Raw genomic sequence first — 55,639 nt, forward strand, 5'->3', positions numbered from 1 at the left:
GAGTGCGGCGACCGGGCGTGAGGCGTTCACCAGCAGGGTCAGCGCCGAGACGACAAACGCCACCAGCGACAGCGCCGCGAAGAAGTGCAGGTCCAGCGCACCGCGGTGCATGCCCAGCAGAATCCCGGCGTGGACGAGCACGGCGGCACCCGCCAGCCCCAGCGCCAGCCGGTTCAGCGGTTTGCCGCCACTCAGCAGCGGACGGGCCAGCCCTCCCGCGGCGGCGAGGTAGAGCGCGATGGCGATCAGGGCCAGAACGTGGATGGTCATAGCCGCGCAGTGTCGCACAGGGCCGTGTCGGCGTGCATGCGGAGCGGGGCGATCCGTCCGCTATAATCATGCGCTTTCCTGTTTGCCGGTCCCGTCATGTTCGAGTCGCTCAGCCAACGCCTTTCCACCACGGTCAATCGCCTGCGCGGTCGCGGCCGGCTGACCGAGGAAAACATCCGCGAGGCCTTGCGCGAGGTGCGCATCGCGCTGCTGGAAGCGGACGTGGCGCTGCCGGTGGTGCAGGCGCTGATCCAGCGGATCAAGGTGCGCGCGGTCGGCCAGGACGTCATCAAGAGCCTGTCGCCGGGCCAGGCGTTGGTGAAGGTGGTCAGCGACGAGCTGACCGTGGTGATGGGTACCGCCAACACCGAACTGAACCTGGCCCAGCAGCCGCCGGCGGTGGTGCTGATGGCCGGCCTGCAGGGCGCCGGCAAGACCACCACGGTGGCCAAGCTGGCGCGCCTGCTGACCGAGCGCAAGAAGAAAAAGGTGATGGTGGTCAGCTGCGACGTCTACCGTCCGGCCGCGATCGAGCAGCTGCGCACGCTGGCCGAACAGGTCGGGGTGAAATTCTTCCCGTCCGAGGCGGGTCAGGATCCGGTCGCCATTGCGAAGGCTGCGGTGGCTGCCGCCCGTCGCGAAGTGGTCGATGTGCTGATCGTCGACACCGCCGGCCGGCTGCACGTGGACGAGGCGATGATGGCCGAGATCAAGGCGCTGCACGCCGCGATCACGCCGATCGAAACCCTGTTCGTGGTCGACTCGATGACCGGCCAGGACGCTGCCAACACGGCCAAGGCGTTCAACGAGGCACTGCCGCTGACCGGCGTGATCCTGACCAAGACCGATGGCGACGCCCGCGGCGGCGCGGCGCTGTCGGTGCGTTACGTCACCGGCAAGCCGATCAAGTTCCTCGGCGCCGGCGAGAAGAGCGACGCGCTGGAACCGTTCCACCCGGATCGCCTGGCGCAGCGCATCCTCGGCATGGGCGATGTGCTGTCGCTGGTCGAGGAAGTCGAGCGCAAGGTCGACCAGGACAAGGCGCAAAAGCTCGCCCAGAAGGTGATGAAGGGCAAGCGTTTCGACCTGAACGACATGAAGGATCAACTGGAGCAGATGGGCAACATGGGCGGCCTGGCCGGGCTGATGGACAAGTTGCCGGGCGTGTCTGGCCTGCCGGACAGCGTCAAGTCGAAGGTCAACGACGGCGAGATGAACAAGATGATCGCAATCATCTGCTCGATGACCAAGAAGGAACGCCGCCACCCGGACCTGCTGAACGGCTCGCGTCGCGCCCGCGTGGCGCGCGGTTCGGGCACCCAACCGGCCGATGTCAACCGCCTGCTCAAGCAGTACATGCAGATGGAAAAGATGATGTCGAAGCTGTCCAAGGGCGGCACGAAGGGCCTGATGCGGCAGATGCGCGGCGCCATGAAGGGCATGGGCGGCATGGGCGGGCTGCCGCCCATGCGTTGAAGATCGCCGGAGTCAGCCTGAAGCCGGTCGTCATTCCCGCGAAAGCGGGAACCATTTTGACTTTTGCAGCCAACAGCAAGATGGATTCCGCTTTCGCGGGAATGACGCCGGTGACGTGGCTGCCAGGTCGCGCCGCTCTTCCCTTTTCCCGAAAATCCGCTAAAATGCCCCGTTTACCGCGCACGTCTCTCGTGTGCCTGCCGCTCATTCGGCAATTCTGGAGTTTTACCATGGTCAAGATTCGTCTTTCGCGCGGTGGCGCCAAGGGCCGTCCGTTCTACCACGTCGTCGTGACCGATCAGCGCAGCAAGCGCGACGGCCGCAACATCGAGAACATCGGTTACTACAATCCGGTCGCGTCGGGCAAGGACAAGCGCCTTGAACTGAACGTCGAGCGCGTCAAGGAATGGGTGGGCAAGGGTGCGCAGCTGACCGACAAGGTCGCCGCCCTGGTCAAGGAAGCCGGCAAGCAGCAGGCTGCCTGAGTCATGGCTGCAGCCGGTCGGCGCGTCCTGATCGGGCGCATCGTCGGGCTGTACGGCGTGCAGGGCTGGCTCAAGATCGAATCCTGGGCCGAGCCGCGCATGCGGATCTTCGACTACCAGCCGTGGCTGCTCGCTGCAGCGCCGGGTGTGGAGACGCAGGTCACCGGAGTGAAGGGTCGTACGCAGGGCAAGGGCATGGTGGCCCAACTGCCCGGGGTGGACGACCGGGAACAGGCCGCGGCGTTGATCGGGACCGACATCCATGTCGCCCGTGAGCAGCTGCCGGCTCCGGCGGAAGGTGAGTATTACTGGGTCGATCTCGAAGGACTTGAGGTCGTCACCACGGAAGACGTGAAGCTGGGGCGGGTCAGTCACCTGTTCGCCACCGGTGCCAACGACGTGGTGGTGGTGAGGGATGGCGAGCGCGAGCGGCTGATTCCTTTCGTCCAGGGTTCGTATGTGCGTTCGGTGGACTTGTCCGCAGGGCGCATGGTGGTGGACTGGGATCCTGAATTCTGACGTCGCCGGGTGGTGGACAGAGGGTCAAGGATCATGCGCATCGATGTCGTCAGCCTGTTTCCCGACTTCGTGCGCCAGTGCGCCGCCGTCGGTGTGGTGGGACGCGCGCAGCAACGCGAGCTGCTGCAGGTGGAAGCCTGGAACCCGCGCGACTACGCCACCGACAGGCACCGCAGCGTGGACAGCAGCTCGTATGGCGGCGGTCCCGGGATGGTGATGATGATCGAGCCGTTGCGCACGACCCTGGCGGCCATGCGCGCGGCGGCACCGGAACCGGTGCATCTGGTTTATCTCAGTCCGCAGGGAGCGCGGCTGACGCAGGGCAGGGTGGAAGCGCTGGCGAAGCTGCCGCGCATCGCGCTGCTCTGTGGGCGTTACGAAGGTGTGGACGAGCGTCTGCTGGCGCACGAGGTCGACGAGGAGCTCTCCATCGGCGATTATGTGCTGTCCGGCGGCGAGCTCGCTGCCGCGGTGATCATCGACGCGGTGGGGCGCTTGCAGGACGGCGCGTTGAACGACGCGCAGTCGGCCGAGCAGGATTCATTCTCGGATGGCCTGCTGGATTGTCCGCACTATGCGAAACCGGTGCGCGATGCACTGGGTGATGTGCCGGAGGTGTTGCTGTCCGGTGACCATGCGGCGATCGCCCGCTGGCGCCTGAAGCAATCGCTGGGACGAACCTGGTTGCGCCGCCCGGACTTGTTGTCACAGCGTGGGCTGGATGCTGTATCCCGTGCGCTGCTGGATGAATTCCGCCGCGAACATGCCTCACAAGGGCGAGCGCGGCAAGACGATGCGGCCAAGTGACGGCCGCAGCCCTCGATACCGATTTACGTGAACCGACAGGTGCGCCATGAACAAGATCATTGAACAGTTCGAATCCGAGCAGATCACCCGCCAACTGCCGGACTTCGGCCCCGGCGACACCGTGGTGGTCAACGTCAAGGTGAAGGAAGGCAACCGCGAGCGCGTGCAGGCGTTCGAGGGCATCGTCATCGCCAAGCGCAGCCGCGGCCTGCATTCGGCCTTCACCGTGCGCAAGATCTCGCACGGTACCGGCGTGGAGCGCGTGTTCCAGGCGCACAGCCCGGCCATCGACTCGGTGACCGTCAAGCGCAAGGGCAAGGTGCGCGGCGCCAAGCTGTATTACCTGCGTGGCCTGGAAGGCAAGGCCGCCCGCATCAAGGAAGACATCGCCGCCGCTGCCGCCGCCAAGGCGAACGCGAAGGCCGCCGCTGCCGCTGCCGCCGAGTAATCCGCTCCGCAGTTGCTGCTGCATGAAAAAACCCGCGGAGCGATCCGCGGGTTTTTTGTGGCCGGAACAAAAGTCCGGGCGCGATGTGGCGGAACGATTTACTCCAGCCGCTGCGGCTGCTGCAGGAAGTTGCCCTGCACGAAATCCACGCCGCAGGCGAACAGCAGCGAGGTGCTGGTGGCGTCCTCGACCCACTCGGCGATGGTCTGGCGCTTCAGTTCGCGTGCCTGCTGGCAGATCTCGGTAATTTTCTTCTGGCTCTCCGGGTGCCGTGGCAGGTCGGCCATGTAGCTGCGGTCGATCTTCAGGTAGTCCGCGTCGATGTGGTTGAGCAACTGGAACGAGTTCAGGCCCGAGCCGAACTGCTCCAGCGCGAAGCGTCCGCCGACTTTCTTCCAGCCGTTGACGAATTCCTGGGCCGGGCGCAGCAGGGTCATCACCTTGCTCTCGGTCATTTCCAGCACCAGCTGGCCGCGCTTCAGCGCCGCCTGCTTGAGTTGGGTGCCCAGCCATGGCAGCAGTGTGTCGTCCTGCAGCGAGGCGGCGGTGAGCTTGACGAAGAATGTGGTCTGCTGGCCCTGGCTTTCGCGTTCCTGCAGCGCCTTGATGACCTGGTCGAGCACCCAGCGGTCGATCGCGCCGGTGAGGTTGTGCTTCTCGGCGATCGGCATGAAGAAACCGGGCAGCACCTCGCCCTGCGGGCCGTTCATGCGCAGCAGGATTTCCGAATAGTCGCCTTCGGCGTCCTGCAGGCTGATGGTCTGCTGGTGGTAGAGCACCAGGCCTTCGCCGGTCAGCGCCTTGCGCAGCAGCTCCAGCCAGTAGCGCTCGCGTTCCTCGTCGGCCTTCTCGCGCGCGGCCGGGTCGTGCAGCTCCACCTGGCTGCCGCCGAGGCTCTGTGCGGTGCGCAAGGCCTGGCTGGCCTGGTTGAGCAGCAGTTCGGTGTTCGCGTTCTTCTCGCCCAGCAGGCTGCCGCCGATGCTGGCGGTGACCGTGATCGAACGCGAGCCGGCATCGAAGATCTCGTTGCTGACGCTGTGCTGCAGTTTGGCGATCCACTCCCTGATCGCCTCGTCCGGGCGCGAGTCGAGCACTACGCCCAGGGTGTGTTCGGCGAGCATGCCGGCCACATCATCGGCGCCGAGCAGCATGCGGATGCGATCGGCGAAGCCGGACAGCAGTTCGTCGGCCTTGCCCAGACCGATGCCGCCCACCAGCGAGGCCCAGTTGTCCGGTTCGATCAGCAGCAGCGACTGGCCCTTCTTGCCCTTCGCCGCCGCGGTGACGGCGTCGTCGATGGCTTCCAGCATGCGGGCGCGGTTGAACAGGCCGGTGACCGGGTCGCGCTGCAGCTGTTCCAGCACGGCCTGGTCGACCAGCTGCCGGCGGAACACGATCTGCAGGCAGGGTTCGCCCTCGAACGTGGCCGGTGCGAATTCCACCGTGGCGTCGAACTGGCTGCCGTCGGCGCGGCGCGCATGCAGGGTGAGCTGGGACGGTGTCTTCTCCTGCCGCGCGTGGCCGCGCAGCAGGGCCTTGAATTCGTCGGCATGGGTCGAGTCGATCATGTCCAGTACCGGCAGCCCGAGCAGGTCGTCGAAGCTGTCGTAGCCGAACGTTTCCAGGTAGGCGTGGTTGGCCCGCACGTGCATGCCCTCGTGCACGTACGCGATCGCATCAGTGGAGGAGTCGAGCAGTGCGTCGCAGCGGCGCTCCGATTCGCGCAGGGCGGTCTCCAGGCGGCGCACCTGGCGGCGCGTCTGCAGCGACTCGAACTCGCGCTGAAGCACCGCGATCAGCTGCTTCGGCTGGCTGCGCGAGGCGACGCCGCGGGCGCCATGCACGAACAGGTCCGCCACGATCTGGTTGTCGATCGAGTTGACCAGGCCCAGCAGCGAGTAGTCGCGGCCGTAGGCGTCGAGCACCTTGACGGCTTCCTCCAGGCTGATGCTGGTGATCGCCGGGTCGAACATCACCACGTCCGGTTCCAGCTCGTTCACCGCAGCCTGCATCTGTTCCACATTGGTGGCACGGGCCGGCCGCACGGCAATGCCGGTATTGCGCAGCAGGCTGATGATCTGCTCGGCCTCTTCCAGCGAGCTCTCGACGAAGAGGATCTTGATGACGAAATCTTTTTTCATGGGGCGTGATGCTGTCCGTTGATCATCGCAGGCGGTGCGGGGGAGGTTTGTGCGGTCAGCCGCGATCAGTGTTTGTAACGGATTCCGCCAGCAGCCGCCAGCGGAAAAACCATGTAACAGCGACCGCGGCCCGGTTCACAGCGGCCGCTTGGAGGCGTCGCCGCCCACCTCACGCACCAGCCGGGGCACCAGATAGCCCGGCAGGCGCGCGCGCAGTGCCTCCATCAACGCCAGCGCGCGGTTGTCGTTGACCTCGAAGTGCGCGGCGCCTTGCACGCGGTCGAGCTGGTGCAGGTAATACGGCAGCACGCCGGCGGCGAACAGCCGTTCGGACAGGTCGGCCAGCGTGTCGGCGTCGTCGTTGATCCCGCTTAGCAGTACCGACTGGTTGAGCACGGTGGCGCCGGCCGCGCGCAGGCGGGCGCAGGCGGCGTCGACGCTGGCGTCCAGTTCGTTGGCATGATTGGCGTGCAGCACCACCACCTTCTGCAGCGGCAGGCCAGCCAGCCAGCCGATGAAGTCGTCGTCGATCCGTTCGGGCAGCACCACCGGCAGGCGGGTATGGATGCGCAGGCGGATGACGTGCGGCAGCCCGGCCAGACCGCGGGTCAGTTCCTCCAGCTTGTGCGTGGCCAGTGCCAGCGGGTCACCGCCGGACAGGATCAGTTCGCGGATCGACGGATCCGCCTTCACATGGGCCAGCGCCTCGTGCCACTGCGATGCGGCGGCGATTTCCTCGCCATAGGGGAAGTGTCGGCGGAAGCAGTAACGGCAGTTGATCGCGCAGCTGCCGCTGGCAATCAGCAGGGCACGGCCGTCGTACTTGTGCAGGACGCCATGCCCGGACTTCGAAGCCATATCGCCGACCGCATCGAGCGTGAAGCCCTCGACGAGGTCGTGTTCGGCCCGCTGCGGCAGTACCTGCAGCAGCAACGGGTCGAGCGGGTCGTTGCGGCGCATCCGCGCCACGAATCCGCGGGGAACGCGCAGGGCGAAGCCGGCGTCGTCCGGCGGCAGCAGGTCGGCACGGTCGCCCAAGCCCACGGCTTGCAGCAGTTCCCCGGGATCGGTGATGGCGTCCCGCCACAGTTCGCGCCAGCCAGGTGTGGGCGACGATAGGCGGGCGTGGGGGCTTGCGGTTATCATGACGGGCCTTGGAGCGGGCGCTGAAGCCCGTGACAGACACCCATTTTAGCCGCCCAACGGGCGAAATTGACTCCGGAGCACTAACGCATGGCGACCCTTGGCCTCAATGACGTCAAAACGGGCAAGAAGATCCTTCATAACGGTGACCCCTGGGTCATCACTGAAGCGGACTTCGTCAAGCCGGGCAAGGGCCAGGCGTTCACCCGCATTCGCATTCGCAACCTGAAGGACGGCCGCACCACTGAGCAGACGCTCAAGTCCAGCGATTCCTTCGAGGAAGCGGATGTCACCGATACCGACATGCAGCTTTCGTTTATCGATGGCATCGGCAAGGATCGGTTGTGGCACTTCATGAACATGGAGACCTTCGAGATGGTGCCGGCAACGTTGGCCGCGATGGGTGATGCATGGAAGTGGCTCAAGGGCGAAGAGGAATGCGTGGTCACGCTGTTCAACGGCGCCGTGGTTGCCGTGCAGCCGCCGAAGTTCGTCGACCTGAAGATCACCGAGACCGATCCCGGCGTGCGTGGCGACACCTCCGGCGGCGGCGGCAAGCCGGCCACGCTGGAGACGGGTGCCGTGGTGCGTGTGCCGCTGTTCGTCAATCAGGACGAAGTCATCAAGGTCGACACCCGCACCGGCGAGTACGACAGCCGCGTCAAGTGACGAACTGGCGCGCGAGCTTTGCTCGCGCCTTTGCCAGTTCGTCATCCCTGCGAAGGCAGGACAAGCGCGCAGCGCGAAGAACGTCCGAAGGATGGCCCCGAAGGGGCGAGCGGAGCGAGTCATCCAGTGAAGTACTCGTGCGCAGCACACAAATGCCTTTCGCAACGTTGCCATGGAAAGGCACTGGATTCCGGCCTTCGCCGGAATGACGATGCTGAGACATGACAATTCCGGGGCGGGCGCCGCAAGGTGTGCCGCCCCATGTCGTATCCATCCTTTTTTGCAGAGTGAGTGAGTGATGAGCCAGACCGCCCCGGAGCCCGTCGACCTGATGATCGAGGCACGCTGGGTCGTGCCGGTCGAGCCGCACGCGGTGGTGCTGGAGAACCACGCGGTGGTGGTGCAGGACGAGCGCATCGTGGCGCTGCTGCCGATCGCCGACGCGCGGCTTGCCTATGCGCCGCGCGAGCGCGTCGAACTGGGCGAGCACGCGCTGATCCCCGGCCTGGTCAACAGCCATACGCACAATCCGATGACCCTGCTGCGCGGCCTCGCCGACGACCTGCCGCTGATGGTGTGGCTGCAGCAGCACATCTGGCCGGCCGAGGCGAAGGTGATGGGGCCGGAGTTCGTGCGCGACGGCGTCGAGCTGGCGGTGGCCGAGATGCTGCGCGGCGGCACCACTTGCGCCAACGAGAACTACTTCTTCCCCGACGTGATCGGCGCCACCTACCGCAAGCTGGGTTTCCGCGCGGTGGTCGGCCTGCCGGTGATCGAGTTCCCCACCGCGTGGGCGAAAAGCCAGGACGAATATTTCGAGCGCGCCAGTGAAGTGCACGACAGCTTCCGCGGCGACCACCTGGTCAGCACCGCGTTCGCGCCGCACGCGCCGTACACGGTGTCGGACGAGAGCTTCGAGCGCATCCGCATGCTGTCCGACCAGCTCGACATCCCGGTGCACCTGCACACGCACGAGACCGCGCACGAGGTCGAGGACGAAAAGGCCAAGAGTGGCCTGCGCCCGTTCCAGCGCTTGCAGAAGCTGGGCCTGGTCAACGACCGCCTGATCGCCGTGCACATGACCCAGCTGACCGATGGCGAGATCGCCGCGTGCGCCGCCGCCGGCGTGTCGGTGGTGCATTGCCCGGAATCCAACCTCAAGCTCGCCTCCGGCTTCTGCCCGGCGGAAAAACTGCGCGTCGCTGGCGTCAACGTGGCACTCGGCACCGATGGCTGCGCCTCCAACAACGATCTGGACATGTTCGGCGAGATGCGTACCGCCGCACTGCTGGCCAAGGCGGTGGCCGGTGACGCCGCCGCGTTCGATGCGGCGTTCGCGCTGCGTGCGGCCACGCTCAACGGCGCGAAGGCGGTCGGACTGGAAGCGAAGATCGGCTCTATCGAAGTCGGCAAACAGGCCGATTTCGCCGCCGTGCGGTTGAGCGAACTGGAGACCCAGCCGATGTTCCACGTCATCTCGCAGCTGGTCTATGCCACTGGCCGTCACCAGGTCAGCGATGTGTGGATCGCCGGTCGACGCAAGTTGGCCGGGCGCGAGTTGGTCGGCATGGACACCGCCGCGATCCTGGAGCGCACGCGCGCCTGGCGCGAACGCATTGCCTCTGCCTGACCCGGAGTCTTCGATGAACCGTTACCTGATCCTGCTGGTCCGCCGGCCACACCTCGATCCGGCCGTGGTGCCGCTGCATCTGGCGTTCCTGGAGGGCTTGCGTGAAGAAGGTCGGGTGGAGCTGTCCGGCGGATTCAGCGACAAGTCCGGCGGTGCCTACGTGCTGCATGCGGCCGACCTCGCCGAGGCGACCGCGATCGTGCACGACGACCCGGCCCACGTCAGCGGCGGCTGGGATATCACGGTGTACGAGTGGCAAGCGCATTAAACTTCGTGCCTGCTCTTGAGGATTGGACGATGCACACGACACCCAACGTCAGCCCCGACGAGATCGCCCGCTTCGACAGCTTGGCGGCGCGCTGGTGGGATCCCGACGGCGAGTCGCGCCCGCTGCACGACCTCAATCCGGTGCGCGCCGCCTATATCGCGGCACGCGTCGACCTGCGCGGGGCCAAGGTCGCCGACGTCGGCTGTGGCGGTGGCCTGCTCAGCGAGACGCTGGCACGCGCCGGCGCGAAGGTTACCGGCATCGACCTGGGCGGCAAGGTGATCGATGTTGCGAAGCTGCACCTGCATGAATCCGGCCTCAGCGTCGACTACCGCGTGCAATCCTCAGCCGCGCTGGCCGCGGCCGAGCCGGAAAGTTTCGACGCGGTGTGCTGCATGGAACTGATCGAGCACGTGCCCGATCCGGCCGCGCTGGTGAACGACCTGGCCGCGATGCTGAAGCCGGGCGCGCGGCTGTTCATGTCCACCATCAACCGCACGCCGGCCGCGTTCGGCGCGGCGATCGTGGGGGCCGAATACGTGATGCGCATGCTGCCGCGCGGCACCCACCACTACGCGCAGTTCCTGAAGCCGTCCGAACTGGCCCGCCTGCTGCGGCATGCCGGGCTGGAACTGGAGGACGTCTCCGGACTGGCCTACAACCCGCTCAACCGCAAGGCCTGGCTGAGCCGGATCACCGCAATCAATTACGTGCTCAGCGCACGCAAGCCGGCATGAGGCCCTTGCCCGAAAACATCCAGGGCGTGCTGTTCGACCTGGACGGCACCTTGCTCGACAGCGCGCCCGATCTGTACGCCGCCTTGCTGGCGCAGTGCGCGGAAGAGGACGTGCCGCTGCCGCCGTACGCGCCGGTGCGCGAGGTGGTTTCGCGCGGCGCGCGTGCCGTGCTGCGCTGTGCGTTTGCCGAGCGCGGCGAAGCTGCGCTGGAGGCGCTGGTGCCGCGTTACCTGCAGCTGTACCAGGATGTGATGGCGCAGCAGACGCGCTCGTTCGACGGCGTCGACGAGCTGCTGACGCGGATCGAGGCGCACGGACTGCGCTGGGGCATCGTCACCAACAAGGCGGCGTTCCTCACCGACGAACTGGTCGCCCGCATCGGCTGGGCGCAGCGCGCCAGTGCGGTGGTTTCCGGCGATACCCTGACAGTAAAGAAACCTGATCCGGCGCCGGTGCTGCTGGCCTGCGAACGCGCCGGCGTCGCGCCCGCGCACAGCCTGTTCGTCGGCGACGACCGCCGCGACGTCCTGGCCGGCGCCGCCGCCGGCCTGTACACGGTGGCGGTGAGCTGGGGCTATCTCGATGGCGGCGATCCGCATGCGTGGGGCGCCGACAAGGTACTGGACCATCCGGCCGAACTGGCCGAACTGCTGCAGCTGCAGCCGGTCGCGGCATGATCGAGCTGATCGAACAAAACGCCGTGCTGCAAGGCTTCATCGACAAGTGGCTGGCGGTGCAACCGCAACAGCGCATCGCGCTGGTGTTCGTCGATGGCCGGCGCTATCCCGGCCACATCGCGCTGGCCGCGCTGGAGCAGGAACTGCTCGGCGCCGCCTACGGGATCCGCGAGCCGCAGGTGGCCACGGCCAAGCTCAACTGGTGGGCCGAGGAGCTGGCCGGTGCATCGGCCAGCGGCGGCCGCCACCCGCTGACCCAGGTGTTGTTCGACGACGAACGCGCGCATGCCATCGCCAGCGACCTGTGGCTGGCCCCGGTGCTGGCGGCCATGGCGCAGCTGGAGCAGGGCACCGCGACGGATTTTGCCGCGCAGCTCGAGGCGGCGATGCCGCTGCATGGTGCGTTGGCCGCGCTGGAAACCGCCTGGTGGTACGGCGCCGATGCGTCAGCGGCGCGGGCGTCGCGGGTCGCCGTGTTGAATCACCTGTTGTATGCGCTGCTGCGGCTGGAGCAGGATGCCGAACGCGATCGTCTGCCGCTGCCGATGGCGCGGCTGGCGCGGCATGGCCTGAGGCGCGCGCAATTGCGCAGCCACGGTGCGGCGCGACAGCAGGCGGTCAAGGCGCAGCTGGACGACCTGCTGGCCAGTTGGGCGGAGTCGGCCACGCTGGCCGGGCCGCTCAGCGTGTTTCGCGCACTGGAATCGCGCCAGGCGAACAAGCTGGCGCAGCGCGCGGCGCGGGCCGACGATGCGCTGGCGGTATTGCAGGCCGGCCACTCGCGCGCCGGGCTGGCGACCTCGCTGCAGGCCTGGCAGGCCGCCCGCGCGTGGCGCCGGCAGATGGCGTAAAACGACCCGGGACGCAGTGTTTCCATCACACCACTATTGCGCGGCGGCCTGCTTGCCCCAAGATTGCTTGCTTTGCGGCGACCCGTTCGCCGATGTCAGGACTCCCACCATGCCGAACCAGGAAAATACCGCCCGCCTGCTGCCCGATGTCGCCGTGCACGCGCAACCGCATCTTGCCGGCGCGCTGGACTGGGTCGGCATGGCCGATATCCAGGTGCCGGTGCTGTTCGACGCCGGCGATGGCCACGCGCAGCGCGCCAGTGCCCGGGTCGGCGCCTTCGTCAACCTGAACCGGCCGGACAAGCGCGGCATCCACATGTCGCGCCTGTACCTGCAGGTCGAGCAGGCGCTGAGCACGCAGACGCTGAGTGCCGACATGCTGCATGCGCTGCTGCGCGGCTTTCTCGACTCGCACAAGGACCTGTCCGACCGCGCCTGCCTCAGCATCCATTTCGAGCACCTAGTGCGCCGCCCGGCCCTGAAAAGCGCCAACAGCGGCTGGCGCGCGTACCCGGTATGCATCGAGGCCAGCCTCACCGGCGACGAGTTCCTGCTGGAGTTCGGCACCGAGGTGGTCTACTCCTCGACCTGCCCGGCCTCGGCCGCGCTGTCACGCCAGTTGATCCAGGACCAGTTCGCCAGCGACTTCGACGCCGCCAGTCCGCTCGACCACGCCGCGGTGCTGGCCTGGCTTGGCAGCGAGCGCGGCATCGTGGCCACCCCGCACGCCCAGCGCAGCGTGGCGCGCCTGCGCATCCGCCCGGTGGTCGGCGCGGGCTTCCACCTCATTGGCCTGATCGATCGCGTCGAGCACGCACTCGGCACGCCGGTGCAGACCGCGGTGAAGCGCGAAGACGAACAAGCCTTCGCGCTGGCCAACGGCGGCAATCTGATGTTCTGCGAGGACGCCGCCCGGCGCATCCAGAAGGCGCTCGACACCGACGTCGCGCTGAGCGATTTCCACGTCCGCGTCGAACACCAGGAGAGCCTGCATCCGCATGATGCGGTGGCATACGCCAGCAAGGGTGTGGAAGGCGGCTACGGCTCCACGCCGTGACAGCCGCTTGGCAGGGAGCGACCCGCGAAGCATCCGTTCGGCAATCGTGTTGACGCGGCCGTGCCTCAGGGGGAAGTGGGTGTGGAAGCGGCGGCCTTCTGCTTCTACCGATCAATGAACGTCAGGGGGATCTTCCCGGCAACGACAGCGGGGGAAATGAAAGTTGTCGGGTACCGGGTCTTCGCCGCCCGTGCACAATGGCTGGCAGCGTAGCAGCCGCCAACCAGTCAGCAGGCTGCCGCGCCACGGGCCGAAGCGGGTGACCGCAATCCGTGCATAATCGGAACAAGTGGGGTGGAAGCGGCAACGCGGGCCAAGCAGGGGACTGAGCCAGCGCTTGTACAAACGCAGCATCCACAGTATCAATCGGGTCAGGACATTCACGGTGCCGGAGCGGCTTGCGGCGGGTAGTGGTACAAGTATTCCAGAAGCGAGCTTGCTGGTGTAGGACACATGGGCTATAACACCCGGCCGCCACGGCCAAAAACGGTGAAGGGATATGGCGAAAACGACGCGTAGTTCGACCGCCGCCAAGGCGCAGAAGGGCAAGACTTCGGCTGACGTCAAGGCCGGCAAGTCGAAGACAGCTGGAAGCAAGGGGCGGACCGTGAAGAGCGCCAGCAAGGCACCTGCAAGGACCAGCCGCGGTGCGGCCAGCAAGACGGCGACGAAGAAAGTCGCGGCCAGGCCGGTGGCTGCCAGGAAACCGGTCGCCAAGCCCGCGGTCAAGAAAGCTGTCACCAAGTCGCCAGCGAAGAAAGCCAGCCCGGCGAAGAAGCCTGTCGCGAAGAAGGCAGCCGTGAAGAAAACGGCCGTGAAGAAAGTGGCGGCCAGGAAGGTCGTTGCGAAGAAGCCGGCGCCGAAGAAGGCTGCCGTCAAGAAGGTCGTCGTCAAGAACGCCAAGCCCAAGAGTGCCGCCGCCAGGAAACCGGCAGCAAAACCGGTGACCAAGGTGGTCGCCAAGAAAGCACCGCCAGCCAAACCCGTGGCCAGGCATGCCGCGAAGCCGGTGGCGAAACCGGCGGCCAAGCCGGCCACCAAGCCGGCCACCAAGCCGACCGCGAAACCCGTTGCCAAGCCGGCACCGGTGGCGGTTGTCAAAAGCGCATCCCCGGCACCCGCCAGCACCCTGTTCAAGGGCAAGGTGGCGAGTGCAACCGCCATGGTGACACCGCGTGCAGCCCCAGCCGCCGCGCATCATGCCTCTTCCCACAAAAATCAGAAAACCTCGTTGTCCCCAATGAATAGACTTGCTTCAAAAAAACTCGATAACGGCATCACCCGCGAAGACGGGCGGTACGCGTTACCTTCCACCAGCAACATCACGTTGCCCAAGGGTTATCACCCCTCGCCGAACGAGGAGTACATGAACCCGATGCACCTGGCCTACTTCCGCAACAAGCTGCGCGACTGGCGCGATCAGCTGGTGGAAGAGTCGCGCCAGACCATGGACAACCTGCGCGAGGAGGTGCGTGACGTAGGCGACGAAGCCGAACGGGCCACCCGCGAGACCGAAAACTCACTGGAGCTTCGTACCCGCGATCGTTACCGCAAGCTGATCTCGAAGATCGACAAGGCGCTGCGGCGGATCGAGGAAGGCAGCTACGGTTTCTGCGAAGAGACCGACGAGGAAATCGGCATCGACCGTCTCGACGCGCGTCCGATCGCGACGCTGTCGCTGGATGCGCAGGAGCGCCGCGAGCACCTGCAGAAGCAGATGGGGGATTGATTTCTGCGCTCCTCCGTGAGCGCAAAGATCAAGCCCGGCATCCGTGCCGGACTCTTCAAAAAAGCCCCGCTTCGAGCGGGGCTTTTTGCGTGGAACGAAGCGAAAGGCGAGGTGCCACGTCGCTTGCTCACTCCTTAGCTTGCGGCCGTCGCGGCGTAGCCCTTCAATTTCGCCAGCATCGCCGCCAGCCCGTTCGAGCGCGTGGGCGAGAGATGCTTGGCCAGGCCGATCGTGCCGATGAAGGTGGGTTCGGTGGCGACGATCTCCGTGGCCGGACGATCGGAATAGACGCGCAACACCAGGGCGATCAGGCCGGAGACGATCGCCGAATCGCTGATCGCCTCGAAATGCATCTTCGATGCATCGCCACTGGGCACCAGCCAGACCATCGACTGGCAGCCGTGCACGCGGTGCTCTTCCGTCTTCCACGCTTCGGGGAAGGCTGGTAGCTGCTTGCCGAGATCGATCAGGTACTGGTAACGCTCGGTCCAGTCGCCGAAGAACGCGAATTCCTCGGCGATGTCCTGCTGGGCCTGCTCGGCGCTGGTGATGGCAATGGCGTTCATGCGGATATTATCGCGCGGACAAGCTGAATTCACGAGTGCATGCCGGCATCGCTCAGCCTTTCGCCACACTCCAGCGCGTGCCCTGGGCGCCGTCCTCGATCGCGATGTTCATGGCTGCCAGTTCGTCGCGGATCGTGTCGGCGCGTGCGAAATCGCGGGCGGCACGGGCGGCCTGGCGCTGTTGCAGTAGCTCCTCGATGTGCGCCGCGTCGACCGTGCTCTCGCCGCGCCTGAACCAGGCTTCCGCATCCTGCTGCAGCAGGCCGAGCAGGGCGCCGCCGCCGAGCAGGGTGGCTTTCGCCTCGGCGCTGCCGGACTGGCGCGCGGCATCGGCCAGCACAGACAGCTCGGCCAGCGCCTGCGGCGTGTTGAGGTCGTCGCACAAGGCTGCCTCGATGCGTTCCGGCACCGGCAATTCCCCGGCCGGCAGTTCGACGCCGGCGAGGTCGCGCAGCACGCGATACCAGCCGTCCAGCGTGCTGGTCGCCTGGGTGATGGCCGCTTCGGACCAGTCCAGCGGCTGCCGGTAGTGGCCGCTCAGCAGGCGCAGGCGCAGCGCCTCGGGCGGATGCAGCTGCAGCAACTCATGCACCAGCAGCACGTTGCCCAGCGACTTGGACATCTTGCGGCCGTCGAAGGTGAGCATGCCGTTGTGCATCCACCAGCGCGCGAACACCTTGCCGCCGTGCGCGCAGGTGGACTGGGCGATTTCGTTCTCGTGATGCGGGAACAGCAGGTCGACGCCACCGGCGTGGATGTCGATGGTGTCGCCCAGGTGCGCCGCGCTCATCGCCGAGCACTCGATGTGCCAGCCGGGCCGGCCCACACCCCACGGGCTGTCCCAGCCGGGCAGGTCGGACGTGGACGGTTTCCACAGCACGAAGTCGCCGGCGTTGCGCTTGTATGGGGCCACCTCGACGCGGGCGCCGGCGAGCAGTTCCTCGGGGTCACGCCCGGACAACTCGCCATAGGCGGGGAACGAGCCGACGTCGAACAGCACATGGCCCTCGGCGGCATAGGCGTGGCCGCTGTCCAGCAGGCTTTCGATCATCGTGATGATCGGGCCGATGTGGGTGGTGGCGTGCGGCTCGATGTCCGGCGGCGCCACGCCGAGTCCGGCCATGTCCTCGCGATAAGCCTGCGCGAAGCGGCCGGTGATCGTGCCGATCGGCACGCCCTGCTGCTGCGCGGCGGTGTTGATCTTGTCATCGACGTCGGTGATGTTGCGGGCGTACAACACCTGCGGATAGTGCCGGCGCAGCAGGCGCACCAGCACGTCGAACACCACCGGTCCGCGCGCATTGCCGATGTGCACGTAGTTGTAGACGGTGGGGCCGCACAGGTACATCGTCACGCGCTCGGGATCGAGCGGGGCGAATGGCTCGGTGCGGCGGGTCAGGCTGTTGTAGAGCGATATCGGCATCGGTGGGATCCGCAACGTGGGACGACGCAGGGCAGCGCGCGGCCAGCCCGGTATCTTAACAAGGTGTAAGTGGCCGAGTCGCGCAAGGCCCGCCGGGAACGTGTTCTAAGCGTGTATTCAGCGTGATCTTGCTGCAATGCTGCCAGTACGCGTGCAAACGCGCCCGTGGTTTCGAGATTGGAGGTCGTGATGACCAAGCTGTGGCTTTCCGCACTGGTACTTGCCGTGATGGCGACCGGCGTCCATGCGCAGGATGGGCGCTACGCCAATACCGATGACAACGCCCACTACGGCTGGGCCGATGTACTGCGCGCGGACCCGGTGCAAGGTGTTACCCGCACCGAAGTACCGCGGCAGGAATGCTACGAGCAGCCGGTGGTCCGCCGCGAGGGCGGCAACAGCACGGCCGGCACGGTGCTGGGCGCCGTGATCGGTGGCGTGCTGGGCAACACCGTGGGCAAGGGCGACGGGCGCAAGGCGGCGACTGTCGTCGGTGCCGTGGCAGGCGGTGCGGTGGGCAACCGGGCGGCCGGTCGCGGTGGCGAGTACGAAACCACCCAGACCCAGTGTCGCGAGGTCAGCTCGGTCAGCGAGCAGCGCCGGATCATCGGCTACGACGTGGAATACCGCTATCGCGGCGAGGTCTACACGTCGCGCCTGAACTACGATCCGGGCGAGCGTCTGCGCGTGCGCGTGCGGGTCGATCCCGCCGACTGATTCACCCGCATGATCGTCGCCGCCACTCGTTGGCGGCGATCTTTTTTCGGGATCCGGTTTTTTTTGTTGCACGGCAGCGAAATTGCCGCCATGATGCGCACTCTCTAAGTTTGGTATCCGCATGTCCACAGCCGTCTATACCGCCACCGTACTGACCAGCGCCCGCGCGGCTGCTGGCATGACGTCGCGTGCGCGCCGACCGTTGTATGGACACTCGGCCGGGTAGGCAGTCGCACGCGTTTCATGTGCATCGACGACAAAACCCGGCCTGCGTGCCGGGTTTTTTGTTGGTTTATTTCACGCGGGTCCATTCGCAACACCCCGGCCATTTATGGCCGGACCACACAATCTGGCGCGAATCCATTCGCAACATCCCGGCCATCCATGGCCGGACTCCTCGACAGGGCATCGACTTCATGACCATTCGGCATTTCTTGACCACCCAGGATTACAGCCGTGCCGAGATCGACGCGCTGCTGGAGCAGGCGGCGGCGATCAAGCGTTCGCCACGCGGCCAGCAACTGGCCGGCAAGTCGATCGCGCTGCTGTTCTTCAATCCGTCGATGCGTACCCGCACCAGCTTCGAGCTGGGCGCGTTCCAGCTGGGTGGCCACGCGATCGTGCTGGCACCGGGCAAGGACGCGTGGCCGATCGAGTTCGAAGTGGGCAGCGTGATGGACGGCGATACCGAGGAACATATCGCCGAGGTGGCGCGGGTGTTGTCGCGCTACGTCGACCTGATTGCGGTGCGCGCGTTCCCGAAGTTCCAGGACTGGGCAGTGGATCGGCAGGACAAGGTGATCAAGGCGTTCGCGCAGTACGCGACGGTACCGGTGATCAACATGGAGACGATCACCCACCCCTGCCAGGAGCTGGCCCACGCGTTGGCGCTGAAGGAGCACCTGGGCGACCTGCAGAACAAAAAGTACGTGCTGACCTGGACCTATCATCCGAAGCCGCTGAACACCGCGGTGGCGAACTCCGCGCTGCTGATCGCGACCAAGATGGGCATGGACGTGACCTTGCTGTGCCCCACGCCCGATTACGTGCTCGACGAGCGCTACATGGCGTTTGGCCGTCTGAACGCCGAGCAGAACGGTGGCTCGCTGAAGGTCAGTCACAACATCGAGGAAGCCTACGCCGGCGCCGACGTGGTCTACGCCAAGAGCTGGGGCGCGCTGCCGTTCTTCGGCCGGTGGGAGCAGGAAAAGCCGGTTCGCGAAGCGAGCAAGCACTTCATCGTCGACGAGGCGAAGATGGCGCTGACCAACCGCGGCCTGTTCAGCCACTGCCTGCCGCTGCGCCGGAACATCAAGGCCACCGACGCGGTGATGGATTCGCCCGCCTGCATCGCCATCGACGAGGCCGAGAACCGCCTGCATGTGCAGAAGGCGGTGATGGCTTCGTTGATCAGTCAGGGTTGAGCAGATCATGTATACGCCCAAGCATTTCGTGGAAACCCGCGTCGAGGCCCTGCACGGGTTGATCCGTGCGTATCCGTTCGCCACGCTGGTGACTCTTACGGCCGATGGCTTGACGGCCAATCACCTGCCGTTCGAACTCGTCGGCGACGTGCTGCACGGCCATGTCGCGCGCGGCAACGAACTGGCGCGACTGGATGGCGCCGAGGTGCTGCTGGTGTTCCAGGGGCCGGACGGCTACATCAGCCCGAACTGGTACCCGAGCAAGCACGAGACCGGGCGCGAGGTGCCGACCTGGAACTACGCGGTAGTGCATGTGCACGGCCGGTTGCGCGTGATCGACGACGCGATATGGCTGCGCCGCCTGCTGGAAACCCTGACCGATCACCATGAAGCGGGCCAGCCGCAGCCGTGGAAGATCAGCGATGCGCCGGACGACCACATCGAGACGTCGTTGCGCGCGATCGTCGGCCTCGAAATCGCGATCGATCGCATCGAGGGCAAGTTCAAGCTGAGCCAGAACCATCCCGCACGCAATCGCGCGGGCGTGATCACCGGGCTGTGCGAGCGTGACGGTGATGGCGATGCTGAACTGGCCGCATGGATGACTCAACAAGAGGAATCGAAACCGTGAACCATCAGCATCACTATCGCGTCGGCGTGGAGTGGACCGGCAATCTCGGCACGGGTACGGACGGCTACCGCAACTACCGCCGCGACCACGTGATCCGCATCGACGGCAAGCCGGCGATCGCCGGTTCCTCCGACCCCGCGTTCCGCGGCGATGCCACCCGGCACAACCCCGAGGACATGCTGGTCGCTGCGCTGTCGACCTGCCACATGCTGTCCTACCTGCACATGGCCACCGTGGCCGGCGTGGTGGTCACGGCGTACTCCGACGCCGCGGAAGGCACGATGGCCACCGAAGGCGACGGTGGCCGCTTCGTCGAAGTGGTACTGCACCCCACCGTGACGGTCAGCGCCGCCAGCGACCCGGCCAAGGCCGAAGCAGCACACGAGGCGGCGCACCACGCCTGCTTCATTGCCAATTCCGTGAATTTCCCGGTGCGCTGCGAGCCGCGCATCGTCATCGCATCCGTTTAGTCGTTTTCATTTCCAGGATCTGCAAGTCATGAGCAAAGACATCGTCCTCGCCTTTTCCGGTGGCCTCGACACCAGTTTCTGCGTGCCCTATCTGCAGGAGCGCGGCTGGGCCGTGCATACCGTGTTCGCCGATACCGGCGGTGTCGATGCGGAGGAGCGCGCCTTCATCGAGAACCGCGCGAAGGAACTGGGCGTGGCCAGTCACGTCACCGTGGATGGCGGCCCGGCGATCTGGGCGGGCTTCGTCAAGCCGTTCGTGTGGGCCGGCGAGGGCTACCAGGGGCAGTACCCGCTGCTGGTGTCCGACCGCTACCTGATCGTCGAGGCCGCGCTGAAGCGTGCCGCCGAACTGGGCACGAAGGCGGTCGCACACGGCTGCACCGGCATGGGCAACGACCAGGTGCGTTTCGACCTGGCGGTGAAAGCGCTGGGCGACTACCAGATCGTGGCGCCGATCCGCGAGATCCAGAAGGAACATACGCAGACGCGCGCCTACGAGCAGAAGTACCTGGAAGACCGCGGCTTCGGCGTGCGCGCCAAGCAGCAGGCGTACACCATCAACGAGAATCTGCTCGGACTGACCATGTCCGGCGGCGAGATCGACAAGTGGCAGGCGCCCGGCGCCGGCGCGGTGGGCTGGTGCAAACCGCGTGCCGAATGGCCGTCCAAACCGCTGCAGGTGAAGATCGGCTTCGTCAACGGCGAGGCGGTGACGCTGGACGGCGAGGCGATCGCCGGGCACCAGATGCTGGCGAAGCTCAATGGCCTGTTCGCGCAGTACGGCGTGGGCCGCGGCCTCTATACCGGCGACACCACGATCGGCCTGAAGGGCCGCATCATCTTCGAGGCGCCGGGCCTGATCGCGCTGCTCACCGCGCACCGCGCGCTGGAAGAGGCCGTGCTCAGCAAGCAGCAGAACCGCTTCAAGCCCGAGGTGGCACGCAAGTGGGTGGAGCTGGTTTACGAGGGCTTTTTCCACGACCCGCTGAAGACCGACCTGGAGGCGTTCCTGGCCTCCAGCCAGTCCACCGTCAACGGCACGGTGACGCTGGAGACGCACGGCGGCAGCGTCGGTGCGGTGGCGGTGGAGTCGAAGCACATCCTCAACGCCAAGGGCGCCACCTACGCGCAGTCGGCCGACTGGGGCGTGGAGGAGGCCGAGGGCTTCATCAAGCTGTTCGGCATGAGTTCGACGCTGTGGGCCGAGGTCAATCGGTCGTGAACCGGGAGTCGGGAGTCGGGAATCGGGATTCGTCGGTGCTGCTCGACGCGACGCTGGAGCACTTGCGGGCGCTGGTCGGTTTCGACACGCGCAATCCGCCGCGCGCGATCGACACCGGCGGCATCTTCGATTACCTGCGCGCGCAGTTGCCAGGCTTCGACGTGACGGTGACCGATTTCGGTGCCGGCGCGGTGGCCTTGCACGCCGTGCGCGGCGAGCCGAAGATCCTGTTCAACGTGCACCTGGACACGGTGCCGGATTCGCCCGCGTGGACGGCCGACCCGCACACGTTGAGGGTCACGGCCGATCGCGCGATCGGCTTGGGCGCGTGCGACATCAAGGGTGCGGCGGCGGCGTTGCTGGCGGCGGCGAATGCCAGCAATGGCGATCTCGCGCTGCTGTTTTCCACCGACGAGGAAGCGAACGATGCACGCTGCATCGCGGGCTTCCTGCGCGAGCCGCATGCCTACGAAGCGGTGATCGTGGCCGAGCCCACCAAGGGCGAGGCGGTGCTGGCGCATCGTGGCATCCAGTCCGTGTTGATGCGCTTCGCCGGCCATGCCGGGCACGCCTCGGGTGAGCAAAAGCCCAGCGACAGCGCGCTGCATCAGGCGGTGCGCTGGGGCAATGCGGCGCTGGATTTCGTGGCGGCGCAGTCGCACGAGCGCTTCGGTGGTCTCACCGGCCTGCGCTTCAACATCGGCCGTGTCGAGGGCGGCATCAAGGCGAACATGATCGCGCCTACGACGGAGGTGCGCTTCGGTTTCCGTGCGCTGCCCACGATGAGTCCGGAACATCTGCTGATCCGCTTCCGCAATCTGGTGGATCCACAACCGGTGGAATTCACGGAGACTTTCCGCGGCGCCTCGCTGCCCGCCGGCGACACGGCGAACGCCGAGGCCAACCGGCTGGTCGCGCGCGACCTCGCCGACGAGCTGGGCATTCCGGTCGGCAATGCGGTGGACTTCTGGACCGAGGCGGCGCTGTTCTCCGCTGCCGGCTACACCGCCTTCGTCTACGGCCCCGGCGACATCGCCCAGGCGCACAGCGCCGACGAGTGGGTCGCGCTCGATCAATTGCAGCACTACGCAACAACGATATTCCGGATCATCGACAATGGACACGGCTAAGCACAACACCCGCAAGACCATCGTGCGCCTGCTTTCGAGCATGGGCAGCGCGAAGGAAATCCAGCAGTACCTCAAGCGCTTCTCCGAGCTGGACGCCAAGCGTTTCGCCGTGGTGAAAGTCGGCGGCGCGGTGCTGCGCGACGAGCTGGCCGACCTCGCCTCGTCGCTGACCTTCCTGCAGCAGGTGGGCCTCACACCGATCGTGCTGCATGGCGCGGGCCCGCAGCTGGACGAGGAGCTGGCCGCCGCCGGCATCGAGAAGCAGACCGTGGGCGGCCTGCGCGTGACCTCGCCGAAGGCGCTGGGCATCGTGCGCCGCGTGTTCATGCAGCAGAACCTGAAGCTGGTGGAAGCGCTGCAGTCGATGGATACCCGCGCCACCGCGGTGCCGTCGGGCGTGTTCATGGCCAGCTACCTCGACCGCGATGCCCTGGGCCTGGTCGGCAAGGTGGAGAGCATCAACCTGGCGCCGATCGAGGCCAGCCTGCGCGCGAACTCGATCCCGGTGATCGCCAGTCTCGGCGAGACCGACGAGGGGCAGATTCTCAACGTCAACGCCGACGTCGCCGCCAACGAACTGGTGCGCGTGCTGCAGCCGTACAAGATCGTGTTCCTCACCGGCACCGGCGGTCTGCTCGACGGCCAGGGCAAGCTGATCGACTCGATCAACCTGTCCACCGAGTTCGAACACCTGATGGCGCAGCCGTGGATCAACGGCGGCATGCGCCTGAAGATCGAGCAGATCGCCGACCTGCTGGCCGACCTGCCGCTGACCTCGTCGGTGTCGATCACCCGGCCGTCCGAACTGGCGAAGGAACTGTTCACCCACAAGGGCTCCGGCACCCTGGTCCGGCGCGGCGAGCGGGTGCTGAGGTTCGCATCGTGGGAAGGCATCGACCTGGCACGCATGCGCACGCTGATCGAATCCAGCTTCGGCCGCACCCTGGTGCCGGATTATTTCGAGCGCACGAAACCGTTTCGCATCTACGTCAGCGAGAACTACCGCGCCGCGATGATCCTCAGCATGGAAGACGTCGACCACGAGCAGGGCCTGCCGTACCTGGACAAGTTCGCCGTGCTCGACGATGCCCAGGGCGAAGGCCTGGGCCGCGCCGTGTGGCAGGTGATGCGCGAGGAGCATCCGCAGTTGTTCTGGCGCTCGCGCCACGGCAACCCCGTCAATCATTTCTACTACGCCGAATCGGATGGCTGCATCAAGCAGCCGCGCTGGAAGGTGTTCTGGTACGGCATCGATGACCTCGACACGATCTCCCGCTGCGTGGCGCACTGCGCGCAGCGCCAGCCGACACTGACGGACTGAGCCATGGGCACCCAGAAGAAACGCGTCGGCATCGTCGGCGCCCGCGGCCACACCGGCACCGAACTGATCCGCCTGATCGCGGCGCACCCGGCGCTGGAGCTGGCCTTCGTCTCTTCGCGCGAGCTGGATGGCCAGCGCGTGGCCGATCACGTCGACGGCTACGCCGGCGAACTGCGTTATGCCAGCCTGGACCCGGCCGCGGTGGCGGCGCAGGCTGCCGACGTGGTGATCCTGGCGCTGCCAAACGGCAAGGCGGCTCCCTATGTCGAGGCGATCGACGCGGCGAAGCCGGACACGCTGATCCTCGATCTCTCCGCCGACTACCGCTTCGACAAAGGCTGGTACTACGGCCTCCCCGAACTCACCCGTGAGCGGTGGCGCGGCGAGAAACACATCAGCAACCCCGGCTGCTACGCCACCGCGATGCAGCTCTCGATTGAACCGCTGAAAGACCTGCTGGCCGCGCCGCCGGTGTGCTTCGGTGTATCCGGCTATTCCGGCGCCGGCACCACGCCGTCGGACAAGAACGATCCGGAAAAGCTGCGCGACAACCTGATGCCGTACGCGCTCACCGGCCACATGCACGAGAAGGAAGCCTCGTTCCGGCTCGGCGTGCCGGTGGAGTTCATGCCGCACGTGGCGCCGCACTTTCGCGGCCTCACCGTCACCTGCAACCTGTATCTCTCGCGGCCGCTGAAGCGCGAGGATGTGCTGCAGCGCTTCCGCGCCGCCTACGGCAACGAGAAGCTGGTCAGCGTGACCGACGAGGCACCGTGGGTCAGCCGCATCGCGCATCGTCACCATGCCGAGGTCGGCGGCTTCGCGGTCTCGGCCGACGGCAAGCGCGTGGTGATCGTGGCCACGCTGGACAACCTGCTCAAGGGCGCCGCGACGCAGGCGATGCAGAACATCAACCGCGCGATCGGCGTGGACGAATACACCGCGATCCCACTGTCGTAGGAGCCCGCTCGCGGGCGATGCTCTTGCTCCGGGCGTTGCAGAAAACAAGCATCGCCCGCGAGCGGGCTCCTACAAAAGTACGTACCAGGACACCACCATGACCCAACCCCTCTGGCAAAAAGCCGGCATCCAGATCGACGCGAAGATCATGCAGTTCCTCGCCGGCGACGACGTGTTGCTGGATCGCGAGTTCTTCCTGCACGACATCACCGCCAGCAAGGCGCACGTGGAAGGGCTGGCCAATATCGGCGTGGTCAGCGCCGACGAAGCGGCGGCGTTGAAGCGCGAGCTGGATGTGCTGGCCGCCGATTTCACCAGCGGCGCGTTCGTGCTGGACGAACGCTACGAGGATGGCCATTCGGCGATCGAGGCTCGGCTCACCGAGCGCCTCGGCGACGCCGGCCGCCGCGTGCACACCGGGCGCAGCCGCAACGACCAGATCCTGGTCGCCACCCGCTTGTGGCTGAAGGACAAGCTTGTTGCGCTGGAAATACATTGCCGCACCATCGCCGAAGCCTGCCTCGAACGCGCCGCGCAGCCGGCGCTGCCGCTGCCGGGCTACACCCATCTGCAGCGCGCCGTGGTGTCGTCCACCGCGATGTGGTTCGCCGGCTTCGCCGAGGCTTTCATCGACAACACGCTGCGTGCGCGGCAGACGCTGGCGTTGATCGACGCCAATCCGCTGGGCACCGCCGCCGGCTACGGCGTGAACCTGAAGCTGGATCGCCAGCACACCACTCGGGCGCTCGGCTTCGCGCGCATGCAGATCAGCCCGATCTACGCGCAGTTGTCGCGCGGCAAGTTCGAGATGGCGGTGCTCGAAGCGATCGGCGGCGCGCTGCTCGATCTGCGCCGGCTGGCATGGGACCTGTCGCTGTTCACCACCGCCGAGTTCAACTTCGTCAAGCTGCCGGCCGAGTACACCACCGGCAGCTCGATCATGCCGAACAAGCGCAACCCCGACGTGATCGAACTGCTGCGCGCCAGCTACGCCAGCGTGGCCGCCGCGCGCACCGAGATCGAACAGCTGCTGTCGCTGCCGTCCGGCTACCAGCGCGACCTGCAATTCTCCAAGGGTTCGCTGTTCCACGGCGTGCGTCACGGCCTGGGCGCACTGGAACTGGTGCCCGACTTGCTGGCGCGGCTTGAGTGGAACGCGGGGGCGATGCGTGCCGCGATCGAGCCGGCGATGTACGCCACCGACGTGGCGATCGAACAGGCCGCGGCCGGCGTGCCGTTCCGCGATGCCTATCGCGCTGCGGCGGAAACTGCGGCTTCCGCAGGGCAGGGGCGCACTCCGGAAAGCAGCCTCGCCGCACGTGTTTCGCCGGGTGCCGGAGACGATTTGCGCCTGGACGAAATGCACGCGCGCCTGCGCGCTTTCGACGACTGAGCGGAGTACGGGCATGACGGCGATCGACACGGAGAACGCGCGCACCGAGCTGCCCGAACAGGCACTGCCGCCGTGGCGCCGCGCTGTGCTGAAAGTGGGCAGCAACCTGCTCGCTGCCGATGGCGGCGGCCTCACGCCGCGGTACGCCGAAGCCTTGGCTGATTTCATCGCCGCCAGCCACACGGACGGTCGTCAGATCGTGCTGGTGTCCTCCGGCGCGGTGGCGGCGGGCCGCGCACTGCTGCGTCAGCATGCCAGCGATGGCGGTGGCCTCGCCGCGCGGCAGGCGCTGGCCGCGCTGGGCCAGGCGCCGATGATCGCGCTATGGCAGTCGCTGTCTGCACGGCCGGTGGCACAGGTGCTGCTGACCCATGACGACCTGCGCAACCGCCGCCGCTACCTCAACGCGCGCGCCACCCTGCGCGAGCTGCTGCAGCTTGGCGTGCTGCCGGTGATCAACGAGAACGACACCGTCTCGGTGGATGAGCTGAAGCTCGGCGACAACGACAACCTCGCGGCCATCGTGGCCGCGCTGGTCGACGCCGACCTGCTGCTGATCGCCTCCGACGTCGATGCGCTGTACAGCGCCGACCCGCGGCGCGATCCCGCGGCCGTACCGATCGCGCAGGTAGCAACACTGACCCCGGAGATCGTCGCGATGGCCGGCGACAGCGGCAGCGCGGCCGGCACCGGCGGCATGCACACCAAGCTGCAGGCGGCAGCGAAAGCTGCCGCCGCCGGCATCCCCACGGCCTTGTTCAGCGGACGCGAGACGGCCACCGTGCAGGCGCTGCAACGCGGGCAGCTGCGCGGTACGCTGATCGCCGCGGCTTCCACACGATTGCAGGCGCGCAAGTACTGGCTGCGCCACGCACCCGCTGCACCGGGCCGCATCCGCATCGACGCCGGTGCAGTGAAGGCGCTGGCCGGCGGGCGCGTCTCGTTGCTGCCGGGCGGCGTGCTCGGCGCCGACGGCGACTTCCACCGCGGCGACCTGGTGGAGATCGTCGACATGGACGGCGCCGCCGTTGCGCGCGGACTCAGCCAATACGGTGCCGCCGAGGTGCGCCGTCTGGCCGGCCGGCACAGCCGCGAGATCGACGGCGTGCTCGGCTACAGCTACGGCGACGAGGTGGTGCATCGCGACGACCTCGTCAGCATGAATCGCCCGGTTGCGTCCGGGCAGGAGATCAACGCATGAGTACGATCCGCGAACAGGCACTGGCTTGCCGTGACGCCGCCCAGGTCGTTGCGGCGCTGGGCAGCGAGGCGAAGCGCACGCTGCTGCGCAACATGGCCGCGGCGCTGGAAGCGCAGTCCGCCGCGGTGCTGGCCGCCAATGCCGAGGACATGCGCCAGGCCGTGGCGAAAGGCGTGCAGGACGCCATGCTCGACCGCCTGCGGCTGGACGAAGCGCGCGTGGCCGGCATCGCCGGCGCGCTGCGCGAGGTGGCCGAATTGCCCGATCCGGTCGGCGTGACGACCCGCCATGAGACGCGGCCGAACGGGCTGTCGGTCGAGCGCGTGCGCATTCCGCTCGGCGTGATCGCGATGATCTACGAGGCGCGCCCCAACGTCACCGCCGACGCCGCGGCGCTATGCCTGATGGCCGGCAACGCGGTGATCCTGCGCGGCGGCTCCGAGGCGATCCATTCCAACCTCGCCATCGCCGCGGCATTGCATGCCGCGCTGCGCACGCACGGCGTGCCCGAGGCGGCGGTGACGGTGTTGCAGGATCTCAGCCGCGAGGCAATGGTCGAACTGCTGCAACTCGTCGACATCGTCGACCTGGCCATCCCGCGCGGCGGCGAAGGCCTGATCCGCTTCGTCGCCGAGCACGCGCGGGTACCGGTGATCAAGCACTACAAGGGCGTTTGCCATCTGTACGTGGACCGCGCCGCCGACCCCGACCTGGCGTTGAATCTGCTGATCGACGGCAAGACCTCGCGCCCCGGCGTGTGCAACGCGCTGGAGACGCTGCTGGTGCATCGCGACGTCGCCGACGCCTTCCTGCCGCGCGCGGTGGCTGCCTTGCGCGAACGCGGCATCGAACTGCGCGGCGACGAACGCAGCCGCGCACTGGTCCCCGACATGCACGCCGCCACGGAAGACGACTACGCCGCCGAATTCCTCGACCTGATCCTCGCCGTGCGCGTGGTCGATAACCTCGACGCCGCCATTGCCCACATCCGCCGCTACGGCTCCGACCACACCGAAGTCATCGCCACCACCGACGAAGCCGCCGCGCAACGCTTCGTGCAGGCGATCCGCTCCGCCGTGGTGATGGTCAACGCCTCCTCCCGCTTCAGCGACGGCGGCGAATTGGGCTTGGGCGCCGAAATCGGCATCTCCACCACCCGGCTGCACGCCTACGGCCCGATGGGCGCGGAGGCGCTCACGGTGGAGCGCTTCGTAGTGCGCGGGGAAGGGCAGGTGCGGCATCCGCAGAGCCGGGTGTGATGTTGGACGTCTGCTTTCGGCCACAACCCGTCAGTCGACGCTTCAATCAAGTCGCCCCAGAGCTGACGTTCGCCGTGCGTGTAACGGCGCCGATTCCGGCATGGGATCTCGCTTACGCAGCGCTGCTCGTGATGTGCCACGGCGTTCGAGGCACTCGTTTGGCCGAGTCCGCGTCGCTCACTGCTGGCTCGAACCGGCTGCCGCGGGAACCGTCGGCCCGCGAGTGGCAAACGGGCCCGCGTGCGCAAGGTTGCGAAGTGCGGATCGTGCTGGCCGGCCCGCGTGATGAAGGGGCCCCTGAGCACAGATGACTTCGCTTGAGGTCGGCAAGGAGGCGGGATCGGTATTATCGGCACGTGAATGCGTTCTGGCCTGCGCTTGGGGCCGGCTTGCACAGGTCCGGCCAGCCGTTGCGCTTCCAGTAGTCGACCATGCCCAGCCGCTTGGCGAAGCCCTGGAAGGCGACATCCTGACGCGCCTTGCGCGACCACGGCTCCGGCTGCCACAGCCAGTTGAGGTAGGCATCGGACAAGCCGCTGTGGCCGTGCTCGTACAGGTCGAACGAGCGTCCCGCTTCGCCCAGTTGCAACAGCAGGGTGGGTGCCCACTCATCACCCGCGTGCGCATCGACGATTTTCAGCGCCATTTGCCTTTGGCTGATGGTGCCAAACGTGCCGAGATAGATTGCCTGCAGTTCCTGATCGGGGATCGTTGAACCCATGTGGCGAGTGGATCTTGCGAAGCTTCGCTTGGCTCCCTCCTTGTCACCGTGAGCCGCATCGTAAAACCCGAGCATCAGTTCGCCGAACGGAGAGTCGGCCGTGCCGCTACGGTGGATGAAATCGAGCGCGCCCGCTTGGTCGCCTTCGCGCCAGCGAAGCATGCTCTTGTAAAACAACAACAGGGGGTTGGCGGGGTCGTTGGCCAGCGCGGCATCAAGCCGTGTTTCGGCATCGCGGCTACGGCCCATTGCGGCCAGCTCGTTCGCCGCCCAGTAACTCACTGCGGAATTCTCTGGAGCCAGTTCCAGCGCGCGCTGCATCGGTTCCACCATGGAACTGTAGTGCCGCTGCGAGAACTGGTTGTAGCTCAGGGCGGCGTAAGCATCCGCATCATTCGGATTGAGCGCGAGCGCTCGCTGTGCTGCTTGATCAGACGCCAGCCAGCTCGTCTGCCAGTCGGCGTTGCTGTATTGGGGAAGCACGGCGTAGGCCACGGCCAGCGTCGACCAGGCGCGTGTGAAATGCGGGTCCAGCCCGGTCGCTTCATCCAGCAGGGCGATCGCTCGCGGCAGGCTGTCACCCACCCGTTTCGTCACCAGTTCCTGCGCCTCGATGAACTTCGCATAGGCCTGCGAATTGTCGGTCACCTTGTCGACCAGACGTCGGGCACCGGCATCGCTGAGGGTGATATCCAGCTCGCTGGCCACGTCTCGTGCGCAGGCGTCCTGCAGCTTGAACACATCGGCCAGGTTGCCGTCGTACTGGTTCGACCACTGCTGCACGCCGTCACTGGTGCGCACCAACTCCACCGTGATGCGCAGTTCATTGCCCTGCTTGCGCACCGAGCCAGTCAACACATGTGCCACGCCGAGTTGCTGGCCAACTGTTTGCGGTGGGATGTCCTTGCCCTGGAACTGGAATGACGAACTACGACCGAGCACGCGCAGGCTCTTGATCCGGGTAAGCGCGTTGAGGATTTCCTCGGCCATGCCTTCGGAGAACAGTGCCTGGTCCTGCGCTACGCTGAGGTCGGCAAACGGCATCACGGCGATCGAATTTTTCGCCGGGGGCTTGGCGGCAATAGCCTTGGCATCAACGGTGTTTGCCGCGCTGCTGTCCACCGCCATGGCTTGCTGCGCAGGCGGCGCCAAGCGCCACAACAGCACACCACTCACGACAATCAACCCCACCAAAATCAACTTCTCCGAGCGCGGCATTTTCTGGGCCCCGCGCTCGCCGTGATACCAGGCCAGCACCAGCACCACGAAGAAACCCATGATCAGCACCAGCGTAATACCGCGACGCAAACTCTCCGGCCAACCAAACTGCGCCGCAACGATATCCAGCACGGGTATCAAAGCTACTGCCACCGCCGCATAGCCCAGCAGCCATTGCACCAGCTTGTGTTCTTTCAGTCGTGCGAAGAATTCTTCCACCGCATGGCTCCGGTCCCCAGCCTCGGCGAGTATAGCGCCGGCCCGCCGCAGCACGGCCGGGCCGGTCGGCGGACAAGGCTGGCATGCGCGAGATCCGCTGGAGTCGCGCGCCATAGGCAGCCCGTCTAGCCGAAAGCAGTCGTTCGTCACCGTCAGCGACGGGTCGAAAGCGGACATAAGCAGTCAGGGTATCGAATCGGTCAGCCGTGGCTCCATTCCCGCACCGCTTCCGCAAACGCCAGGCAATCCGCAAACCGGTTGTACAGCGGTGCCGGCGAGATCCGGATCACGTCGGGTTCGCGCCAGTCGCCGATGATGCCGTGGGCCATCAGGTATTCGAACAGGGCGCGGCCGCGTTCGCGCCCGTCGATCACGCGGATCGACAGTTGGGCGCCGCGGCGCTGCGGTTCGACCGGCGTCACCACTTGCAGCACGTCGGCGACTTGGGTTTGCACCAGCCATTCCAGGTAGCCGGTGAGCTGCAGCGATTTCTCGCGCAGGCGATCCATGCCGGCACGACGGAAGATTTCCAGCGACACGCGCAGCGGGGCCAGCGCGAGGATCGGTGGGTTGGACAGTTGCCAGCCGTCGGCGCCGGGGGTGGGTACGAACTCCGGACCCATCTGGAAGCGGGTGGTCTTGTCGTGGCCCCACCAGCCGGCGAAGCGCGGCAGCATGGCTTTGGCGTGACGCTCGTGCACGAATGCGCCGCCGACCGCGCCGGGGCCGCTGTTCAAGTATTTGTAGCTGCACCAGATCGCGAAATCGGCACCGCTGTCGTGCAGTTGCAGCGACAGGTTGCCCACGGCGTGGGCGAGGTCGAAGCCGACCGTGCAGCCGTGCTTGTGCCCCAGCTCGGTGATCGCCTTCAGGTCGAACGCCTGGCCGGTGCGGTATTGCACGCCGGACAGCATCACCAGCGCGATGCGCGAGCCGTGCTCGGCCAGCGCGCGCTCGATCGCGGCGAGCGAGGTGGTGCCGTTCGGCTCGTCGGCTTCCAGTTCGATCAGCGCAGTGGCCGGGTCGAAGCCGTGGAAGCGGATCTGCGATTCGACCGCGTAGCGGTCGGTGGGAAATGCCCCGGCCTCGATCAGGATCGCCGGGCGTTCGGCGCTGGGGCGGTAGAAGCTCACCATCATCAGGTGCAGGTTCACGCCCAGGGTGTTCATCGCCACCACTTCGAGGGGCTGTGCGCCGACCACGACAGCAAGGTCGTCGCGCACGAACTCGTGGTAGTCCATCCACGGCAGGCGGCCCTTGAAGTGGCCTTCGACGCCCAGTTCGCCCCAGTAATCCAGTTCCGCGTTGACCGCTTCGCGCACCGCGCGCGGCTGCAGGCCGAGCGAGTTGCCGCAGAAGTACGTACTGTCGTGGCCTTCGTGTGGCGGGATCAGGAACTCGTCGCGGAATGCGCGCAGCGGGTCGGCAGCGTCGCGGGCATGGGCCCAGTCGAGGGTGGCTTCGAAGCTTGCGGGCATCAGGTATCTCGTTGGAGTGTTGATCCTTCCCCTGCAAAGCAGGAACGGGATCGACGCGGACTTACTTCAGTTGCGCGGCAATCGCGTCGCAGCCCTTGTCGAAGGCGGCCTTCCACTCGGCGCCGGCTTCGGTCTGGCTGGGGCGCACGCAGCGCAGCTGGATCGCGCGGCCGTTCTTGAGCCAGTAGTGTTCGGTGTAGCTGAAGCCGGTGGCGTTTTCCTGCGCGGTATAGACGTTGCTGTTCGGGCTCGGCGGCACCGCGGCGGCCTTGTATCCGGGCAGCGCCATGGCTTTTGCGGTGGCTTCGCTGCGGTACTGGTTGAAGCCGTTGACGTCGGCCACCTGCTTCACCGTGACGGTGACGCGGGCCAGGCTGTTCTTGCCGGTGGGCGAGGGGTCGGGCACCTGGAACACGCGGGCTTCGGGGTCGCCCTGGGTTTCCATGATGCCGAGCCAGCTGTCCGGCGTGCTGAAGTGGACGCTGCCGTCGGCCATGCTGACGTCGGCAGCGTGCACGCCACCGGCCAGCAGGACGGCGGCGAAGGCGATCGCGAGGGTGGTGCTGCGCAGAAGGCTCATGCGGGTTCCTTCGGGAGGGGATCGGGAGCGAAGCGGTGGCGGGGCAGGCCCAGCCATTCCAGCGCCGTGCCATGGAACAGACGCGCGCGGTCGGCCTCGTCCAGGCCCAGCGCCTCGATGCCGCTGCCGGGTTCCTGCTCCCCCAGCGGGAAAGGATAGTCGGTGCCGAGCATCACCTGGTGGGCGCCCGTCACATCCAGCAGATAGCGCAGCGCCTGGTCGTCGTGCACGCAGGAGTCGAAGTAGAAGCGCTTGAGGTACTCGCGCGGGTTGCGCGGGTTGTCGGTGGCGACCAGGTCCGGGCGCATCCTGAAGCCGTGCTCGATGCGGCCGATGGTGGCGGGGAAGCTGCCGCCGCCGTGGGCCAGCATCACGCGCAGCTTCGGCAGCCGCTCCATGACGCCGCCGAAGACCAGGCAGCAGGCGGCGCGCGACTGTTCGGCGGGCATGCCGACCAGCCACGGCATCCAGTATTTCGGCATGCTGGCCATGCCCATCATGTCCCACGGGTGCACCAGCACCGCGGCGCCGAGATCGGCGGCGGCCTCGAAGAACGGGAACAGTTCCGGCGCATCCAGGTTCCAGTCGCCGCAGTGCGAGCCGATCTGCACACCCTGCAGGCCCAGTTCGTCGATGCAGCGTTCCAGCTCGCGCACGGCCAGCTGCGGCGCCTGCAGCGGCACCGTGCCGATGCCGGCGTAATGGCGCGGGTGGTCGCGGCAGATGCCGGCCATGTGCTCGTTCAGATGGCGATGCAGCTCCAGTGCCTGGTGTCCCGGCGCCCAGTACGAGAACAGTACCGGCACGGTGGAGATCACCTGCACGTCGACGCCGAAGCGGGCGTAGTCGTCGATGCGCGTCTGCGGGTCGAACGCCGAATCCCACACCTCGCGGAAGAACCGGCTGTCCTTGTAGATGCGGTGGCGCCCGCCGGTATGGGTCATCACCGGGAAGCGGTCGTCGCCGTACTTGGCTGCCAGATTCGGCCAGTCGCGGGGCAAGATATGCGCGTGGGTATCGATCTTGAGCATCTGCGCAGTGTAAAACCTCCGCGCGGTGGCGTCGCGTTGCGCCCGCACATGGTGCGGCGGGGGTTACACCGATGGCGGTTCCGCGGCGGCGGCCGGCGTCTGGGAGCTGCGCTTCGTCACGTAGGCCAGCGTGTCGACGTTGTCGACCAGGCGATCGCTGATGCGTGCCAGCAGCTCGAGTGCGGCGCGGTCGCCGACGCCCTGCATCGAGGTGACCAGCTCGCGCTGCATGGCGCGAAGCTCGGGCAGGGCGCCGAGCGGCCGCTGTTCGCGCAGCGCCGTGGCGATGGCCTGCACGGCGTCGGCGTTGTGCTCGACGAAACGGCCGATGGCGTCTGCCGCCGGCAGTGTGGCGAGATCGTCGAGGGTGGCTTCCAGCGTCATCGCGGTGCGTGCCAGGCGGTTGCCGTTGGCGAACAGCGCGCGCGCCAGCGCCAGCAGTTCCGGCGGCGTGGCCGGCTCGGTGCGCATGCGGTCGATCGAAGCCTGCGCATTGGTGCGGGCGGTGCGTGCCGCGCTGCGGGTGTCGTTGCGGGTGCCGGCCCGACCGGGTTGCGCCAGGGCGCGCAGGTAACTGGCGTAGGCGTCCAGCATCACCGCCAGCGCGGCGCGGGCCCGGCCGCGCTCCCAGGTCGGCCAGGCCACGTAGGCCAGCAGGGCCATGCCGCAGCCGAGCGCGGTGTTGAGCACCCGGTCCGATACCGCCAGGCCGGGGCTGACGCCGTCGAACGACAGCAGGATCACCACGGCGCCGGTCAGCGTCGCCACCGCGATGCCGTAATGCGCGCCGGCGAGGTAGCGGAACGCCATGCACAGCGCCGCCATCAGCGCCAGGTGCGCCCACGGTTCGTCCGGCGTGACGTGCAGCAGTACCGTGGTGAGTACCAGTCCCAGCACCGTGCCGAGCACGCGCAGCAGGCCGAAGTTGAAGGTGGCGGCGAAGTCCGGTCGCAGCACGATCGCCGCGGTCATCGGCAGCCAGTAGCCGTGCGGCAGGTGCAGCAGGCGCGAGATCCACAGCGCCGCGCTGAGGCAGACCGCCATGCGCACGGCGTGACGGAACGCCACCGAACGCGGGGTGAGGTTGGCGCGCAGGGTGGCCCAGGTGGAACTGCTGCGCAGTGACGTGGGCAGCCGGGTTTCCGCCGCGCTGGCGCGCAGTTCGCCACGGCTGCCAGCCCAGTCGGCGTTGCGCACCGCGGCGGCCAGCTGGCCGGCCAACGCGTGGATGTGCGCGGCCAGGCCGTCGGCGTTGCCGCCGCCGTCGAGCAAGGCGCGCTCGCTGGCGCGCAGGGTCTGCAGCGCGCGGTCGGCCCGCTCGGGCGAATCGCCTTGCTGCAGTGCCTCGGCGATCGCCGCCAGCACGCGTGCGGCATCGTCACGGAACATCGCGTGGATGGCCGGGTTGGCATGCAGCTCGGCCATCGCGGTGAGCTCCAGCCGGATCCGCTCGGCCAGCTCCAGCAGCACGCCGAAGGCTTCCATCGCGCGGCCGTGCGCGCGATGACGGCCCAGCAACGTGCGCTGCAGGCTGGTCATCGCCTCGGTCAGCGCCGGCACCTCGGCATCGTCATGCGCCTGTTCGCGGGCCAGTGCGGCGAGCCCGGCGTATACCCGTGCCAGCTCGATGCGCTCCGGCCAGTAGCGCTGCAGCGGCCACGCCGCCAGCGAGAACGCGGTGAGCAACAGGCCGCCGGCGAAGATCAACGCGGCGCCGCCGAGCGCATGGCTCAGCGAGGCCGGCGCCGACGCGGTGATCACCAGCAGGATCATGCTGGTCATGCCGACCCGCGCGGTATCCGCGCCGAACACCACCAGCAGGCCGCCGAAGAAGCCGCAGGCGGCGGTGGCGAGAAGGATCGGCAACAGCTGGCCACCGATCAGGAAGCCCACCAGCGCGGCGAGGCCGGCCGCCAGCGACGCCAGCAGCAGTTGCCGCATGCGCTGGCGGTACGGCCCGGGCTGGTCGGAAAACATCGTGTCCAGCGCGCCGGCCGCCACACCCAGGCCGATCTGCGGATGGCCGGTGGCCATGCCCACGGCCAGCGGCAGGATCACCGCCGCGGTATTGCGCAGCACCACGCGCAGCGGCACGTCGGGCCGCTTGACGTTGGTCAGGCTCTCGATCGCATGGGCGCGTAGCGAATAACCGCTGGGGGGCATGGGGGTCCTGGTCGCACCGAAAGTTCAGTGCAGAACGCAACTTCCGTTCGCCCCCGGATCAGGTCCGGGGCAGGCTCCGAGCGTAGCGCAGCGGAGTCGAAGGGTGATCCTTCGACTGCGGTCCTGCGGACCTGCGCTCAGGATGAACGGTAACCGGAACTCGAAGCTCAGGCCCTGCCAGCAAACTCGCCGGTGAGTGTGTTGACCCACACCTTCTCGTCGTTGCTGATGTACTCGGGCACCTGGATCTCGATGCCGGTGTCGAGCTTGGCCGGCTTGGTGCGCTTGGTGGCGCTGGAGCCCTTCATTTCCGGCGCGGTATCGACCACGGTCAGCACCACGCTGGTCGGCACCTGCAGGCCCACCGGCGCGTCGTCGATCAGCTGCACGTAGTAGCCCTCGACGCCCTCGACGATGTAGCCGGCGTTGTCGCCCACCAGTTCCGGCGACAGCGGGTACTGGGTGTAATCCTCGGCGTCCATGAACACGAACGCGCCATCGTCCATGTACGAGAAGTTCGCCGCGCGGCGCACCAGGTCCATCTCGCGCAGCTCGTCTTCGGCACGCAGGCTGAGGTCGTACTTGCGCCCGCCGGGGATCGTGTACAGGGTGAAGCGGAACGTGACGTTGCCGCCACGCGCACTCGGCGAGCTGCGCTCGATGTCGCGTACCTGGTAGACGGTGCCGTCGTGCTCGACCACGTTGCCTTTCTTGACGTCGGAAGCTTTCATGCGATGGATTCGTATGGAGTGGGGTTGGAAACGGGAAGATTACTTCGGCTGCAGCCGCACCGCGCCGTCGAGGCGGATCGTCTCGCCGTTGATGTAGCGGTTGCCGAGGATGAAGGCGACCGTCGAGGCGAACTCCGCCGGCTGGCCCAGTCGCGAGGGAAACGGGATCGAGGCGCCGAGCGACTGCTGCACGGCCTCGGACATGCCGTCGACCATCGGAGTCCAGAAGATGCCCGGCGCGATCGTCGCCACGCGGATACCGAAGCGCGCCAGTTCGCGCGCCATCGGCAGGGTCATGCCGACCACGCCGCCCTTGGAGGCGGAGTACGCGGCCTGGCCGATCTGGCCTTCGTAGGCGGCGACGCTGGCGGTGTTGATGATCACGCCGCGCTCACCGTCCTCGCCCGCCTCGTTGCCCTGCATCAGTGCCGCGCCGGCCTTGGCCACGTTGAAGCTGCCGACCAGGTTCACCATCACCGTGGTGGCGAAGTTGCCCAGCGGCATTGGGCCTTCCTTGCCCAGCACGCGGCCGGCGCCGAGGATGCCGGCGCAGTTCATCACCACGTTCAGGCCACCCATCGCGTGGTGCGCGGCAGCCGCATTGGTGGCCACGCCTTCCTCGGAGGTGACGTCGGTGCGGAAGAAGCGCGCCGCGTCGCCCAGTTCCTTCGCGGCGGCGTGGCCCTTGTCATCGTTGACGTCGAACAGCGCGACCTTGCCGCCATGGGCGACGATGTGCTGCGCCACCGCGTGGCCGAGACCGGAGGCGCCGCCGGTGATGATCGCCTTGACCTGATCGAGCTGCATGGGGAATCCTTGATGGCAGTGCCGAAAGGCCGCCATGGTAGCCGACCGGCATGCACTGCTGCAGGCTGAACGCAAAACCTGCCATGGCAGTGAATTCACGCTGCGTTGCGGTAGCGACGGCCATCGTGGCCTCGAACTGCCGGGACAAGCCGGTCAGTGCCGGGAGTGGCCGGCGGATCCAATCCATCAACCGTGGGGAGCAATGCATGAAGAAGCTACTGAGTCTGTCTGCCGTGTTGGGTGCGATGCTGATGCTGGCCAGTGGCTCCGTGCTGGCGCAGGGCAACAGTCACGGCCGTGGACACGGTCACGACAACAATGGGTATGGGCAGGACGATGGCGACCGAGGCAATGGCAATGGCAATGGCCATGACCGCGACCGGCACCGGCGGGACGATGGCTACGGTGATGACCGCGGCGGCCGCTATGTGCGCAACGACGGCCCTCCGGGCCATGCCTATGGCCATTACAAGGGCTGGCACGATCGCGGTCGCCACGAGGGCTGGTACAAGCGCGGCGGTTACCTGCCGGTGGAATACCGCACCCGCTACGTGGTGACCGACTGGCGCCGTGATCGCCTGCGCGAACCGCCGCGCGGCTATCACTGGGTGCGCAGCGACAACGGCGACTTCCTGCTGGTGGCGATCGCCACCGGCGTGATCGTCGACCTGCTGCTCAACCAGTAAGCCGCTTCGTCGACATGACGGCGCGTCCGCATCGCGGGCGCGCCGTTTTCGTGCGCGGAACGCGGCTCAGCCCAGCAGGGCGTGCAGCGCCGCGGCATCGAGCGCCGGGAACGGCGTCACCGCTGGCGGGGGAATCGTGGCTGGCTGCAGCTCCTTCTGCCACACCCCCACGTCCCACCATTGCCCCAGCTTGTAGCCGCACTGGCGCCATACGCCGGCGGGAGTGAAACCCATCGCCTCGTGCATCGTCACGCTGACCGTGCCGGGCAGGGTGATCACGCCGACCGCCTGGGTGATGCCCTGCAGCCGCATCACGTCCAGCAGCACGCCGTAGAGCCGGCGCGCTATGCCGCGGCGCTGCGCATCGGCGCGCACGTAGATCGAGGTTTCGGCGATCCAGTCATAGGCGGCGCGCTCGCGGAAGCGCCCGGCATAGGCGTACGCCAGCACCTCGCCGGCGCCCTCCCACACCAGCCACGGGTAGTGCTGCAGGCGCGCGCGGAGGCGTTCGCGCATGGCGTCCACGCCGGGCAGTTCGGTTTCGAAGGTGGCTACGCCGCTGATGATCGAGGGCGCGTAGATCGCGTGGATGGCGGCGGCGTCTTCGTCGCGGGCGATGCGGATCATGGGTCGGCGGCCTTCAGCAGTTCTCGTATTTCCAGTTGCGTTTCTTGCCTTCGGCGAGCCATTCCAGCGTCGTGGCGATGCGTTTCTGGCGGGTGGCAACGGTCTTTGCCTCGGCGATCCAGTCGACGTATTCGCGTTGCGCGCCGGGGCTGAAACCCTCGTAGTTCTTGCGTGCGGCGGCATGTTTCTTCTGCGCGAGCAGCGCGGCCAGGTCGTCCGGCAGGATCGGCGCGGGCTTCGCGGCAGCCTTCGGGCGAGCCTTCTTCACCCCGGCTTCGTTCAACGCCTTGGCCTTCTTCAGGTACGCAGTGAGCTGCTTCGCCGGCGGCAGGTCCTGCAGCGAGGCGAGCTTGCCGAACTGGCCCATGCCGTCCTCGTCGCTGCCGCCGGTGACTTCCTTCGACAGCCAGAAGCCGAAGCCGCAGTGCTGCTTGAACGACGCCATCATGCACATCGGCGCGCCCTTGTAGCTGAAGAACGGCATGCTCCATTTCAGGCCTTCCTCCACCTCGGGGCAGGCGGCGTGCACGGTGGTGCGCAGGTGCTCCAGGATCGGCCGGGCGAAGTCGGCGGACTTGGCGATGTAAGCATCAATGCGGGGGTCGTGGTTCGTCATGGCCTTGCTCACAGCTCGCGGATGAAGAAGCGGTCGCAACTGAAATGCCCGGTGCCGCCCATCGGCGCGCACAGCGCGGTGAAACCGCTGCGCTTGTACAGCGCCTGCGCCGCGTCCATGCCGGTCAGTGTTTCCAGGTAGCAGCGTTTGAAGCCATGCGCGCGAGCCGCATCGAGGCAGCGCTGCATCATCGCCGTGCCGGCACCGATGCCGCGTGCACTGGGCAGGAAGTACATCTTGCGCAGCTCGCATACGTCCGGGTCGGCGTTCTGCAGCGGGGCGACGCCGCCACCGCCGATCATCCCGCCGTCGCGCTCGACCACGAAGTAGCTGCAGCGTGGCTGCGCGTAGGACTCGTACATCGTGTCCACCTCGGCATCGTGGATCGCGAAGCCGGGACCGTCGGCGCCGAACTCGGGCATCACGCTGCGGATGATCGCGGCCATGGCGGCGTTGTCGGATGATTCGATCGGGCGAATCAGGAAGGTGTGGGTCATGGGGTCATGTCGGGGGTGCGATAGGGAATGCCGGCCTTCATCACGAAGACCGGTTTCTTCAGGGCGTCGATCTGCGTGCTGGGATCGCCAGCAAACGCGGCGAGGTCGGCCGCCAGGCCGGGCGCGATGCGGCCGACGTGTTGCGACTGCCGCAGGATCTTTGCCGCCACGTCGGTGGCCGCGTGCAGCGCCTGTGCCGGGGTCATGCCGTAGGCCACCATCGCGGCCGGCTCGCGCCAGTTGTCGCCGTGGCGGAACACGCCGACGTCGCTGCCATTGCCGATCGTCACGTCCAGCTTCAATGCCGTGCGAAACGCGCGCTCGGCTTCGCGCATGCGTTCGGTCGGTTCGCTCTTGCCGGGCACGTAATGCTCGAAATACTCGGCGGTGGATTCGACCGCGGTAAGCGTGGGCTCGTAGGCGATGCCGTGCTGCTTCAGCAGCCTGAAGGTGGCTTCGCTGGCGCCGTAGCCGTGCTCGATGCTGTCCACGCCGGCTTCCACCGCCATGCGCACGCCGGCGTCGCTGGCCGCGTGCACGGCGACCGGGCGACCGATCTGATGCGCGGTGTCGACCAGTGCCTTCAGCTCCGCCGGCGTGAAGGTGGGCGCGGTGCCGCCATCCGGGCCGACGCGGTAGTCACCGTAAATCTTGATCCAGTCGGCACCGCGTGCGGCCTGTTCGCGTACCGCGGCCATCGCGGCATCCACGCCGCTGACTTCCTGCGCGCCGCCGGGCAGGTCGAGGTCTGGGCGGAAGCCGCGCGGGCCGGGGCCGTAGCTGGCGGTGGCAACGATCGCGCGGGTGGCCACGAACAGGCGCGGGCCGGGGATCAGGCCTTCCTCGATCGCCCGCTTCACCGAGACGTCGGCATAGCCGGCGCCTTCGGTGCCGAGGTCGCGCAAGGTGGTGAAGCCGGCCAGCAAGGTGGCCTTCGCGTGAGCGGCGGCTTCCAGCGTGCGGTAGTCCTGCGGCTCGGTGAGCACCTGGTCGTTCCACAACGTTTCGTTGTACGGATGCAGGAACAGATGCGAGTGCAGATCGATCAGGCCAGGGGTGAGCGTGGCGCCGGGTAGTTCGACGCGATGCGCATTGGCCGGCGCCTGGATCGACGCTGCCGGGCCCACCGCGGCGATCGCGCCGTCGTGCACCAGTACGGCCCAGCCGGCGTGCGCGGCGTCGCCGTCACCGGTCCACACGCGCTCGGGCAGCAGCAGCCAGTCGCCTTTCGCCGTGGTGCCGGTGCCGTGCGCCGCCATCGACAGCAGCAGGCACAGCAGCGGGAGCAGGGCGGCGAAGCCTTTGGATGCCTTGCGCATGGCCGGTTCCGGATCGGAAAGAAATCCGATTCTAGCCAGTCCGCGCCGGGTGTCGATGATCCGCGGCGGGCCGCTCAACCCGGTCGGGTCAGGCGCCCGTGCACCGCGTGCTTCACCTGGAAGCCGGGCCGCGTGCCGGGGAACAGCCAGAACGGCGTGAGTTCGGAGGACGGGAACATGTTGGGGTAACGTGGGTCGCGCTGCGACGGCCCGGCGATGGTCAGCTCCTGCACCATCGAGATGTACTGGTCGACCGAGTTCTCCAGCGTGTTGCCATTGATGATCACCTCGGTGCCGATTGCCTTGGCGTATTTCGCCACACCCCACAGCGTGGAGTGCTGCGGCGCGTAGGCGTCCACGCTGATGCCGTTCTCGCTGATCACCCATAGCCCCTCGTCGGTGTTGACCACGATCGAGTGGTTGCCTTCGGTGTGGCCGGGCGTGTGCACCAGCGCGACGCCGTCGCCGAGCATCACGCTGCCGTCGAAGCAGAGCACCTTGTTTGTGTCGATGCCGGCGACGCCGTGCGGGCAATACCAGTCGCGCTGGTAGGGGCTGAGATCCTGCGCATTCGCCCATTCGCGCCGGTGCACCAGCAGTTTCGCGTTGGGCAGCAGAGCCGGCTGACCATCGCTGCCCAGCCAGCGGCGAACGTCCTGCGTGTGCAGGTGGTCGTAGGTGATGTAGTCGATGTCGGCGTTCCGCAGGCCGATGCGCGCGAGCACCTCGGGCACGCTGGCGTAGCGGGTGACCAGGCGGTCGACGATGAACTTCGGCGTGGTGTCCTGCAGCCGGCGGAAGAATGGCGTCTCGCCACCACGCTCGTGGTCGGACGGCGAAACCAGCAGCGTTTTCAGGCCGTCCGGCGTGTCGTACTGCACCACGAACAGGCGGTTGTGGATGTGCAGGTATTCGTTGAGCCGCTCGGCCGAATAGGCGTTGCGCAGGCCGTAACGGGCGGGATAGATCAGCTTGATCAGGTCGAACGATTCGAAGTAGCGCACCCTGGGGCCGGCCAGCATGTGCCGGCGGAAATCGAGTGCGGCGGCGCGAGTGTCCTCGACGCGGGCCTGCTGGCCGGGCGCGTTGCGGGTGCCGTCGAAATGCGTGATCGGATGCATCATGGCTCCTGGCGATAACCCGGCGACGAGAAGTTGCGCCGGCCACGGGCGCGTGCCTTGTCGAGCTGGCTGAGGAAGAAACGCGGAAAGGCGTTGCTGATCTTGCCCAGCACCTCGTCGCGGAACGGCAGGAAATATTCCACCGGGCGCTTGCGCAGTACCGGGCCGAGGATCGCCGCGGCGACTTCCTCGGGGCTCAGCGCGCGGGAACCGGAAAAGGTCAGCGCGGCGTCCTCGTCGCCGCGCTGCTGCTCCAGCATCGCGGTCTTGACCGGGCCGGGGCCGAACAGAGTGACGGCGATGCCGTGCGGACGCAGATCACCGGCCGCCGCGATGCTGAAACCGCGCACCGCGAACTTGCTGGCCGCGTACACCGTGGTGCCCGGCGTGGCGTACAGCGAGGCCACCGAGCCGATGTTGATGATGTGGCCGCGCCGGCGCGGTTTCATCACCGCGGCGACGGCGTTGCTGCCATAGATCGTGCCGCGCACGTTGACGTCGAGGGTGAGGTCGATGTCCTGCGGTTTCAGCTCGCCGGTCTGGCCGCTGCGCAGTACGCCGGCCACGTTGATCAGCACATCCAGCGCGCCATTATCCCGCTCCAGTCGGGCGACCAGCGCCGTCCAGGCATCGGCCTGCGTCACGTCCAGTACCTCGCACTGCACCGCGGGGTGGTCGCGCCAGCGTGCGCGCAGGGCCTCGCCGTCACGATCGGCGGCTATGACGCGGTGGCCCTGGCTGGCGGCCATCGCGGCAATCGCCGCGCCGATACCGTTGGCGGCGCCGGTGATCAACATCAGCATCATCATTCCCCTCGGTTCGATCGGCCCCGGTCTGTCGGTGCGGGCGGCAACAGCCGCGGCGCGGCTCAAGTCGCTGTGCGCGCCCGGGTGACCCGGCTGGCGGTTTCCTTGTGCAGCTGTGCGGCCAGCCAGGCGCCGGTGGCAATGAGCAGGTCGAGGTCGATGCCGGTCTCGATGCCCATGCCATGCAGCATGTAGACCACATCCTCACTGGCCACGTTGCCGGTAGCGCCCTTCGCGTACGGGCAGCCGCCGGTGCCGGACACGGCGCTGTCGACCACGCGCACGCCTTCCTCCAGGCAGGCCAGGATGTTCGCCAGCGCCTGGCCGTAGGTGTCGTGGAAATGTACGGCCAGCGCCGTCATCGGCACTTCCTGCGCCACCGCGTGCAGCATCGCGCGCGCCTTCGCCGGCGTGCCTACGCCGATGGTGTCGCCCAGCGAGATCTCGTGGCAGCCCAGCTCGTGCATCCGGCGCGCCACGCGCACCACATCGCTGACCGGCACCTCGCCCTGGTATGGGCAGCCGAGCACGGTGGAGACATAGCCGCGTACCCGCACGCCGTCAGCCCGGGCCTGTTCCATCACCGGGATGAAGCGCTCGATCGACTCGTCGATCGAGGCGTTGATGTTCTTGCGGTTGAACGCTTCCGACGCGGCGGTGAACACCGCAATGTCCATGGCACCGACCTCGCGCGCGCGCTGGTAGCCCTGCAGGTTCGGCACCAGCACCGGGTAGGTCACGTCCGGTACCTTGCGGATGCCGCGGAACACCTCGGCCGCGTCGGCCAGCTGCGGCACCCACTTCGGGCTGACGAAGCTGGTCGCCTCGATCGTCTTGAGGCCGGTCGAAGACAGCCGGTCGATCAGCGCGATCTTCACCGCGGCCGGCAGCAGGGTCTTCTCGTTCTGCAGGCCGTCGCGGGCGCCGACTTCGACGATGCGGACGTGGTTGGAAGCGTTCATGCGTGACTCCCGGGAAGTATCGTCACCCCGGCAAAAGCCGGAAGCGCTTTGCAACAGCGAAGCTGGTCATCCAGTGCCTGTGTGGCTTCACGCAGTTACTGGATTCCAGCTTTCGCTGGAATGACGGCAATGGAAATCAGGCGTCGGCGAAACGCACCAGCACCGCGTCCGCTTCGACGAATTCGCCTTGCGTGGCGTTCACGCTTTCGATGGTGCCGGCGCGTGGCGCTTTCAATGCCAGTTCCATCTTCATCGCCTCCATCACCAGCAGTTCCTGGCCTTGTTCGACCACGTCGCCGGCCTTTGTCTTGACCAGCACGATGCGGCCGGGCATCGGTGCGATGACCTGGTTGCCGCCGGCGGCGTCCTTCGCCTCCCACGCGAACGCGACGGCGCGGGTGAAGCGGTAGCGCTGGCCGTTGGCGTCGTGCAGCAGCACGCGTTGGGCGTCGGCGCGCAGCGGCACGCGCAGGGATTCGCCGTCGAAGCGGGCGCTCAGGCTGCCGTCGAGCAGGCGTGCGCCACGTACTTCGCAGCGGGCTTCGCCGTGACGCAACTGGTAGTTGCCGCTGTGACCGTGTGCCTCGATATCGTGGCGCTGCTCACGCAGGGTCAGCGCGATGATGCGCTTGCCGGCGTGGCCGATGCGCCAGGCATCGGCGCGTGCCCATGGCGAGTGCGGATCGCCGGCCGTGACGCTGACGCTGTATTCGTCATGCAGCAGGGCGGCGGTGGCGGCGGCGAACAGTACCCCGTCGGTCGGCGACACGTCACCGACCAGGAACTCGTCGAGATGGCGGTCGAGATAACCGGTGTCGATGCGCCCCTCGACCACCGCCGGGTGCCGCGCCAGCCGTTCGAGGAAGCCGATGTTCGATTTCGGGCCGACGATCTCGCTGGCCGCCAGCGCCTCGCGCAGCCGCTGCAGGGCTTGCTGCCGGTTCTCATCCCACACGATCAGCTTGGCGATCATCGGGTCGTAGAAGATCGTCACGCTGTCGCCTTCGATCACGCCGCCGTCGAGGCGCACGTGGCGCGATGGCGCGGGCAGGCGCAGGGTTTGCAGCTTGCCGGAGCCGGGCAGGAAGTTCTGATCCGGGTCTTCCGCGTACAGGCGCACCTCGATCGCATGGCCGTGTGAGTGCACCTGATCCTGCGTCAGCGGCAACGGCTGGCCGGCGGCCACGCGCAGCTGCCATTCGACCAGGTCCAGCCCGAGCGTCATCTCGGTGACCGGATGCTCGACCTGCAGTCGCGTGTTCATCTCCATGAAGAAGAATTCGCCGCTCTGCGCCACGATGAATTCCACCGTGCCGGCGCCGACGTAGTCGACTGCCTTTGCCGCGGCGATGGCGGCTGCGCCCATCGCCTGGCGGCGGGCGTCATCGAGGAACGGCGAGGGGGTTTCCTCCAGCACCTTCTGGTAGCGGCGCTGGGCCGAGCATTCGCGTTCGTTGAGGTGGATCACGTTGCCGTGGGTGTCGCCGAACACCTGGAACTCGATGTGTCGCGGGTGCTCGACGTAGCGCTCCAGGATCATCCGCGCATCGCCGAAGGAACTGGCGGCTTCGCGCTGCGCCGAGGCCAGCGCATCGGCGAATTCGGCCGCATCGCGCACGATGCGCATGCCCTTGCCGCCGCCGCCGGCCGCCGGCTTGATCATCAGCGGGAAGCCGGTTTGGACGGCCTGCTCGGCGAGGTGGGCGGCGTCCTGGTTGGCACCGTGGTAGCCCGGCACCAACGGCACTGCGTGTTGTTCCATCAGCGCCTTGGCGGCGGCCTTGGAACCCATCGCGTCGATGCTTTCCGGGCGCGGCCCGATGAAGGCGATGCCGGCGTCGGTGCAGATGCGGGCGAAATCGGTGTTCTCCGAGAGGAAGCCGTAGCCGGGGTGGATCGCCTGTGCGCCGGTCCGCTTCGCCACGTCGAGGATGGCATCGCCGCGCAGGTACGAATCGGCCGGGCGCGGCCCGCCGATCGGCCACGCCTCATCGGCCAGCCGCACGTGCTGCGCGTCGCGGTCAGCTTCCGAATACACCGCGATGGTGTGGATGCCGAGGCGGCGGCAGGTGCGGATCACGCGGCAGGCGATCTCGCCGCGGTTGGCTATCAGTACGCGTTCGAACATGCAGGATCCCTGGAACCGTTTGTGTCGATGCAAAGCCGTCAAAGCTACCAGATTGCGCTGTTGCAGCCGCTGCGCGGCGCAGCATGGCAGTGCGCGCGGGGGCTATTCGCCATCCCAGTAATCGAGCGAATCTTGCTGCCGCCCGAGTACCCGGAATTTCCGTGGCTTGCCGTCGGCATCGCGCAGGCTGTCGTCGAACACGAGGTACTTGCCGGAGTCCGGGTATTCGCAGATGTCCGGGGCTTCGTTGGTGCCGACGGCCAGGTAGCGCAGTTCGACGTCGCCGGTGTTGATGATCTGGTGTGCGGTTTCCGGGCCGCCGGGCGGGCAGGCGATGATGTCGCCGGCGCGCAGCGGATGGCGCGTATCGCCGTAGCGCAGTTCGCCGCTGCCTTCGAGGACGAAGAACATCTCCTCCTCCACGCGGTGGTTGTGGAACGGGCAATTGCGCTTGCCCGGCGCCACCACGGTGAGGTTGTAGCCGAGCTTGCGCGCGCCGATCCGGCTGGCGATTTCGCCCCAGCGGATGTCGTAGCTTGCCGCATTCTTGCCGGTGGGCGTCTTGGCCGGATCGACCGAGCGCAGTTCGAGCTGGTCGAGGTTGATGATGGGCCTGCTCATGGCAGGTTCCGGGCGGCGGCGACCCACGCCGGCGCACGCTTGTCGAGGAAGGCGCTCAGCCCATGCTGGCCTTCCGGCGACACGCGCAGGCGGGCGATCAGTTCGGCGTTGGCCGCGTCGATGCGCTCGGCCTGTACCGGATCGGCGCCGCCGATGCGCAGCGCCAGCTGTTTCGCTTCGCGCTGGGCCAGCGGACCGGCCTTGGCGAGCAGGTACAACTGGCGCTCGATCGCTTCGTCCAGCTCGCTGGCGGATACCACCGCATGCAGCAGGCCGATGCGTGCCGCGGTGGCGGCGTCGAACACCTCGCCGGTGATGAACAACCGACGCGCCTCGCGCAGCCCGATCGCGGCGATCACGTACGGCGAGATCACCGCCGGCACCAGGCCCAGCTTCACTTCCGACAGCGCGAACTTGGCGGTGTCCACGCCGATCGCGATGTCGCTGCAGGCGACCAGGCCCACGCCGCCACCGTAGGCGGCGCCGCTGACGCGCGCGATGGTCGGCTTGGACAGGAACTGCAGGTGGCGCATCAGCCGCGCCAGGCGCAGCGAGTCCTCGCGGTTTTCCTGCTCGCTGGCGCCGGCCATGCCGCGCATCCAGTTGAGGTCGGCGCCGGCCGAGAAACAGCTGCCGTTGCCGCTCAGCACCACGGCACGCACCGCCGGGTCGGCATCGGCAGCCGCCAGGGCGTCGGTGAGCGCGGCGATCAGCGTGTCATCGAACGCGTTGTGAATTTGCGGGCGGTTCAGGGTGAGCCAGGCGACTGTGCCGCGGCGCTCGCTCAGGATGGAATCGGTCATCGGTGACCCCTGTGGCAAATGACACGATGATAAACCGGGCGTGGTGCAGCGGGCCGAGTGTAGGGCTACAATGCGAACTATTCTTATTTGAGAATCCAGCCTGTGCGTTTGTCCGATTTGCCCAAGGGTGCACCTGCCGTGGTCGACCGCGTCGACGATGCGCACGCGGCCGACCCGATCGCGCAGCGCCTGCGCGACCTCGGCTTCGTCGACGGCGAGCCGGTGCGCGTGGTGGCAGTGGGACCGATGGGCGGCGACCCGTTGCTGGTCCAGATCGGTTTCACCCGCTTTGCCCTGCGTCGCGCCGAGGCGGCCCGGATCAGCGTGCGCACCGAGGTGGCGGCATGAGCGCCTCGACCCTGCGCATCGCCTTGGTCGGGAACCCGAACTGTGGCAAGACGGCGTTGTTCAACCAACTCACCGGCGGCCGCCAGAAGGTGGCGAACTACGCCGGCGTCACGGTGGAGCGCAAGGAAGGCCGCTTCACGGCGCCCTCGGGTCGGGTGTTGCAGATTCTCGATCTGCCGGGCACCTACAGTCTCGAGGCGAACAGCCCGGACGAACAGATCACCCGCGATGTCTGCGCCGGAAACTTCCCCGGCGAGGCGGTGCCGGACCTGATCGTCTGCGTGGCCGACGCGACCAATCTGCGCCTGCATCTGCGTTTCGTGCTCGAGGTCAAGCGCCTCGGCCGGCCGGTGGTGCTGGCATTGAACATGATGGATACCGCGCGCCAGCGCGGCATCGTCATCGACGTGCCCGAACTGCAGCGCCGGCTCGGCCTGCCGGTGGTGGAGACGGTGGCGGTGAAGCGCGGCGGTGCGCGCGGCCTGATCGAGCGCGTGGACGGCGAGGTGCCGGCGGCGGCACCCATGCAACCGGACGATGCAGCCAGTCGCGCCGACCTGCATGCGCAGGTGCGCGAACTGCTGGCTGCCACGGTGACCATGCCGCGCACGACGGCGGCGCTGGACGATGCGCTGGATCGCTGGGCACTGCATCCGGTATTCGGCCTGGCGATCCTGGCGGTGGTGATGTTCCTGGTGTTCCAGGCGGTGTATGCGGCCGGCAAGCCGATGAGCGACGTGATCGGCGCCGGTTTCGGCTGGATGGGCGAGCATGTCGCCGCGCTGATGCCGGCCGGCCCGCTGCAAAGTCTGGTCGTGGATGGCCTGTTCGGCGGGCTGGGCACCGTGCTCGGCTTCCTGCCGGTGATCCTGGTGCTGTTCCTGTTCATCCTGACCCTGGAGGAATCCGGCTACCTGCCGCGCGCGGCGTTCCTGCTCGACCGCCTGATGCTGTCGGTGGGGTTGACCGGGCGCTCGTTCATTCCGCTGTTGTCGAGCTTCGCCTGCGCGATCCCCGGCATCATGGGCACGCGCAGCATCCAGGATCCGCGCGACCGGTTGGCCACGATCCTGATCGCGCCGCTGATGACCTGCTCGGCGCGGCTGCCGGTGTATGCGCTGCTGATCGGTGCCTTCATCCCGATCCGCTACGTGTTCGGCGTGTTCAACCTGCAGGGCGTGGTGCTGTTCGCGCTGTACCTGGCCGGCATCCTCGGCGCCATGCTGGTGGGCTGGGTGATGAAACACATCCGCCGCGACAAGAGCGAGCACGCGCTGCTGATGGAGCTGCCGTCGTACCGCATGCCCAAGTTGCGCGACGTGGCGATCGGCCTGTACGAGCGCGGCATGATCTTCCTGAAGCGGCTGACCGGCGTGATCCTCGGCCTGACCGTGCTGATGTGGTTTCTCTCCACCTTCCCGGGCGCGCCGGAGGGCGCGACCCAGCCGGCGATCGAGTACAGCTTCGCCGGCTACATCGGGCGGGCGCTGCAGTATGTCTTCGCGCCGATCGGCTTCAACTGGCAGATCAGCCTGGCGCTGATCCCGGCGTTCGCCGCGCGCGAGACCGCGGTGGCCGCGCTGGCCACCGTCTACCTGGTCGGTGGCGAGGCGGCCGGCGGCCTGGGTCATGCGCTGGTCGGACAGATCCCGCTGGCCAGTGCACTCTCGCTGCTGGTGTGGTTTGCGTACGCGCCGCAGTGCATGTCCACACTGGCGATCATCAAGCGCGAGACCGATTCCTGGCGCAACGTGGCAATCTCGTTCGGCTACATGTTCGTGATGGCCTACGCCGCGTCGTTCATCGTCTACCAGGTGGCGAGGATGCTGACATGAGTACCGGCCTGCTGGTGCAGTACGTGGCGGTCGGCCTGATCGTGCTGGTCAGTGTGCTGATCGTGTTCCGCAAGCTGGCACCGAAACTCAGCAACCGCTGGCTGGCCGCCGCGTCGATCCGCTACAGCCGCCCCGGGCGCGCCGCGTGGGTACGTGCGCTGGGGCGTCGCCTGCAGCCGAAGGAGGCCACCGGCGATTGCAGCGATGGCTGCAGCACCTGCGGCGCCTGCGGCCCGAAGCCGCCGGCGGCGGCGCGGACGGAGCCGGTGCCGCTGGAGTTCAGGCCGCGGCAGTGACGCCACCCGGCGTCGTGTGGGGCGGGCATGAAAAAGCCGGCTTGCGCCGGCTCTTCGTCAACTCGAATCGCGCCCCGGCTTACGCCAGTTCGCGGATCTTCGCGTTGAGGCGGCTCTTGTGGCGAGCGGCCTTGTTCTTGTGGATCAGACCGCGGGCGGCGTAACGGTCCATCACCGGCTGGGCAGCGGCGAACGCGGCGACGGCGGCGGCCTTGTCCTTGGCCTCGACGGCCTTGACGACCTTCTTCAGGGCGGTGCGGACCATGGAACGGGCGCTGATGTTGCGCAGACGGCGCTGTTCGGACTGGCGCGCGCGCTTCTTCGCGGACTTGATGTTGGCCAAGGTAGAACTCCGGAATGCAGGGTTGAGGGTGGAAAAAGACGCCAATTATGCGGTCGATTCGCCGGTGCGTCAATCATTTGGGCGGCCACGCCGAGGGCCGGCACGGGCGCGCAGCGGTCGTCGTGCCGCTATTCTGCCATATCCGCGCTGTCATCCTGCCCGCGCGCGCTGTCAAACTACGCGCCTCGCGTGATCGACGCCGAAGGTAACGAACCGCCACATGAAGTCACCCAGCATGCTCCGCGGGCTGCTCTCGTTCAGCAGCATGACGATGGTCTCGCGGGTGCTCGGCCTGGTGCGCGACATGTCGATCAACGCCGCGTTCGGCGCCAATAGCGCCACCGATGCGTTCTGGGTGGCGTTCCGCATCCCCAACTTCATGCGCCGGCTGTTTGCCGAGGGTTCGTTCTCCACCGCCTTCGTGCCGGTTTTCACGGAAGTGAAGGAAAAGGGCACGCATGCGCAGCTGAAGGACCTGATGTCACGGGTGTCGGGCACGCTGGGCGGCGTGCTGCTCCTGATCACCGCGCTGGGGATCATTTTCGCGCCGCAGGTGACCGTGCTGTTCTCGCCCGGTGCGATCGACGAGCCGCAGAAATTCGAGCTGACCGTCGAGCTGCTGAGGCTGACCTTCCCGTTCCTGCTGTTCGTGTCGCTGACCGCGCTGTCCGGCGGAGCACTGAACAGTTTCCATCGCTTCGGTCTGCCGGCGCTGACCCCGGTGATCCTCAACCTGTGCATGATCGCCGGTGCGCTGTGGCTGTCGAAGCGGCTGCAGACGCCGATCATGGCGATGGGCTGGGCGATCCTGGCGGCCGGCATCCTGCAATTGCTGTTCCAGCTGCCGGCGCTGCGCGGGCTGGACCTGCTGACCCTGCCGCGCTGGGGCTGGAACCACCCCGAGGTGCGCCGGATCATGCGGCTGATGGTGCCGACCCTGTTCGGCTCGTCGGTGGCGCAGATCAACCTGCTGTTCGATACGGTGATCGCCTCGCTGCTGGTGGTCGGCTCGCAGAGCTGGCTGTCGCAGGCGGATCGTTTCCTGGAACTGCCGCTGGGCGTTTTCGGCGTGGCGCTGGGCACGGTGATCCTGCCGTCGCTGTCGCGCCATCACGTCACCACCGACACCGCCGGTTTCTCGCGCGCGCTGGACTGGGGCCTGCGCGTCACCCTGCTGATCGCGGTGCCGGCGATGTTCGCGCTGATGCTGCTGGCCGGGCCGCTGGTGGCGACGCTGTTCCAGCATGGCCACTGGACCGCGCACGACACGCACATGGCGACCTTGTCGATCACCGCGCTGAGCTTCGGCCTGCCGGCGTTTGCACTGGTGAAGGTATTGCTGCCGGCGTTCTACGCGCGCCAGGACACGCGCACGCCGGTGCATGCGGGCGTGGCTTCGCTGCTCGCCAACATGCTGCTAAACGTGGTGTTTCTGGCGCTGCTGTTCGAGCTGTGGGCGCCAGCCGAGCTGAAGCAGCTGGCGTGGCTGGACGGCCTAGCCCGGCTGCCCGGCCTGCACATGGCACTGGGCATGGCCAGCGCGGTGGCCGCCTACGTGAACCTGTGGCTGCTGTGGCACTGGCTGAAGAAGGCCGGTGTCTACCAGCGCCAGCCGGGCTGGTCGCGACATCTGCTGCGGCTGGCCGCGGCCTGCGCGGTGATGGTGGCGGTGCTGTTGCTGGGCCGCTGGCTGTGGCCGAACTGGACCCACGGGGTGTCGGTGCTGACCCGGCTGTGGCATCTGGCCGTGCTGGTGCTGGCCGGCGGGGCCAGTTATGTCGTCGTGCTATTTGCCGGCGGCTTCCGTCTGCGCGACCTGCGCGGCGCGTAACCCGCCTGGGGCTCTTATCGCGGGCAGCCGGGCCGTTATACTCACGCGATGATGAGACTTTCCAGGGATGTCGCAGGCCCCTGCCTGGCGCCGCGCGGCAGCGTCATCGCGGTCGGCGCGTTCGACGGCTTGCACCGCGGTCACCAGGCCTTGCTGGCCCAGGTGCGCGAGCGTGCGCAGGCACTCGGCTGCAGCCCGGCGGTGGTGAGTTTCGAGCCGCTGCCGCGCGCGTTCTTCTCGCCCGAGCCGGTGCCGCGGCTGTCCAGCGTGCGCGAGAAGCTGCGTGGTTTCGCCGCCGCCAACATGGAGCACACCTTGCTGTTGCGCTTCAACCGGGCGTTGACCGCGATGTCGGCCGAGGCGTTCGTGCAGCGCGTGCTGGTCGAACGACTGGCCGCGCGCGAGGTGTGGGTGGGCGGCGATTTCCGCTTCGGCCACAAGCGTGGCGGCGACATGGCGCTGCTGGAGCGGATGGGCGCGCAGCTCGGCTTCACCGCCTGCAGCATGCCGATGGTGCAGCTCGACGGCACCCGCGTCTCGGCCAGCCGGGTGCGCGCCCTGCTCGCGGCGGGCGAGTTCGCCGGGGCCGAGTCGCTGCTCGGCCGGCCCTTCGTGATCGAAGGCAAGGTGGAGTACGGCAACCAGCTCGGCCGCACGCTGGGCTATCCCACCGCCAACATCCACCTGTCGCAGCGGGTCAGCCCGATCCAGGGAATCTTCGCGGTGCGCGTGGGGCTGGGCGAGGGCGAGTGCAGCTGGCCGGGCGTGGCCAGCCTCGGCATACGCCCCACCGTGAACGAGGTCGCCGAGCCGCTGCTGGAAGTGCACCTGTTCGACTTCGAGGGCGACCTGTACGGCCAGCGCATGGCGGTGCAGTTCGTCGCCAAGCTGCGCGACGAACAGAAATTCGACGGGCTGGAACCGCTCAAGGCGCAGATGGCGCTGGACTCGCGCCAGGCGCGCGAGTTGCTGGGCATGAACCCGCGGCTGGCCGAGGCGTGAAGACGCGGGCATTACGGCACGGGTCGAAATCGACTAACTTTCCCTTCTTTGCCTGCCATCTGGCGGGCGGCAACAGCTCAGTGACGGCATCCACGCAATGACCCACGATTACAAAAGCACGATCAACCTGCCGCAGACGGCGTTCCCCATGCGCGGCGACTTGCCGAAGCGCGAGCCCGGCTGGCTGGCGGAGTGGGCGCGGGTCGATCGCTACGCGCAGATCCAGCAGAAGACCGCGCATCGCGACAGCGTGTTCGTGCTGCACGACGGCCCGCCGTATGCGAACGGCCCGATCCACATCGGCCACGCGGTCAACAAGATCCTCAAGGACATCGTGGTCAAGTCCAAGCTGCTGGCCGGCCACCGCGCGCCGTACGTGCCGGGCTGGGACTGCCACGGCCTGCCGATCGAGATCGCGGTGGAGAAGAAGTACGGAAAACCGGGCGACAAGCTCGACGCCGCCGCGTTCCGGCAGAAGTGTCGCGAGTACGCGACCGAGCAGGTCGATACCCAGCGCGCCGATTTCAAGCGGCTCGGCGTGCTCGGCGACTGGGACCACCCGTATCGCTCGATGGATTTCCACTTCGAGGCCGACATGCTGCGCGCACTGGCGCGCATCGTTTCCAACGGCCACGTGGTGCGCGGTGCCAAGCCGGTGTACTGGTGCTTCGACTGCGCCTCGGCGCTGGCCGAGGCGGAGATCGAATACGGCGACAAGGTTTCGCCTGCGGTCGACGTGGCGTACGACGCGGTCGATCCGAACGCGCTGGCGGCGACGTTCGGCGTGGACGCCGACGATGCCATCGCGGCCATCCCGATCTGGACCACCACGCCGTGGACGCTGCCGGAAAGCCAGGCGGTGTCGCTCGGCGCCGATCTGGAATACGCGCTGATCGAAGGCCCGTCGCGCGCCGGCAAGCGCGTGCTGCTGGTGGTCGCCAGCGCGCTGGTCGACAAGGCGGCGCAGCGTTACGGCATCGGGCAGGCGACGGTGTTGGGCAATGCCGAGGGCAGGGCACTGGAAGGCCTGCAGCTGCACCATCCGTTCTACCCGCGCAAAGTGCCGGTGATCCTCGGCGAGCACGTCAGCGCCGAGGACGGCACCGGCGCGGTGCACACCTCGCCCGATCACGGCGTCGAGGATTTCGTGGTGGCGCGCGAGTACGGCATCGGCCTGCTCAACTACATCGAGCCGCGCGGCACTTATCGCATCGACACGCCGGCCGCCGATCCGCTCGTGTTGGGCGGCATGCATATCTGGAAGGCGAACGACGCCATCGTCGACCTGCTGCGCCAGCGCGGCGTGCTGCTGGCGTTCGCGAAGATCGAGCACAGCTACCCGAACTGCTGGCGGCACAAGACGCCGGTGATCTACCGCACCACGCCGCAGTGGTTCATCTCGATGGAGCAGGCGCAGCTGCGCGAGACCGCGCTGACCTCGATCAAGAACGTGCGCTGGGTGCCGGGCTGGGGCGAGGAGCGCATCGCCGGCATGGTGGCCGGGCGTCCGGACTGGTGCATCTCGCGCCAGCGCACCTGGGGCGTGCCGATCGCGCTGTTCGTGCACAAGGCCACGCAGGAGCCGCACCCGGATTCCGTCGCGCTGCTGGAGCAGGTCGCGCAGAAGGTGGAGCAGGGCGGCATCGACGCGTGGTTCACGCTGGATGCGGCCGAGCTGCTCGGCGCCGACGCGAACGACTACGAGAAAGTCACCGACGTGCTCGACGTCTGGTTCGACTCCGGCGTGACGCACTACGCGGTGATCGGCCAGCGGCCAGAACTGCAGCAGGGCACGGCGTCGCACTACAAGGTGATGTACCTGGAAGGTTCCGACCAGCATCGCGGCTGGTTCCAGTCGTCGCTGCTGACCTCGGCGGCGATCCACGGCCGCGCACCCTACGACGAGGTGCTCACGCACGGTTTCGCGGTGGACGCGAACGGTCGCAAGATGTCCAAGTCGCTGGGCAACGTGGTGGCGCCGCAGAAGGTGATGGACACGCTGGGCGCGGACGTGCTGCGCTTGTGGGTGGCCTCGGCCGACTACCGCAACGAGATGACCGTCTCCGACGAGATCCTCAAGCGGGTCTCCGACACCTACCGGCGCATCCGCAATACCGCGAAGTTCCTGCTTGGCAACCTGGACGGCTTCGATCCGGCAAAGCATCTGATCCCGGTGGAAGACAGCCTGCTGCTGGACCAGTGGGCCGTGCAGCAGGCGTACGACGT

The 55,639-nt window shown here is 67.3% G+C and carries 54 protein-coding genes and 1 pseudogene (1 of these 55 running past the window's edge); 31 read left to right on the forward strand and 24 right to left on the reverse strand.

The features are described from left to right. Positions 1–270 (reverse strand): annotated as a pseudogene (locus ABD024_RS05675) (cytochrome C assembly family protein); the annotation flags it as partial. A gap of 96 nt (positions 271–366) precedes the next feature. Here ABD024_RS05675 and ffh point away from each other — a divergent pair. The 5 genes from ffh (at position 367) to rplS (ending at position 4,005) form a co-directional block, all read left to right on the forward strand. Further along, positions 367–1,746 (forward strand): signal recognition particle protein, encoded by a 1,380-nt coding sequence (ffh, locus tag ABD024_RS05680; protein ID WP_343850536.1) that lies wholly within the window; start codon positions 367–369, stop codon positions 1,744–1,746. 230 nt (positions 1,747–1,976) lie between these two features. Then, entirely contained in the window at positions 1,977–2,231 is a 255-nt protein-coding gene (rpsP, locus tag ABD024_RS05685) for a 30S ribosomal protein S16 (protein WP_056386481.1), read from the forward strand. Between the two features lie 3 nt (positions 2,232–2,234). After that, positions 2,235–2,750: a ribosome maturation factor RimM gene (gene rimM / locus ABD024_RS05690; protein ID WP_343850538.1), complete on the forward strand. Its 516-nt coding sequence runs from the start codon at positions 2,235–2,237 to the stop codon at positions 2,748–2,750. Between the two features lie 33 nt (positions 2,751–2,783). Continuing rightward, complete coding sequence (trmD, locus tag ABD024_RS05695) at positions 2,784–3,557, forward strand: tRNA (guanosine(37)-N1)-methyltransferase TrmD (protein ID WP_343850540.1); 774 nt, start codon at positions 2,784–2,786, stop codon at positions 3,555–3,557. A gap of 46 nt (positions 3,558–3,603) precedes the next feature. Next, positions 3,604–4,005 carry a 50S ribosomal protein L19 gene (gene rplS, locus ABD024_RS05700; protein ID WP_056386474.1) on the forward strand — a complete coding sequence of 134 codons (402 nt, stop codon included), beginning with the start codon at positions 3,604–3,606 and terminating at the stop codon, positions 4,003–4,005. 98 nt (positions 4,006–4,103) lie between these two features. Here the strand turns inward: rplS and ABD024_RS05705 are convergent, their stop codons facing one another. Both ABD024_RS05705 and epmB read right to left on the reverse strand, forming a co-directional pair. Then, a complete protein-coding gene (locus ABD024_RS05705; RefSeq protein WP_343850541.1) occupies positions 4,104–6,146 on the reverse strand; it encodes an EAL domain-containing response regulator in 2,043 nt (680 codons plus the stop codon). A 135-nt stretch (positions 6,147–6,281) separates the two neighbouring features. Further along, positions 6,282–7,292 carry an EF-P beta-lysylation protein EpmB gene (gene epmB / locus ABD024_RS05710; RefSeq protein ID WP_343850543.1) on the reverse strand — a complete coding sequence of 337 codons (1,011 nt, stop codon included), beginning with the start codon at positions 7,290–7,292 and terminating at the stop codon, positions 6,282–6,284. Between the two features lie 87 nt (positions 7,293–7,379). On the opposite strand from epmB, the gene efp reads away from it, so the two are divergent. The 7 genes from efp to folE2 all read left to right on the forward strand — a co-directional run bounded on the left by efp (position 7,380) and on the right by folE2 (position 13,178). Further along, positions 7,380–7,958: an elongation factor P gene (efp, locus tag ABD024_RS05715; RefSeq protein ID WP_343850545.1), complete on the forward strand. Its 579-nt coding sequence runs from the start codon at positions 7,380–7,382 to the stop codon at positions 7,956–7,958. A gap of 298 nt (positions 7,959–8,256) precedes the next feature. Then, positions 8,257–9,588, forward strand: a complete 1,332-nt coding sequence (locus ABD024_RS05720; RefSeq protein ID WP_343850547.1) for a TRZ/ATZ family hydrolase — start codon at positions 8,257–8,259, stop codon at positions 9,586–9,588. Between the two features lie 13 nt (positions 9,589–9,601). Next, positions 9,602–9,856, forward strand: a complete 255-nt coding sequence (locus ABD024_RS05725) for a YciI family protein (RefSeq protein ID WP_343850549.1) — start codon at positions 9,602–9,604, stop codon at positions 9,854–9,856. Positions 9,857–9,885: 29 nt separating this feature from the next. Beyond that, complete coding sequence (gene ubiG / locus ABD024_RS05730) at positions 9,886–10,593, forward strand: bifunctional 2-polyprenyl-6-hydroxyphenol methylase/3-demethylubiquinol 3-O-methyltransferase UbiG (RefSeq protein WP_343850551.1); 708 nt, start codon at positions 9,886–9,888, stop codon at positions 10,591–10,593. Then, complete coding sequence (gph, locus tag ABD024_RS05735; protein ID WP_343850553.1) at positions 10,590–11,270, forward strand: phosphoglycolate phosphatase; 681 nt, start codon at positions 10,590–10,592, stop codon at positions 11,268–11,270. Before ubiG ends, gph begins: the two co-directional genes overlap by 4 nt. After that, positions 11,267–12,121, forward strand: coding sequence for an isoprenoid biosynthesis enzyme family protein (locus ABD024_RS05740; protein WP_343850555.1), 855 nt, complete (start codon positions 11,267–11,269; stop codon positions 12,119–12,121). Before gph ends, ABD024_RS05740 begins: the two co-directional genes overlap by 4 nt. A 109-nt stretch (positions 12,122–12,230) precedes the next feature. Next, a complete protein-coding gene (folE2, locus tag ABD024_RS05745; protein ID WP_343850557.1) occupies positions 12,231–13,178 on the forward strand; it encodes a GTP cyclohydrolase FolE2 in 948 nt (315 codons plus the stop codon). Between the two features lie 111 nt (positions 13,179–13,289). Here the strand turns inward: folE2 and yidD are convergent, their stop codons facing one another. Further along, positions 13,290–13,532: a membrane protein insertion efficiency factor YidD gene (yidD, locus tag ABD024_RS05750; RefSeq protein WP_343850559.1), complete on the reverse strand. Its 243-nt coding sequence runs from the start codon at positions 13,530–13,532 to the stop codon at positions 13,290–13,292. A gap of 145 nt (positions 13,533–13,677) precedes the next feature. On the opposite strand from yidD, the gene dksA reads away from it, so the two are divergent. Next, positions 13,678–14,907 carry an RNA polymerase-binding protein DksA gene (gene dksA, locus ABD024_RS05755; protein WP_343850561.1) on the forward strand — a complete coding sequence of 410 codons (1,230 nt, stop codon included), beginning with the start codon at positions 13,678–13,680 and terminating at the stop codon, positions 14,905–14,907. Between the two features lie 134 nt (positions 14,908–15,041). On the opposite strand, the gene ABD024_RS05760 is transcribed toward dksA, so the two are convergent. Then, the gene (locus ABD024_RS05760) at positions 15,042–15,473 is read right to left on the reverse strand and encodes a SufE family protein (protein WP_343850563.1); all 432 of its coding nucleotides are present in this window, start codon (positions 15,471–15,473) and stop codon (positions 15,042–15,044) included. 52 nt (positions 15,474–15,525) lie between these two features. Then, complete coding sequence (gene cysS, locus ABD024_RS05765; RefSeq protein WP_343850565.1) at positions 15,526–16,896, reverse strand: cysteine--tRNA ligase; 1,371 nt, start codon at positions 16,894–16,896, stop codon at positions 15,526–15,528. A 189-nt stretch (positions 16,897–17,085) separates the two neighbouring features. On the opposite strand from cysS, the gene ABD024_RS05770 reads away from it, so the two are divergent. The 11 genes from ABD024_RS05770 to ABD024_RS05820 all read left to right on the forward strand — a co-directional run bounded on the left by ABD024_RS05770 (position 17,086) and on the right by ABD024_RS05820 (position 28,624). After that, complete coding sequence (locus tag ABD024_RS05770) at positions 17,086–17,613, forward strand: glycine zipper 2TM domain-containing protein (RefSeq protein WP_343850567.1); 528 nt, start codon at positions 17,086–17,088, stop codon at positions 17,611–17,613. Positions 17,614–18,029: 416 nt separating this feature from the next. Then, complete coding sequence (locus ABD024_RS05775; protein ID WP_343850569.1) at positions 18,030–19,037, forward strand: N-acetylornithine carbamoyltransferase; 1,008 nt, start codon at positions 18,030–18,032, stop codon at positions 19,035–19,037. A gap of 7 nt (positions 19,038–19,044) precedes the next feature. Beyond that, positions 19,045–19,668, forward strand: a complete 624-nt coding sequence (locus ABD024_RS05780) for an FMN-binding negative transcriptional regulator (RefSeq protein ID WP_343850571.1) — start codon at positions 19,045–19,047, stop codon at positions 19,666–19,668. Next, the gene (locus ABD024_RS05785; protein ID WP_343850573.1) at positions 19,665–20,138 is read left to right on the forward strand and encodes an OsmC family protein; all 474 of its coding nucleotides are present in this window, start codon (positions 19,665–19,667) and stop codon (positions 20,136–20,138) included. The genes ABD024_RS05780 and ABD024_RS05785 overlap by 4 nt, the downstream gene beginning before the upstream one ends. Positions 20,139–20,166: 28 nt before the next feature. Beyond that, the gene (locus ABD024_RS05790) at positions 20,167–21,360 is read left to right on the forward strand and encodes an argininosuccinate synthase (protein ID WP_343850576.1); all 1,194 of its coding nucleotides are present in this window, start codon (positions 20,167–20,169) and stop codon (positions 21,358–21,360) included. A 38-nt stretch (positions 21,361–21,398) separates the two neighbouring features. Then, positions 21,399–22,490, forward strand: a complete 1,092-nt coding sequence (locus ABD024_RS05795; protein ID WP_343854518.1) for an acetylornithine deacetylase — start codon at positions 21,399–21,401, stop codon at positions 22,488–22,490. Next, entirely contained in the window at positions 22,477–23,811 is a 1,335-nt protein-coding gene (locus ABD024_RS05800; protein WP_343850578.1) for an acetylglutamate kinase, read from the forward strand. Before ABD024_RS05795 ends, ABD024_RS05800 begins: the two co-directional genes overlap by 14 nt. Before the next feature lie 3 nt (positions 23,812–23,814). Beyond that, on the forward strand, positions 23,815–24,771 hold the full coding sequence (gene argC, locus ABD024_RS05805) for an N-acetyl-gamma-glutamyl-phosphate reductase (protein ID WP_343850580.1): 957 nt from the start codon (positions 23,815–23,817) through the stop codon (positions 24,769–24,771). Between the two features lie 97 nt (positions 24,772–24,868). Further along, positions 24,869–26,164: an argininosuccinate lyase gene (gene argH / locus ABD024_RS05810; RefSeq protein ID WP_343850582.1), complete on the forward strand. Its 1,296-nt coding sequence runs from the start codon at positions 24,869–24,871 to the stop codon at positions 26,162–26,164. Between the two features lie 13 nt (positions 26,165–26,177). After that, positions 26,178–27,365: a glutamate 5-kinase gene (gene proB, locus ABD024_RS05815; RefSeq protein WP_343850584.1), complete on the forward strand. Its 1,188-nt coding sequence runs from the start codon at positions 26,178–26,180 to the stop codon at positions 27,363–27,365. Continuing rightward, a complete protein-coding gene (locus ABD024_RS05820) occupies positions 27,362–28,624 on the forward strand; it encodes a glutamate-5-semialdehyde dehydrogenase (RefSeq protein WP_343850586.1) in 1,263 nt (420 codons plus the stop codon). The genes proB and ABD024_RS05820 overlap by 4 nt, the downstream gene beginning before the upstream one ends. Before the next feature lie 346 nt (positions 28,625–28,970). On the opposite strand, the gene ABD024_RS05825 is transcribed toward ABD024_RS05820, so the two are convergent. From ABD024_RS05825 to ABD024_RS05855, 7 genes are all read right to left on the reverse strand, one after another. Next, entirely contained in the window at positions 28,971–30,782 is a 1,812-nt protein-coding gene (locus ABD024_RS05825; protein WP_343850589.1) for a tetratricopeptide repeat protein, read from the reverse strand. 200 nt (positions 30,783–30,982) lie between these two features. Beyond that, positions 30,983–32,260 carry a kynureninase gene (gene kynU / locus ABD024_RS05830; protein ID WP_343850591.1) on the reverse strand — a complete coding sequence of 426 codons (1,278 nt, stop codon included), beginning with the start codon at positions 32,258–32,260 and terminating at the stop codon, positions 30,983–30,985. Positions 32,261–32,321: 61 nt separating this feature from the next. Further along, positions 32,322–32,840 carry a hypothetical protein gene (locus ABD024_RS05835; protein WP_343850593.1) on the reverse strand — a complete coding sequence of 173 codons (519 nt, stop codon included), beginning with the start codon at positions 32,838–32,840 and terminating at the stop codon, positions 32,322–32,324. After that, the gene (locus ABD024_RS05840) at positions 32,837–33,871 is read right to left on the reverse strand and encodes an amidohydrolase family protein (protein WP_343850595.1); all 1,035 of its coding nucleotides are present in this window, start codon (positions 33,869–33,871) and stop codon (positions 32,837–32,839) included. The genes ABD024_RS05835 and ABD024_RS05840 overlap by 4 nt, the downstream gene beginning before the upstream one ends. A gap of 63 nt (positions 33,872–33,934) precedes the next feature. Beyond that, a complete protein-coding gene (locus ABD024_RS05845) occupies positions 33,935–36,034 on the reverse strand; it encodes an FUSC family protein (protein ID WP_343850597.1) in 2,100 nt (699 codons plus the stop codon). 167 nt (positions 36,035–36,201) lie between these two features. Then, the gene (gene efpL, locus ABD024_RS05850) at positions 36,202–36,765 is read right to left on the reverse strand and encodes an elongation factor P-like protein EfpL (protein ID WP_343850599.1); all 564 of its coding nucleotides are present in this window, start codon (positions 36,763–36,765) and stop codon (positions 36,202–36,204) included. Between the two features lie 39 nt (positions 36,766–36,804). Beyond that, positions 36,805–37,572 (reverse strand): SDR family NAD(P)-dependent oxidoreductase, encoded by a 768-nt coding sequence (locus ABD024_RS05855; protein ID WP_343850601.1) that lies wholly within the window; start codon positions 37,570–37,572, stop codon positions 36,805–36,807. Between the two features lie 206 nt (positions 37,573–37,778). Here ABD024_RS05855 and ABD024_RS05860 point away from each other — a divergent pair, with 206 nt between their 5' ends. After that, positions 37,779–38,258: an RcnB family protein gene (locus ABD024_RS05860; RefSeq protein ID WP_343850603.1), complete on the forward strand. Its 480-nt coding sequence runs from the start codon at positions 37,779–37,781 to the stop codon at positions 38,256–38,258. 66 nt (positions 38,259–38,324) lie between these two features. Here the strand turns inward: ABD024_RS05860 and ABD024_RS05865 are convergent, their stop codons facing one another. The 10 genes from ABD024_RS05865 to ABD024_RS05910 all read right to left on the reverse strand — a co-directional run bounded on the left by ABD024_RS05865 (position 38,325) and on the right by ABD024_RS05910 (position 47,758). Continuing rightward, the gene (locus ABD024_RS05865) at positions 38,325–38,885 is read right to left on the reverse strand and encodes a GNAT family N-acetyltransferase (RefSeq protein WP_343850605.1); all 561 of its coding nucleotides are present in this window, start codon (positions 38,883–38,885) and stop codon (positions 38,325–38,327) included. A 13-nt stretch (positions 38,886–38,898) separates the two neighbouring features. Then, positions 38,899–39,501 carry a YdeI/OmpD-associated family protein gene (locus ABD024_RS05870; RefSeq protein ID WP_343850607.1) on the reverse strand — a complete coding sequence of 201 codons (603 nt, stop codon included), beginning with the start codon at positions 39,499–39,501 and terminating at the stop codon, positions 38,899–38,901. Between the two features lie 8 nt (positions 39,502–39,509). Continuing rightward, positions 39,510–39,998 carry a GNAT family N-acetyltransferase gene (locus ABD024_RS05875; RefSeq protein WP_343850609.1) on the reverse strand — a complete coding sequence of 163 codons (489 nt, stop codon included), beginning with the start codon at positions 39,996–39,998 and terminating at the stop codon, positions 39,510–39,512. After that, the gene (locus ABD024_RS05880; protein ID WP_425543123.1) at positions 39,995–41,317 is read right to left on the reverse strand and encodes a metal-dependent hydrolase family protein; all 1,323 of its coding nucleotides are present in this window, start codon (positions 41,315–41,317) and stop codon (positions 39,995–39,997) included. The genes ABD024_RS05875 and ABD024_RS05880 overlap by 4 nt, the downstream gene beginning before the upstream one ends. Before the next feature lie 74 nt (positions 41,318–41,391). Continuing rightward, positions 41,392–42,438, reverse strand: a complete 1,047-nt coding sequence (locus tag ABD024_RS05885) for an MBL fold metallo-hydrolase (protein ID WP_343850611.1) — start codon at positions 42,436–42,438, stop codon at positions 41,392–41,394. Further along, positions 42,438–43,244: an SDR family NAD(P)-dependent oxidoreductase gene (locus tag ABD024_RS05890; protein ID WP_343850613.1), complete on the reverse strand. Its 807-nt coding sequence runs from the start codon at positions 43,242–43,244 to the stop codon at positions 42,438–42,440. Before ABD024_RS05890 ends, ABD024_RS05885 begins: the two co-directional genes overlap by 1 nt. Positions 43,245–43,306: 62 nt before the next feature. Further along, complete coding sequence (locus ABD024_RS05895) at positions 43,307–44,206, reverse strand: hydroxymethylglutaryl-CoA lyase (RefSeq protein ID WP_343850615.1); 900 nt, start codon at positions 44,204–44,206, stop codon at positions 43,307–43,309. Between the two features lie 136 nt (positions 44,207–44,342). After that, positions 44,343–46,334 carry an ATP-binding protein gene (locus tag ABD024_RS05900; RefSeq protein ID WP_343850617.1) on the reverse strand — a complete coding sequence of 664 codons (1,992 nt, stop codon included), beginning with the start codon at positions 46,332–46,334 and terminating at the stop codon, positions 44,343–44,345. Positions 46,335–46,436: 102 nt separating this feature from the next. Continuing rightward, positions 46,437–46,955: a cupin domain-containing protein gene (locus ABD024_RS05905; protein WP_343850619.1), complete on the reverse strand. Its 519-nt coding sequence runs from the start codon at positions 46,953–46,955 to the stop codon at positions 46,437–46,439. Then, entirely contained in the window at positions 46,952–47,758 is an 807-nt protein-coding gene (locus tag ABD024_RS05910; RefSeq protein WP_343850621.1) for an enoyl-CoA hydratase-related protein, read from the reverse strand. The genes ABD024_RS05905 and ABD024_RS05910 overlap by 4 nt, the downstream gene beginning before the upstream one ends. A gap of 102 nt (positions 47,759–47,860) precedes the next feature. Here ABD024_RS05910 and ABD024_RS05915 point away from each other — a divergent pair, with 102 nt between their 5' ends. From ABD024_RS05915 to ABD024_RS05925, 3 genes are read left to right on the forward strand one after another with little or no spacing between them, the layout of a single operon-like run. Further along, entirely contained in the window at positions 47,861–48,106 is a 246-nt protein-coding gene (locus ABD024_RS05915) for a FeoA family protein (RefSeq protein WP_343850623.1), read from the forward strand. Continuing rightward, on the forward strand, positions 48,103–49,941 hold the full coding sequence (gene feoB / locus ABD024_RS05920) for a ferrous iron transporter B (RefSeq protein ID WP_343850626.1): 1,839 nt from the start codon (positions 48,103–48,105) through the stop codon (positions 49,939–49,941). The genes ABD024_RS05915 and feoB overlap by 4 nt, the downstream gene beginning before the upstream one ends. Further along, positions 49,938–50,237, forward strand: coding sequence for a DUF6587 family protein (locus tag ABD024_RS05925; RefSeq protein ID WP_343850628.1), 300 nt, complete (start codon positions 49,938–49,940; stop codon positions 50,235–50,237). The genes feoB and ABD024_RS05925 overlap by 4 nt, the downstream gene beginning before the upstream one ends. A gap of 79 nt (positions 50,238–50,316) precedes the next feature. Here ABD024_RS05925 and rpsT read toward each other — a convergent pair whose 3' ends face one another. Next, positions 50,317–50,580, reverse strand: coding sequence for a 30S ribosomal protein S20 (gene rpsT, locus ABD024_RS05930; RefSeq protein WP_008435251.1), 264 nt, complete (start codon positions 50,578–50,580; stop codon positions 50,317–50,319). 220 nt (positions 50,581–50,800) lie between these two features. Between rpsT and murJ the strand changes: the two genes are divergently transcribed. The 3 genes from murJ to ileS form a co-directional block, all read left to right on the forward strand. Beyond that, positions 50,801–52,411 carry a murein biosynthesis integral membrane protein MurJ gene (gene murJ, locus ABD024_RS05935; RefSeq protein ID WP_343850631.1) on the forward strand — a complete coding sequence of 537 codons (1,611 nt, stop codon included), beginning with the start codon at positions 50,801–50,803 and terminating at the stop codon, positions 52,409–52,411. A 48-nt stretch (positions 52,412–52,459) separates the two neighbouring features. Then, complete coding sequence (locus tag ABD024_RS05940; protein WP_343850633.1) at positions 52,460–53,413, forward strand: bifunctional riboflavin kinase/FAD synthetase; 954 nt, start codon at positions 52,460–52,462, stop codon at positions 53,411–53,413. A gap of 97 nt (positions 53,414–53,510) precedes the next feature. Beyond that, a protein-coding gene (gene ileS, locus ABD024_RS05945) for an isoleucine--tRNA ligase (protein WP_343850635.1) crosses the window boundary here: on the forward strand, positions 53,511–55,639 show its 5' portion. The gene runs 733 nt beyond the window's last position; only the first 2,129 of its 2,862 coding nucleotides appear in the window; its start codon is at positions 53,511–53,513; its stop codon lies beyond the right edge, outside the window.

Source organism: Rhodanobacter soli, assembly GCF_039523495.1.
In the GTDB taxonomy this organism is placed as follows: domain Bacteria; phylum Pseudomonadota; class Gammaproteobacteria; order Xanthomonadales; family Rhodanobacteraceae; genus Rhodanobacter; species Rhodanobacter soli.

What these genes read in the sequence shown, in the direction of transcription:
- ffh (WP_343850536.1), top strand. Translation starts at nt 367, where the DNA reads ATGTTCGAGTCGCTCAGCCAACGCCTTTCCACCACGGTCAATCGCCTG.
- rpsP (WP_056386481.1), top strand. Translation starts at nt 1,977, where the DNA reads ATGGTCAAGATTCGTCTTTCGCGCGGTGGCGCCAAGGGCCGTCCGTTC.
- rimM (WP_343850538.1), top strand. Translation starts at nt 2,235, where the DNA reads ATGGCTGCAGCCGGTCGGCGCGTCCTGATCGGGCGCATCGTCGGGCTG.
- trmD (WP_343850540.1), top strand. Translation starts at nt 2,784, where the DNA reads ATGCGCATCGATGTCGTCAGCCTGTTTCCCGACTTCGTGCGCCAGTGC.
- rplS (WP_056386474.1), top strand. Translation starts at nt 3,604, where the DNA reads ATGAACAAGATCATTGAACAGTTCGAATCCGAGCAGATCACCCGCCAA.
- ABD024_RS05705 (WP_343850541.1), bottom strand. Translation starts at nt 6,146, where the DNA reads ATGAAAAAAGATTTCGTCATCAAGATCCTCTTCGTCGAGAGCTCGCTG.
- epmB (WP_343850543.1), bottom strand. Translation starts at nt 7,292, where the DNA reads ATGATAACCGCAAGCCCCCACGCCCGCCTATCGTCGCCCACACCTGGC.
- efp (WP_343850545.1), top strand. Translation starts at nt 7,380, where the DNA reads ATGGCGACCCTTGGCCTCAATGACGTCAAAACGGGCAAGAAGATCCTT.
- ABD024_RS05720 (WP_343850547.1), top strand. Translation starts at nt 8,257, where the DNA reads ATGAGCCAGACCGCCCCGGAGCCCGTCGACCTGATGATCGAGGCACGC.
- ABD024_RS05725 (WP_343850549.1), top strand. Translation starts at nt 9,602, where the DNA reads ATGAACCGTTACCTGATCCTGCTGGTCCGCCGGCCACACCTCGATCCG.
- ubiG (WP_343850551.1), top strand. Translation starts at nt 9,886, where the DNA reads ATGCACACGACACCCAACGTCAGCCCCGACGAGATCGCCCGCTTCGAC.
- gph (WP_343850553.1), top strand. Translation starts at nt 10,590, where the DNA reads ATGAGGCCCTTGCCCGAAAACATCCAGGGCGTGCTGTTCGACCTGGAC.
- ABD024_RS05740 (WP_343850555.1), top strand. Translation starts at nt 11,267, where the DNA reads ATGATCGAGCTGATCGAACAAAACGCCGTGCTGCAAGGCTTCATCGAC.
- folE2 (WP_343850557.1), top strand. Translation starts at nt 12,231, where the DNA reads ATGCCGAACCAGGAAAATACCGCCCGCCTGCTGCCCGATGTCGCCGTG.
- yidD (WP_343850559.1), bottom strand. Translation starts at nt 13,532, where the DNA reads ATGCTGCGTTTGTACAAGCGCTGGCTCAGTCCCCTGCTTGGCCCGCGT.
- dksA (WP_343850561.1), top strand. Translation starts at nt 13,678, where the DNA reads ATGGCGAAAACGACGCGTAGTTCGACCGCCGCCAAGGCGCAGAAGGGC.
- ABD024_RS05760 (WP_343850563.1), bottom strand. Translation starts at nt 15,473, where the DNA reads ATGAACGCCATTGCCATCACCAGCGCCGAGCAGGCCCAGCAGGACATC.
- cysS (WP_343850565.1), bottom strand. Translation starts at nt 16,896, where the DNA reads ATGCCGATATCGCTCTACAACAGCCTGACCCGCCGCACCGAGCCATTC.
- ABD024_RS05770 (WP_343850567.1), top strand. Translation starts at nt 17,086, where the DNA reads ATGACCAAGCTGTGGCTTTCCGCACTGGTACTTGCCGTGATGGCGACC.
- ABD024_RS05775 (WP_343850569.1), top strand. Translation starts at nt 18,030, where the DNA reads ATGACCATTCGGCATTTCTTGACCACCCAGGATTACAGCCGTGCCGAG.
- ABD024_RS05780 (WP_343850571.1), top strand. Translation starts at nt 19,045, where the DNA reads ATGTATACGCCCAAGCATTTCGTGGAAACCCGCGTCGAGGCCCTGCAC.
- ABD024_RS05790 (WP_343850576.1), top strand. Translation starts at nt 20,167, where the DNA reads ATGAGCAAAGACATCGTCCTCGCCTTTTCCGGTGGCCTCGACACCAGT.
- ABD024_RS05800 (WP_343850578.1), top strand. Translation starts at nt 22,477, where the DNA reads ATGGACACGGCTAAGCACAACACCCGCAAGACCATCGTGCGCCTGCTT.
- argC (WP_343850580.1), top strand. Translation starts at nt 23,815, where the DNA reads ATGGGCACCCAGAAGAAACGCGTCGGCATCGTCGGCGCCCGCGGCCAC.
- argH (WP_343850582.1), top strand. Translation starts at nt 24,869, where the DNA reads ATGACCCAACCCCTCTGGCAAAAAGCCGGCATCCAGATCGACGCGAAG.
- proB (WP_343850584.1), top strand. Translation starts at nt 26,178, where the DNA reads ATGACGGCGATCGACACGGAGAACGCGCGCACCGAGCTGCCCGAACAG.
- ABD024_RS05820 (WP_343850586.1), top strand. Translation starts at nt 27,362, where the DNA reads ATGAGTACGATCCGCGAACAGGCACTGGCTTGCCGTGACGCCGCCCAG.
- kynU (WP_343850591.1), bottom strand. Translation starts at nt 32,260, where the DNA reads ATGCCCGCAAGCTTCGAAGCCACCCTCGACTGGGCCCATGCCCGCGAC.
- ABD024_RS05835 (WP_343850593.1), bottom strand. Translation starts at nt 32,840, where the DNA reads ATGAGCCTTCTGCGCAGCACCACCCTCGCGATCGCCTTCGCCGCCGTC.
- ABD024_RS05840 (WP_343850595.1), bottom strand. Translation starts at nt 33,871, where the DNA reads ATGCTCAAGATCGATACCCACGCGCATATCTTGCCCCGCGACTGGCCG.
- ABD024_RS05845 (WP_343850597.1), bottom strand. Translation starts at nt 36,034, where the DNA reads ATGCCCCCCAGCGGTTATTCGCTACGCGCCCATGCGATCGAGAGCCTG.
- efpL (WP_343850599.1), bottom strand. Translation starts at nt 36,765, where the DNA reads ATGAAAGCTTCCGACGTCAAGAAAGGCAACGTGGTCGAGCACGACGGC.
- ABD024_RS05855 (WP_343850601.1), bottom strand. Translation starts at nt 37,572, where the DNA reads ATGCAGCTCGATCAGGTCAAGGCGATCATCACCGGCGGCGCCTCCGGT.
- ABD024_RS05860 (WP_343850603.1), top strand. Translation starts at nt 37,779, where the DNA reads ATGAAGAAGCTACTGAGTCTGTCTGCCGTGTTGGGTGCGATGCTGATG.
- ABD024_RS05865 (WP_343850605.1), bottom strand. Translation starts at nt 38,885, where the DNA reads ATGATCCGCATCGCCCGCGACGAAGACGCCGCCGCCATCCACGCGATC.
- ABD024_RS05870 (WP_343850607.1), bottom strand. Translation starts at nt 39,501, where the DNA reads ATGACGAACCACGACCCCCGCATTGATGCTTACATCGCCAAGTCCGCC.
- ABD024_RS05875 (WP_343850609.1), bottom strand. Translation starts at nt 39,998, where the DNA reads ATGACCCACACCTTCCTGATTCGCCCGATCGAATCATCCGACAACGCC.
- ABD024_RS05880 (WP_425543123.1), bottom strand. Translation starts at nt 41,317, where the DNA reads ATGCGCAAGGCATCCAAAGGCTTCGCCGCCCTGCTCCCGCTGCTGTGC.
- ABD024_RS05885 (WP_343850611.1), bottom strand. Translation starts at nt 42,438, where the DNA reads ATGCATCCGATCACGCATTTCGACGGCACCCGCAACGCGCCCGGCCAG.
- ABD024_RS05890 (WP_343850613.1), bottom strand. Translation starts at nt 43,244, where the DNA reads ATGATGCTGATGTTGATCACCGGCGCCGCCAACGGTATCGGCGCGGCG.
- ABD024_RS05895 (WP_343850615.1), bottom strand. Translation starts at nt 44,206, where the DNA reads ATGAACGCTTCCAACCACGTCCGCATCGTCGAAGTCGGCGCCCGCGAC.
- ABD024_RS05900 (WP_343850617.1), bottom strand. Translation starts at nt 46,334, where the DNA reads ATGTTCGAACGCGTACTGATAGCCAACCGCGGCGAGATCGCCTGCCGC.
- ABD024_RS05905 (WP_343850619.1), bottom strand. Translation starts at nt 46,955, where the DNA reads ATGAGCAGGCCCATCATCAACCTCGACCAGCTCGAACTGCGCTCGGTC.
- ABD024_RS05910 (WP_343850621.1), bottom strand. Translation starts at nt 47,758, where the DNA reads ATGACCGATTCCATCCTGAGCGAGCGCCGCGGCACAGTCGCCTGGCTC.
- feoB (WP_343850626.1), top strand. Translation starts at nt 48,103, where the DNA reads ATGAGCGCCTCGACCCTGCGCATCGCCTTGGTCGGGAACCCGAACTGT.
- ABD024_RS05925 (WP_343850628.1), top strand. Translation starts at nt 49,938, where the DNA reads ATGAGTACCGGCCTGCTGGTGCAGTACGTGGCGGTCGGCCTGATCGTG.
- murJ (WP_343850631.1), top strand. Translation starts at nt 50,801, where the DNA reads ATGAAGTCACCCAGCATGCTCCGCGGGCTGCTCTCGTTCAGCAGCATG.
- ABD024_RS05940 (WP_343850633.1), top strand. Translation starts at nt 52,460, where the DNA reads ATGATGAGACTTTCCAGGGATGTCGCAGGCCCCTGCCTGGCGCCGCGC.